Raw genomic sequence first — 57671 nt, 5'->3', positions numbered from 1 at the left:
TCACAAACGTAGACTAAAGAAGGATCGTACGGTATATTATGGTCTTCGAGTGCTTTTTTATATCCCAAAAAACGATCGATAGAATTTTGAGGCACATAAGAACCTCTAAAATGTGCAATCTTTTTGTATCCCTTTTCTATTAAATAGGTGACGGCATCATAAGCCGCTTTCATATCATTAATAATGACTTTAGAACAATCGACCCGTTTGGCAATTTTATCAAATAAAACCACGGGAGTATTTTTTCGGATCGCTTCATTGATGTGAAAAAAGTCATCCGTTTCATTAGAAAGTGACATTAAAATACCATCCACTCTTTTTTGCAGCAATAGGGCTACCTGTTTTTTCTCCAGTTCATATTTTTCACTTGATTGAAGAATGATAACCAGATACCCTCTTTTCTCCGCTTCTTCCAGAATTCCATTTAACACGCTCGAAAAAAAATGATGCACTGTTGCAGGAACGATAACCCCAATAGTTTTGGTTTCATTGGTTCTGAGGTTTACCGCAACAGAGTTCGGCATATAATTCATCTTATCCGCCATTTCGATTACTTTGGCACGGGTATTTTTGCTAATGTCTGTGTACCCTTTTAAAGCTTTCGAAACAGTGGTAACCGAGATTCCTAAGGCCGAAGCGATATCAATTAATTTTGTATCATTCATATAATAAATATACTAAAAATTCTGAACCGCAAGATACACAAAGATTTTTCTTTATGTCAAGATAGTTTGGGCACGAAAAGTCAAGAGATATAAAGCAGCAATGTTTTGCTCAGGCAGATATAGCAGATAAACCTGAAATAGATTTGCTGTAACGATTGGAGTTAAAAGGTAAAAAAACTCTGCGACTTTGCGACTTCGCGAGCAAAAATTAAGGCTTAGGTAAAAGAGTAGCGTCCTTTGCGTAACCCTTTGCACACCTTACGGTTAATTTTTACTCACGCAGATTTAGTTGGATTGTTTTTATTGAGATACAAAATGGATATGGTAGCATATAATTATTCTCATTACGGAAAAGAATCTCCTTAATCAACAAAATCTGCGTGCAAAAAAACTTTACAACTTCACAAGCAAAAAAAATGGTTTCCAGAGAAAATAGCGTCCTTTGCGTAAGTCTTTGCATCCCTTGCGGTTACGGACAATAACTTTCGAAAACGTTTTAGGTTATTTCGAAAACGTTTTCGAGTTTATTTTTATAGTCAGATTTTAATTAGTTGTATATGTTTACAGTCATAAGCATAAATTTTACTAACCAAACCAAAAGAAAATGAAACTAATTAATACGTATCTAGGCGGATTATTTTTATTTGTTTGCCTAATCTCTGTTCCAAACCAATTGTTTGCGCAGGAGAAAAATACTGTTTCCGGAAAAGTATTCGACGAAACCGGACAAACTGTTCCCGGAGCAAATGTGTCCTTAAAAGGAAGCGATCAAAATGTGATTACCGATGTAAACGGAAGCTATTTATTTTCGAATGTCGCTGCCGGAAGTTATACTCTTTCTGCAACAAATGTGGGCTATAAAAGCTTCGAAAAGAAAATCACGGTAAAAGAAGGAGAATCAGTAAAAGAAGATTTGTTTTTAGAAACAGAATCACAAAACTTAAAAGAAGTGGTCGTTACAGGATCGTCCAGTCCAAGATCTAAATTAGAATCGAGTGTTGCGATTACATCATTGGGAGCAAAAGCTATTGAGGATAGGGCACCAATAAGTACTGCAGCCTTGCTGCAGACGATCCCCGGCTTTGTGGTAGAAGCTTCAGGAGGAGAAATAGGGAATAACCTTTTCGCCAGAGGGATTCCGTCAGCAGGAGCTTATGAGTATGTACAAATTCAGGAGGACGGATTACCGGTTTTTGAGGATGGAGCCTTGCAATTTGCCAATGCAGATACTTTTTATCGATTGGATGAAACCGTTAGCAAAATGGAAGCCGTACGTGGGGGATCGGCTTCTATATTTGCCAACAATGCTCCCGGGGGAATCATCAATTTTATTTCTAAAACCGGGCAAAATGATTTTCAGGGAAGAGCTAAATTTTCGACTTCAGATTATGGGATGTTTCGAACTGACCTTAATTTATCAGGCGCGTTAATTCAGGACAAACTTTTCTTTAATGTTGGAGGTTTTTACAGAGCCGATAATGGAGTGAGAAATACCGGTTTTACGGCCAATAAAGGGGGACAGATCAAAGGAAATTTGACTTATAAGTTTGATGATGGAGATTATGTAAGAGTTAATTTCAAACATCTTAACGACAGAAATACGTTCTACCTGCCAATCCCATTGAAAAGTAATAACGGGAAAATCGAAGGTATAGACGGCTTTAATCCGAATTATGGAACATTGACTTCAGCTAATTTTAGTCATTTGAATGTTCCGCAGTATGGAGGTGGTACTTTTACTGCTGATTTGGAAGATGGTTCGCATCCTGTTATCAATTCAATCGGAGCTGAATTTAAAAAGAAAATCTCAGATAAAGTGACGTTCAAAAATGCATTCAAACAAACCGCCATCGATTTGAATTACAATGCTATTTTTCCGAATGGAGGTCCATGGACACAAGATTTTTATGCGACCGATATTCAAAAAACAACCGCTGGTAATTTAGCTTATACCTATGTAGATAATGGAGCAGTAGTGGATCCAAACGCATTGATTATGAGAGCAGATCATTGGTACATTCACAAAAAAATGAACAATTTTGCCAATAATTTCTCTTTCGCATTCGATTTAGATCCTGTGAAATTGACGGCCGGATACTATTATTCGAATTGGAAATCGAATCAATACTGGAACTGGAATTCGTATTTGGTAAATGTTTCAGATAATCCAAGGCTTTTAAATGTAAAAGACAATACAACCAACGTAAATCATACCTGGAACGGAGTAGAAAGAATCACCTGGTTAGAAAGAGACGCACAAACCAAAGGAGTTTTGAATGATATCTATGCTGATGCAGAAATTAAAGCCAGTGATAAACTTACTTTCAATGCCGGTTTGCGATATAATAAAGACAAGTACTCAGGTTATAGAGACAATGCCCGTTTTTTTGCTGAAAATTTAGGAGTTTTAAACAATAATACGGCCGATGATGCTGTGACCACGGTAAAAGGAAATCCGTATACGTATTGGAGATATGATGTAAGCGAATGGTCGTATACAGCAGCCGGAAATTATAAATTCAATGATAATATGGCTTCTTATGTTCGTTACAGCCACGGTTTCAGATCTCCAATTGAAGAATCTTTTTATGATAATGCGGCTAATTTAAGCAAGCTTGAAAACACAAAAGTGAATCAGTTAGAACTTGGTTACAAATATTCCGGTTCGTTTTTCTCTGTGAATGCGAATGTATTTCATATGAATCTGAAAAATGTTGCTTTTACCGATATTTTATCTGACGGAAGTTCTGAAAACAAGTTTGCCGACGTGAACAATATTGGTCTTGAAGTAGAAACCAACGCCAGATATGAAATGGTAAAACTAAATTTTACATTCACCGTTCAAAAACCGGAGTATGATAAATTTACCGGTACTAATGCCGATGGTTCGACTTTTGATTTTAATGGAAATACGGCCCGAAGAATTCCTAAGTTTTTCTGTAACCTAAGACCGGAAGTTGACATTACAAAAGACTTTACGGCTTATGTACAATTTTCTTATTATGATAAAAAGTTTACCAATCAGGATAATAAACAAGTTTTGCCTGCCTACAAAGAAGTTGGAGCGGGTCTAAACTATACTTACAACAACCTTCGTTTTGCAGTTGATGCATCAAATTTATTCAACGAGATTGGTTTAACAGAAGGTGATCCGAGACAAACTACATCGGCAGCAAGTGATGTGTTTATGGCAAGGCCAATTTTAGGGCGTGCTTTTAGATTTTCGGTAGCTGTTACTTTTTAATTTGTTAGTTAGTTGAGTTCCTATTTTGCCAAATGTTGTTGCCAAAAACAGCATTTGGTATTTTTGTAACTTTACGTAATCTCCTGTTTACAAACGTATATTTCTATATAAAATAAACTACGTCAAGAATGAAAAACTTAGGAATAAAAATAGCATTGTACCTGAATTATTTTGTCTTTGCTATTTTGTTGAATAGTGTTGGTATTGTAATTTTAAAATCGCAAAAAAAATATGGAGTAGATGAAGTACAGGCCAGCATTTTGGAGGCCTTTAAGGATATGCCAATTGCTATTGTCTCTTTCTTTATTGCTTCTTTTTTGCCTCGGATTGGGTACAAAAAGGCGATGCTTACGGGGTTGGCTTTGGTAACCTTGGCCTGTATCTCTATGTATTTTGGAAACTCATTTGACAACGCCAAAATACTATTTGCAACCGTTGGTGTGTCTTTTGCATTGATTAAAGTTTCAGTGTACTCGTTAATTGGTGCAGTCACAGAAAGTCAGAAAGAACACAATGCTTTAATGAGCAGTATTGAAGGTGTTTTTATGATCGGAATCGCATTGGCTTACTTCTTGTTTCCGGCTTTTAATGATGAAAGCAATCCGGATTCCTGGTTAAATGTCTATTGGTTTCTGGCCGGATTATCGCTGCTTTCGTTTCTGTTTCTGTTTTTTACAAAGTTTGAAGAAACCAAAGTAAGCGCAGGAGCGAATTTTACAGATGATTTTTTGCAAATGTTTAAATTGATTGCCAAAACACTTACAGTTATTTTTGTAATCAGTGTTTTTCTGTTTGTAATGATCGAGCAGGGAATCCTTTCCTGGCTGCCAACATTTAACACCAAAGTACTTCATTTACCGGAAAATATCAGCATTATGATGGCTAGTATTTTGGCCATTTCATTGGCTGTTGGAAGACTTATTGCCGGAATCGTAACAAAAAAGGTAAATTGGATTTGGGTATTGAGCTTTTGCGTTGTATCAGCCATGCTGATTGTCTATTTTGTACTACCTAATGTGGTTGGACTTGAAGTGAAAAATATCAATTCACTTTCAGATATTCCGCTTATTGGATTTGCTTTTCCGCTCATCGGATTGTTTATAGCACCGATTTATCCTTTACTTAATTCGATTGTACTGAGTTCATTGCCCAAGAATCTGCAAAGTTCAATGACAGGATTGATTGTTATTTTTTCTGCTCTTGGAGGAACATTAGGTTCACGTATAACAGGTTGGTTATTTAAAAATGAAGGTCCGGAGAAAGCATTTTATTTCACTTTGATTCCGATGTTTTTATTATTGATCTCTTTTTTTATTCTCAAAAAAATTACCTCAAAAAATGAAATTTAAATTACATATAGATCAGACTCTTGGTCAATTATTGGCGCAGGAAGATACTGATGGTGACAAAAAAATAACCATTGATGATAAAGGTCCGAAAAGCTTTTTGTTAAAAGATGAGAAAGGAAATACAACAACTGTTGAAGGAACTTACCAACTTTCTAATTTGTTACAGGAACTGGCCTTGTGCAAAAAAACGAATGCGGAGTTTGCTGAAATCAATTTAGCAGATATTACCGAAGATCCGGTAAAAAGGATCTCCAGAAAAATAAAAGATTTGTATTGGAAAGGTCTTACCAGAACAATTGATGCTACCGGAGTAAAAAAGATTCTGGAAGACGATAAAATAGAAAATGCAATTTCGTATTTATATGTCCCTGCCGGAGATATGGCTGCTTTTGTTTATTTCAAAGATCTGGAAGGGACAAATCCTACTTTAAAAGTGGTTCAGTTACCTGAGGATATTTCACCGGAATATGTTTTATCATTGAATAAAAAACCCGGAATTTTAGCATTGGCCTTGCAAACGACAAATAATACAATCGAGGGAGTTCCATTCGTAGTTCCCGGTGGAAGGTTTAATGAAATGTATGGTTGGGATAGTTATTTTATAACCATGGGACTTTTAATCGATGACAAAATTGATTTGGCGCTTGGCATGGCTGAGAACTTTAAATACCAGATTGATCATTATGGTAAAATCTTAAATGCTAATCGCAGCTATTATTTAACTCGTACGCAGCCTCCCTTATACACCTCATTGATTGTTGATATTATTCAAAAGTCAAATCCGGATATTGTATGGGTCGAAAGGCATTTAAAAACGGCAATAAAAGAATACAAAACGGTTTGGATGGAGTTAGGAAAAAGACTTACTCCAAATGGTTTAAACCGTTACAAAGCGGAGGGAATTGGGCTTCCGTTTGAGGTAGAAGAGGGGCATTTTGATGATATCTTAGAAAAGTACGCTCCCAAATACAAGCTTTCGACAAGAGAATTTGAGAAAAAGTATCTCGAAAGGGAAATTTTAGATGCTGATCTGGATCATTATTTCACCCACGACAGAAGCATGCGCGAAAGCGGTCACGATACTACAAACCGTTTGGTTGGAATTTGCGCTGATTTAAATACCGTTGCCATAAACAGTCTTCTTTATAAATATGAAACAGATATTGCTTTTTTGATTGAATCTGTTTTTAAAGATGATTTTCAGTACGACGAAAATGCCAGTTATTCCAGTGCTTATTGGAATAAAAAAGCCGCAGAAAGAAAAGATAAGATCAATGAATTGTGTTGGAATGAAGAGAATGGTCTTTATCTCGATTATAACTTCGAATTAAAGGAGCAACATTATTTTGAAGCTGCAACAACTTTTTATCCCTTGTGGGCCAAAATCTGTACTCAGGAACAAGCCTCTACTTTAGTTCAAAAGACGTTGCCAAAATTTAAAATGAAAGGAGGAATCGCCGGAAGTACAAAGTCATCTATTGCTTCCGTAACCGAAAACGATCCCACAAGACAATGGGATTACCCTTTTGGCTGGGCTCCGCATCAGATATTGCTATGGAAAGGATTATTAAATTATAATTTTCAGGAAGAAGCACAGGAGATGGTCTATCGATGGCTGTGGCTTATTACCCGAAATGCTGTCGATTACAATGGAACGATTCCGGAAAAATTTGATTTGTCTATAAGTTCCCATAAGATTTTTGCAGAGTATGGAAATGTCGGAACAGAATTTAATTACATCACCGAGGAAGGATTTGGCTGGATGAATGCTTCTTACCAATTTGGATTAACGCTCTTAAGACCGGATTTAAAAGAGAAATTATCTGATTTAGTTGATCCTGATACGCTATTCTAAAAAGGGATAATTTATGATTTTGATTATTAAACTGTAGTTATAGTTTGTTGAGCGTAGTTTTTTTTAACGTTTAGATTTATTGCTAAAGGTATAACTAGTTTTTCAAATTATTCTAATAGATTACAGACTCTATCAATTGCCTCCAACTTCAGTTGGAGGTTAAAAAATGATTAGTAGTAAAAAGGCTTTAGCCGAACCGTCAAAGGTGTTCAGCTAAAGCCTTTTTGTCTTTCAGAGATGATCTTCAACTAAAGTTGAAGCTGATTCATGACTCTTATCAGAAGCAGTTTTTGCTTTTATTTTTGCTCATTAATGGCAGATTTCTTTAGCCTGAGTACTCTGATTTGTTTGTTGGTTTTATCAGATAAGAAGATACGATCTTCCAATTGTGTAATTCCCATGATGGTACCAAAAGAGTTTTTTCCCATGATATCACTGGCATTTATTCTGGCAGAATAAGTTTGATTTAAGAACTCATTTTTTGGATAAAACCTTAGAAAATAAGCAGAGCCAACATTCTCAGAAGTGATAGCCCAATCTGCACTTAAAGACACTGCTGTTGGTTTGCTTTCTGAAAGTGGTTTTGCGGAAGGAGGTAATGGTGTAACAAGAGAAGCTGCTGCATTGGTGCGAATAGCTGCAATATTGTACAGGAGGTATGCTTTAGCATTTCTTCCGGCGACAACCAAATTTCCACCAGTTATATCCATAGAATAAATTTCATCAAAGCCGCTTAAGGTGTTTAATTTTGCAATAGGAGCAAGATCCCATTTACTGGTTTCGGTGATTTGGGACGTCTCAAAAACTTTTATTGAAGCATGTTTTTCTTTTACAAAAACCAATCCGTCCTTTACTGCAACCCCGAAAACGTGAACAAAAGTGTTCCACCATTGACCATTACCTACGGTATTGATTCCTAAATTGGTGTTTTCATCTAATACAAAAAGACGTGAATCGATACTTCCTAAATAAATTCTGTTATTGTCAACAGCAACAGAAGAAAGATTCGTAAAGGGGATAGTTGTAGTTCCTTTGGTAAAAGCGGTTACTGATTTGATGTATTTTAGACTTTTTGCATCAAAAATTTCCAGAACATCACCGTTGCAAACATATAATTTTCCGTTGGCAATGGTTATCCCTCTTGGATCAAGTTCAGGTGTTCCATCTCCAATTTGTTTGGCAGTGATAATCGCTTCCTCTGTTGGATAATAATAGGCATAGTCTGTAGTTGAATTTTTTTCTTCCTTATCACTGCAGGCGGTTAATACTAAAAGCAGTAATAAAATCAGTTTAGGCATGTTGAATAGTTTTGTTAATTCCATTTTCCTTCTCCTTTATATTTTAATAAAAATGTATTTTTTGGATTGATTTTAAAAACCGGTTTTTGATAAGTTCCTTTCAGATACTGTGTTTTGGTATAGGTTTTTAAGACATCAGGATCCGTAAATGGAAGGTCGTCTAGGTAAATTAAGTACTTGTAAAATTGAGTCAGCATTTCTTGTTGTCCGCCTCCTTCACCACTATTGGCAAAGTTACTGTCATGATTGTAGCCGGTGTGGTGTGAATATTCGTGAGACCAAAGGGACATTTCGCCGTTCCAGTGTCCTGTTACGTAACCTCCTTCGTATTGTGAAGCTAATGCTCCACCACCTAAAGCAGCATCACCTCCGACCATTGCCATATAAAGGGTTCTGTCGTCAACATAGTCCCAGTAACGTTTCTCGATTTCTTCTTTTGTAAAATAATCATACACACCATTTGCATCTGCCTTATTACCATGCCAGTCTGTAGCACCTACTACAGCTGTACCGGCAAGTGCGGCCTGTTCTTTTTTATAAACATCAAAATTATTATGTGTTTTATAATAAATTGGATGACTCAAAGCATAGGAGTAATTAATAATCATAGTAATAGCTTCCTTAGCCAATACCGGATTCATTGGTAAAAACTTTCCGAATTCATCGATATGATATTGATCGTGAAACTGAACCAACTGTGAAGATTTTATTTTCTTGAATTTAGCAAATAACGGATCTGATGATTCGATTGAAAACTCAATGGCTCCGGATGAAAAGCCATCTATTTTGTCAATGGTAACCGTTTTCCCATCTTCCAGTTCATAGTCATTCCTGGCTGCTACCAGCGGAATTTGGTGAACAGAGCGATGAAAAGCCGGGATTTGAGTAAAATGATAAACTACAAATCGTTTGTTGTAATTGGGTAATTTGGCATAAACTCTGACATCCTTTAAGCCAACTGGCGAATAAAGAGATAATTGTATAGAGTCTTTTCCTTTTTGTATAATTTGTAGGGGCTGATTGACCCTAAACCATCGGTCTTTTTTATCATACATTCTGGCCGGATCTTCGCCATCTGTAAACATTGTCATCGGATGATTGGCAGGAGGTAGTTTTCCTGCATCAATTTGAGCTAAATAGTTCGGTGCATAGGCATCCGGTTCACTCTTGCTACAACTTAGCTGTAATGCAACAGCAAAAAACAAGGAGCCTATTGTAAATAGACTTCTGGAAAAAGTAGGTTTCATTGTCGTTAAAATTTGGGTTAAAAGTAGGTGTAATTCTATGTTGTTTTATTTATTTCTATAGGCATATCATTAAAAAAATAAGACCAATTAGGTTTGATTTTATTGATGGCAAAATAAAGGAATTTTAACAGTTTTACGTTAATTATAAATAAATATGTTGGGATTTATTTTATAAGTGTAGTGTTTGTGATGATTTCGTATCCGACAAATAGTTCAGTAGATGAAGTTTCGGCTTCTTTTAGATTTGATTAGTAAGGCTTTGAAAAAAAAACATTAATAAAAGAGCGTTCATTCACTTATTATTTTATCTTTGCTAAAAAATAAGGTATGAGAATAAGAGATATTGATAAAGAAAAACTGGTTGTTGCGAGAGCAATAGATCAAATCGTGCAGGATGGATTTCAGGGTTTCAGTATGAACAAGCTTGCAAAAGCCTGCAATATTTCGGTAGCGACATTATATATTTATTATAAAGACAAAGATGATTTAATTCAAAAAATTGGCAGAAGTGTTGCACTTGAATTTTTTTCAAGTACAATTAAAGATTTCTCACCTGAGATGCCTTTTGAAGAAGGATTGTGGATACAATGGGTAAACCGGGCTGATTTTACCATGAAATATCCCAAAGAAGTTGCTTTTTTTGAGATTATTAAACATTCGCCTCATGGAGAAATTATATTGAACTCTACTACCAAATTTTCAGATTTCAGAATGATAATGAAACAGTTTATTGATAATAGTTTGCGTAAAAATGAACTTATTCCAATGTCGTTTGAAGTTTTCTGGGCTGTTGCCTATGGACCATTATATACACTACTGAACTTCCATACTGAGGGTAAGAGTATGGGAGGGAAGCCGTTTGTTCTTACCGATACGATGATGAAAGAAGCTTTTACAGCAACAATAAAAGCTTTAAAACCATGAAAAATTATGGAAACAGATTTAAATACAGTACATATTTTTAAAACAAATATTGATAAAATTAGTGCAGACCGTGCTTTGCATATTGTACTTGAAAACCATCCGGATATACAGCAATGGAGTATAGATTATGAGGATGTAGATTGTGTACTTCGTGTGGTTTCAGAAAACCTTACTTCCGATGTAATTATGATGACAGTTAAAGGGTTTGGTTATGCATGCCGGGAATTGTCTTAATCTAAAAAAAAATACATTAATTATAATGAAAAAAAATACCACAGAAGCTCCTGCTTTTACTTTACACCAAAAAATTATTATTGCCATATTGGCACTTTTGCAATTTACTGTTGTACTTGATTTTATGGTTATCTCTCCGCTGGGAGACATTTTGATGAAAACACTTGATATGACACCGTCAAAATTTGGTTTTGCCGTTTCCGGATATGCTTTTAGTGCCGGGATTTCCGGATTGCTTGCTGCGGGTTTTGCAGATAAATTTGACAGAAAAAAAATGCTGATCTTTTTTTATACGGGTTTTATCGCGGGTACCGTTTTCTGTGCCCTTGCCTCAAGTTACGAAATGCTGCTTTTAGCAAGAATTGTGACCGGACTTTTTGGAGGTGTAATCGGCTCTGTTTCATTAGCAATAGTAACCGATCTGTTTGTAATTCATCAAAGAGGAAGGGTAATGGGGTTTATACAAATGGCATTTGCAACAAGTCAGATTTTAGGTATACCGGTTGGATTGTATTTTGCGAATAATTGGGGATGGCATTCTGCATTTATTATGATTGCAGTTTTAGGACTATTGATTCTTGTTGCCATTATTATCCAACTGCAACCGATAACAAAACACCTGGAATTGCAATCAGACAAAAATCCTTTTCTTCACCTTTGGCATACCTTAAGCAACAAACAGTATCAGGTGGGCTTTACTGCAATTGCCTTCCTTTCTGTCGGAGGTTTTATGTTACAGCCTTTTGGAACGGCATTTTTAGTAAATAATATTCATATCAACCATCTTGAACTGCCAATGGTATTTTTCTTTACCGGACTTTCTGTACTTATTATAATGCCTTTGGTTGGGAAATTAAGTGATAAAGTCAGCAAGTTTAAATTGTTTGCAGTAGGATCATTAATTTCGATAATTATGATTTTAATTTATACCAACCTTAACCCCATACCAATGTGGGAAGTAATCGTGATTAATATGGTGTTGTTTATGGGAATTATGAGCCGAATGATACCTGCAACGACATTAAACACCGCAATTCCAGAGATGAAAGACCGTGGGGCTTATATGTCTATAACATCATCTCTACAACAGATTGCCGGCGGTATCGCAGCGGTTTGTGCCGGTTTTATAGTGCATCAGAAAACGAAAACATCACCCTTAGAAAACTACGATATTTTGGGTTACGTAATTGCCATTATTACATTGTGTACGGTGTTTTTGATGTGGCGAGTAAACCAATTGGCAAAATCAAAAGAGTAAGTAATTCTAGTTACTAGTTGTAAAATGTATAATGTATAATGTATAATGTATAATGTATAATGTATAATGTATAATGTAAAATGTATAATGTATAATGTATAATGTAAAATGTATAATGTGTAATGTGATATGCTAATCTGAAAGGAAAAATACTTTAATTAAAAGATTTTTTTACTTTTAAGCGAAGCGTTAGAATTTAATTGTATAGTTACTGTATTTCAGCTATCTGGCACAACTATATGTTCGTGTAAGCAAGATAGTAATCAATTAAACAAACTTATTACTTTTCACATTTCACATCTCACATCTCACATTTTACAATATACATTCTTATTCAACTAGTAGCTTGAGTTAAGTAGAAAAAAACAGAAAATCTTTTCAGACCATTAAAGTGAGAAGAATTTTGAATGAATTTTGCAAATAAGCAGACTAAAAAAAGACAATCCCGGATTGTCTTTTTTTGTTTTCAGGATTAAAAAAGCGGAAAACAAAAGTACTTAAGTAAGAATATATTTGTAAATTCCGCTTTTATAAGTAGCTATAAAGTAGGTTATTAAAATTAATTTATTGTAGGCCAAGTAAAAGCTTAACCTCAATTTAACTTTTCTTTATTTTATGGGCAATAGAAGTAAAAGTAAAGTTAAAAAGCGATGAATATTCTGTAAAAACAGAAATGAGAATTATAGGTAAAAACTTTATAATTGCTGAGTATTATGCTTTAATTTGGCTTTAAAATAATGATTTGTTTAAAAAATATTTTACTAAAACGATTTTGTAAACCCATTTTATATATATTTGTCAGTAGCATAATAGCCATTTAATAAAAAACGTTAATGAGAAGAATCACAATTAAGGATATTGCCACAGAGGCCCAAGTGTCTATATCTACAGTTTCTTTTGTTATTAACGGAAAAGGCGAGAAGATGGCCATTAGCCCGGCTGTTATAAAAAAGGTCCAGGATGTTGCCGAAAAGCTTCAGTACAGACCCAGTATGATTGCCAGTAGTCTTAGAACGGGAAAAACAAGGTCGATAGGTTTAATTGTAGAAGACATATCCAATCAGTTTTTTGCCGACTTGGCGAGAGTTATAGAAGACGAGGCGAAAAATATTGATTACAGAGTTTTTTATTGCAGTACCGGAGATGATGATAAACGTTGCGAAGAATTAGTGCAAAGTCTTTTGCAGGCCAATGTTGAGGGTTTTATTATCACACCAACAAAAAATTTAGAGAAAAGTATTGATCTGCTTTTAAAGTTGCAAAAACCCGTAGTTCTAATCGATAGGTACTTTGCCAATCAGAAAGTAAGTCACGTCGTGATGGATAATTATGAAGGGGCCTATTCTGCAACTAAATTTTTAATGAATAAAGGGCGTAAGAATATTGCCGTTGTCAATACAAAATCTGAAATGATTCAGATGAAATTAAGGGAAAAAGGATATACAGACGCCCTAAAAGAAGAAGGGATTTACAATAAAGCGCTTACGCTTCACTTAGATTATCATACCGATGAACAAAGCAGAATCGATTCGATTGCGCGTTTCTTTCAGAAGAATGCTAAGATCGACGGCGTTTTATTTTTGGCCAACTATATGGGACTTGCCGGTCTTCAGGCCTTCAGAGGCTTGGGATACAGTATTCCGGATGATATTTCGGTGATCAGTTTTGATGATCACGATAGTTTCAAACTGCATACGCCAACTATTTCTGTCGTAGCGCAGCCCATAAACGATATCGGAATTAAGTCTATTGAGTTATTATTGAGTCAAATGACCGACTTTAATTCTTTTACAGTAGAAAAAGTACTTAAAAAAGGTACTCTGATTGTTAGAGAATCGGTTTAAGCAACAATATATATTTAAAATTATAAAGAAAAAAATAGGTGTAACAGCAGATTTTTTTTAGTCATTTTACTAAAACGTTTTAGTAAATAAAGTAAGAAGCACAAACAATTAGTAGTTATTCTTCTAAAGAAACAGATATATAGAAAAACGGTTGGTACATACATTTTTTAGAAGTTAGCGTATCTAAAAATGGCAGCTATTTTTATTGAAACAGAGTTCGAATTTTTTATTAATATTTTAAAACAAACGCGTTAGAAACAAACAATAATCAAAACAATTAAACCAAAAAAAATGCTTATGAAACGAATTTTAGCAGTGTTAGGAATGATATTGTTCAGCAGCTTAGGTGTTGTTGCACAAAATCGATTAATAACAGGCATAGTGGTAGATGCAGAGAACAAGGGAGTTGTTGGTGCATCGGTTGAAGTACAAGGAAAACCATTTAATGCAATTACAGACTTTGACGGTCAGTTTAAGTTAAATGTTCCCGAAGGAAAAGTTACTTTAAAAATAGCTTCTCTGGGGTTTGTATCAAAATCAGTAGTACTTCAGGAAAATGAAAAGACAATTTCTGTTGTATTATCAGAAAGCAAGCAAGAATTAAATGAGGTTGTAATCACTTCATTCGGTGTTAAAAAACAAAAGAAAAGTTTAGGTTATGCCGTTGGGGAAGTAAAAGGAGATGAACTGACAAAGAATAAAGAAATTAACTTAGGTAATGCCCTTCAAGGGAAAATTGCAGGGGTTAACGTTTCTGCACCGGTTACCGGGCCTTCGGGTTCCAGCCGTGTGGTTATTCGTGGAGCTACTTCGGCTTCGGGTCTTAATCAGCCTTTGTATGTAGTTGATGGTATTCCGATTGATAATAGTCAACAAGGAAATGCGGGAATGTGGGGAGGCGCCGATAAAGGTGATGGTATGTCTTCTTTCAACCCGGAGGATATTGCAACGATGTCTGTATTAAAAGGGAGTGCCGCTTCTGCTTTATATGGGTACAGAGGATCAAACGGTGTGATCTTGATTACGACTAAAAAAGGTAAAAACGGAACAGGACTGGGAGTAGATTTTAGTACAAATGTTACTTTTAATACACCGGCAAGTCTTTTAAACTGGCAGGATCAGTACGGCGCAGGAGCACCGGTAAATGGTGTTTATAAAAGATTCGGTAATTTGCAGGAAGCTAGAGATTCTTACTATTTTGCCTGGGGTGATAGATATGACGGTACCAATTCAATCTCAATAGACGGTGCCACAAGACCTTATCAGGCATATGGAAAGAACAATGTGGAAAATTTCTACAGAACGGGAACTTCTTTCAGTAACACTCTTGCCATTTCAGGTGGAAATGAAACGACGAACTTCAGATTATCTGTAGGAAACACAAAAGACGAGTCTATTTTACCGGGCACAAATTTCGGTAGAAATAACATTTCGTTGAGTTTAAACTCGGCTCCAAACAAGAAAATAAATGTAGAGGCAAATGCACAGTACATTGTAGAGAAAAGTAAGAACAGACCTTATCTGAACGATTCTCCTAGAAATCCTTCTTTTCCAACTACTTTCCTGACTCCGAGCACAGACATCAGATGGCTTAGAAATGCCTACGATCAAAATGGGGGAGAAGCAGATTATTTTGGTGCCAATGTGTACCACACCAACCCATATTTTACTACAGAACAGCCTTTAAACGAAGATCTTAGAAAACGTTTTATCGGTTCTGCAAAAGTAACTTATAACATTACGGATAAACTTTATGCTAAAGCTGTTATCGGTGCAGATGATATTAACTACGAGTATACTGAAATTGAGCCAACAGGAATCAATTACAATCCAGGAGGATCGTATGAAAACAGAGTGGAAAATCGTTCAGAAGTTAATGCTTCCGGTTATTTAGGGTATAGAGGAGATATCGTTAAAAATTTATCATTAGATGCTTTTGTCGGCGCCAATCGTCAACACAACAGATTTAGTGGTATTAAAATGAAAGGGAATAATTTTATTGTACCGTTTAAATATTTCTATGGAAATACGCAACCGGATAAAACGGAAAAGTTATTTTCTGAACGCGAAGTAAACTCTCTTTTTTACTCAGCAGATTTAGGATACAAAGATTTCTTATTTGTTAGTTTAACAGGCCGTCAAGACTGGTTTTCTACTTTAAATCCGCAAGATAATAGTATTTTTTATCCATCGGTAAGTACCAGTTTTATTTATTCTGAGGTGATAAAATTACCGGAATGGATGTCTTATGGTAAAATTAGAGCCGGTTGGGGTAACGTAGGAGGAGGATTGCAAGAAGCATATGCTTTAGATTTAACTTATACAACACCGGACGGGCAAACAGATTCGCAAGGTCAACCTATTTTAGGGATTAATGGAGAGACTGTTCCAAACCAATTTTTGAAGCCTTATAATGTAAGCACAATTGAATTTGGTTTTGAAAACACATTCTTTAACAACAGAGTGAGTACAGATTTGACTTTTTACAGTAAAAAGACAACTAAAGATATTGCAGATGCAGATATTTCTCAAGCTTCGGGTTTTAGAACAACTAAAATCAATGTGGGGCAGATTCTGAACAGAGGGGTGGAGTTTGCAATCAATGTGAAAGCGATAAAAACACCAAGTTTCTCCTGGAGTGTAGGTTATAATTTTGCTTATAATGATAGTGAAGTAGTTAGTCTGTCAGGAAAAGTTCCTATGAAAGTACTGGAAGGAAACAGAGACGGAAGAGCTTCTGTAGTTTTAAAGAAAGGAGAGCCTTTTGGAGTTATTACAGCTTATGATTACCTGAGAGACGAAAAAGGAAACATTCTGTTAGGGAACGATGGGCGATTTGTAAGAGGCGATTTAATCGTTGCCGGACAAGGTGTGGCACCAACTTCAATGGGACTTTCAAATGATTTTTCATATAAAAACTTCACTCTTTCTATTTTAGTAGATGCTAAGTTTGGTGGCGAAATCTATTCTGCTACAAATCAGTTGGGAACTCGCTACGGATTGACCGAATCAACACTTTCCGGTCGTGAAGGAGGAGTTGCGGTATCAGGTATTGATTTTAATGGTGCTCCGGTTAACAAACAATTGTCGGCTTACGATTATTGGAGAAGTTATAGTGATATAACCTCAAACTTTGTATACGATGCTGATTTTGTAAAACTTAGAGCGATTTCTTTTGCTTATAATTTCCCAAGTTCTTTTATCAAGAAATCGCCATTTCAATCTATTAGTTTAGCTTTCTCAGCTCATAATTTATGGACAATCTATGATAAAGTGCCAAACATTGATCCGGAATCTAACTATTCTAATAGTAATGCACAAGGACTTGAAAGAGCTTCTATGCCTTTGACAAGAAATTACGGTGTAACGCTTAATGTTAAATTCTAATCCTAAAAATTAAAAAATGAAAAATAAATATATAAAAATATTTTGCGCTGCGTTAGTTGGTACATTAACACTAACATCATGCGATAAAGGATTTGAGGAAATGAATAAAAACCCGAATGCCTTGACAGATCCAGCGGTAAAATCGATGTTTACCCTTGCTGAAATTTATGTTGACGGACAGGATTTTTCTAATACAAGAGGGAATAATTCTTATGCAGCTCAAATCGTACAGCACTTTTCTTCGTTGGGAGGACCGGGATCAAAATACACTTATTCTCCGGAGTATTCAGCTTCTCTTTTTGGAGAATCGTATGGAAAGGGACTGAATCAGATCATGCAGTTGTTATCGGTGCTAGAAAACACGCCTGAGAACTCCAATATGATTCAGGCTTGCAGAATTATGAAAGTAATGATGTTTCAGAAGCTGACAGATACTTATGGTGAGATCCCTTATTTTGAAGCAGGAAAAGGATACAACGGAAATGTTTTTGCTCCGAAATACGATACACAGGAAGCAATCTATAATGATTTTTTAAAAGAACTGGATGAAGCAGGAACAGCATTAGATGCCAATAAAGGTTTTGTAGGTAATGCAGATTTGTATTATCAAAGTGATGTAGCAAGATGGAAAAAGTTTGCAAACTCATTAATGCTAAGAGTAGCCATGCGTTTGTCTAAAGTAAATCCTGTCAAAGCAAGAGAATATGTCGAAAAAGCAGCTGCAAAAGGTGTATTTACTTCAAATATCGACAGTGTTGTGTTAAAACATGATGCAGGTCCGGCAGGAGTTAAAACCAATCCGATTACTTCTTCATGGGTTAGAAATGATCTGAACGGAGGAGAGGCAAACATCAAGTACAGCAAGACTTTTATAGACGCATTGAAAAACACAAATGATCCGCGTTTAAGAATTTATGCCAAGTTGGAAGCAAGCGGGAATAATTCTCCTGCAAGTCAGCAAGGTCTTGCTAATGATGCTACAGAATTTCCGGGTGGTGATAAAAAGCTTTTTTCAGATCCGAATACTTCTACAGTGTTGCGTTTAGATGCACCTACTTTATTGATGTCTTATGCCGAAGTAGAATTTATCTTGGCGGAAGCAGCAGTGAAAGGCTGGAATGTTGGCGGAACAGCACAAAAACACTATGAAGACGGAGTAAAAGCAGCCATGCAGATTCTGACTATTTTCGGAGACAAAGTTCCACCGGTTTCATTGGCGGAATACAATGCCTATATCGCAGCGTTTCCTTTTAAATCAGCTGGTACAGAAGCACAAAAAATAGAACAAATTATAGGTCAAAAATGGATTGTTTTATTGTTTAATGGTTTTGAAGCTTTTTCAGAGTATAGAAGAACTGGTTTTCCGGCATTGGTTCCTGTTAATGACCCTCGAGGAGAAACGCAGGGAACTATTCCGAGAAGATTAATTTACGATCAGTCTGAGTTGGTAACAAATGAAGACAATTATAAGGCTGCCATTCAACGTCAGGGATTAGATCTTATGACAACCAGAATCTGGTGGGACAAATAGTATAAAATATATATTTGGTTGGTTTGTTAGTATAAGTCGGGTAATGTCCTGTTACCCGGCTTATCTTTAAAACATCAATTGATAATTACCTGATTTAATTCTTATTTCTAAGATTTTATTGTATTGTAATAATGTCTTTTTTTTCGCAGCAGCTAAAATCGTTTTTGCTGAAAAAAAGGAGGTTCTTTTTTAATACACCGAAAGAAATTAAAGAATAAGGAAGAATAGTTTTTAGGGTTGTTAATAAGTTGATTTAAAATACAGTAACTCCAGTTAAATTGATTAAATTGTTACACAAATTCCCGTTAAAATAGATGCAGTATTAGGAAAATGATTTTTGAATATTTTGTTAGTTATTCGTTGACATATACCCCTAAAGAGGAGGAATAATGGTGTAGCGCTTTATTCCTTCTCCTACTGCCAAAAATTAAAATTCATATAGCATCTTTATTCCCAAATAAAATGAATTTAAGAAAGAACTTTTATAGCATAATCTGCCTTGGTCTAATCCAGTTCTCATCGGTAGTTACTGCTCAGAATATTGATTTAAAACAAGATTGGAAATATCGTGAAGAAAAAACGCAAAAATGGTACCCGGCTACAGTTCCAGGAGAGATTCATACCGATTTATTAAACAATAAAGCAATCCCCGACCCATTTTACAGAGACAATGAGAAGAAAGTGGTATGGGTAGAACGCAAAAACTGGGAGTATAAAACGACTTTTAAGGTAGCTGAAGCGACACTAAAAAAGAAAAACACAGAATTGGTCTTTGATGGACTGGATACTTATGCTACAGTTTACCTGAACAATCAGTTGGTTTTAAAAGCCAACAATATGTTCCGTCAATGGCGTGTAGATGTAAAAAAAGTACTAAAATCAGGAGATAATGATTTAGTTATTGTATTCGAGTCTGCTCAAAATGTGGTTGATTCTCTTGCTAAAAAAGACCTGCCTTTTGTAATTCCTGATAACCCTCGTGCTTATGTTCGTAAAGCACAATATCATTTTGGATGGGATTGGGGACCTAAATTTACAACTTGTGGAATTTGGAAAACACCACGACTGGAAGCTTACGATAAAAAAGAAACAGAGCAACCATATGTTTTAAACCGTAAGATCGAATTGGTACAGCAGCCGGACAGTCTTGGTAAATCATTTTACTTTAGAATAGATGGTAAACCGGTTTATATGAAAGGAGCTAATTATATTCCTTCCGATGCTTTTCTTTCCAGAATGACCAAAAAAGAATACGAAAAAGTAATTGCTTTGGCAAAAGACGCCAATATGAATATGCTTCGCGTTTGGGGCGGAGGAATTTATGAAGACGATTATTTTTATGATTTATGCGATAAATACGGAATCAATGTCTGGCAGGATTTTATGTTCGCCGGTACTATGGTTCCGGGTGACAAAGCCTTTTTTGACAACGTAAAAGAAGAAGTTAAATATCAGGTTAAACGTTTGCGACACCATAAAAGTATTGTTTTGTGGTGCGGTAATAATGAAGCCGATGAAGCCTTTAAAAATTGGGGATGGCAAAAAAGTATGAAAATGTCCAAACAGGATTCAACCCGTTTGTGGCATGATTATGTTCGTTTGTTTCAGGACAGTATTCCAAAATGGGTAAAAGAAGTAGACGATAAACGACCTTATATTAGCTCTTCGCCTTTGTTTCACTGGTCTAAAGAAAAAAGTATTACCGAAGGAGACAGCCACTATTGGGGCACTTGGTGGGGATTAGAAGATATAGAAGCCGTAAAGAATAAAACAGGTCGTTTTGTAAGTGAATATGGCATGCAGGCCATGCCTAATTATTCTTCTGTTGAAGCCTTTACATTACCCGAGGACCGATATTTGTATTCAGACATTTTGCAGGCCCATCAAAAAGCCGGGAAAGGTTTTATAAAATTAGATTCCTATTTAAACCGATACTTTATAGATTCCACCAAAATAAAAAAGATGAATGTGGAAGATTATACCTATCTCACGCAATGCCTACAATATTATTCGCTCAAGAATATTATTGGTATTCATCGTTCTAAAGCCCCTTACAATATGGGAACTTTAGTTTGGCAGCTTAACGATTGCTGGCCGGTAGCGAGTTGGAGTGTTACCGATTATTACAACCGCCAACCCAAAGCGGCCTGGTATGCCATGCGGGAAGCCTATCGGGATGATATCACCCCCGAAATAGACCTTACCCGTCCAAAAGACTTATTATTTGAAGACCCAAAAATAAGCTGGCAGGTAAAGGGGAATAAAGTGATTTTAAAAGCCGTAAAGGCCTCAAAATATGTCTTCATTTCTATAAAAGGATACACCGGAAAATGGAGTGATAATTATATAGATATGAAAGCCGGAGAAGAGAAAACCCTTTCATTTGAGGGCAAAATAGTAAATCCCGATATCAAGGTTGTTTCGTTGTACGATGTTTTAAATAAATACAAATAAATATACCCGTGTAGAGATGCACAGCAGTGCGTCTCCACCTGGAACCCATACAAATCCATAGACCCGAAACATACCCATGCACATCAATAAAATAAATTAAAATGAATAAAAAACACAAGCACGTTATTGTCCTACTAATTATGCTGGTTAATTTATCAGTATTTGCACAAGAAAGTAAAATAAAACGACACCATGCTGATTATACCAGTTATGTAAATCCTTTGATCGGATCTGCCGGTCATGGACATGTATTTGTTGGAGCTAATGTTCCTTTTGGAGCTGTTCAGTTAGGGCCGGTAAATGTGTTTGAAGGTTGGGATTGGTGTAGCGGTTACAACTATGCGAGTAATACGATTTTAGGTTTTACACATACACATTTGAGCGGAACAGGAATAGGGGATTTAAATGATATTCTTTTGTTGCCGGTATCCGGAAAAGTTGCATTGACAAGGGGAACAAAAGAAGATATGGTAAACGGTTACGGTTCCTACTTCTCACATCAAAACGAAGTCAGTAAACCCGGGTATTACAGTGTTTTATTAGACAAATACAAAATTAAAGCAGAACTAACGACCAGCGAAAGAGTTGGTTTTCATAAATATACGTTTGATTCGGCTACCGATTCTCATGTTTTATTGGACCTTGCTGACGGAATTGGATGGGACAAACCCGTAAAAACATTTATAAAAAAGATAAACGAAAAGACTCTTATAGGATATCGCTATTCTAAAGGCTGGGCTACAGATCAGCGCATTTATTTTGCAATGGAATTTTCGGAGCCAATCGCCGCTTTGACTTTATATGATAGCATTGCTCCTGTGAAAGGAAATGAAGGAGAAGGTTTGAAAATGAAAGCCGTAGTGGATTTTACGAGACTAAAAAACAAACAGGTTTTAGTAAAAGTGGGAATTTCTCCCGTAAGTTACGAGAATGCTTTTACCAATATACAAGCAGAGATTCCGCACTGGGATTTTGATAAAGTAGTAAAAGAAGCCAATACTAAGTGGAATAAAGAGCTGAGTAAAATACAAATAAAAGCAGACGATAAAACAATGAAAGTTTTTTATACTTCATTGTATCATACCATGTTTGCCCCTTCTATTTTTAATGATGTCAACGGAGATTACCTTGGAACAGATAAAAAAGTATATGAAAAGGCTAATTTTACAAATTACACCACCTTTTCACTTTGGGATACCTACCGTGCTTTACACCCGTTGTATACCCTTACGCAACCGGATAAGATTAATGATATTATCAAATCGTTCCTGGCCATTTACAAGCAGCAAGGAAGATTACCGGTTTGGCATTTAATGGGGAATGAAACCAATACCATGAATGGGAACCATTCTATAGCCGTAATTGCAGACGCTTACCTGAAAGGATATAGAGACTATGATGTAACATTGGCTTACGAAGCAATTAGAAAAACGGCCATGCAAACGCGTGACGGTATGGATTATATTCAAAAACTGGAATATATCCCGGCAGATAAAATTGGAGAATCGGTTGGAAATGCTTTAGAATACGCTATCGACGATTACTGTGTGGCTCAAATGGCAAAAGCTTTAAATAAAACAGAAGACTACGATTACTTTACCAAAAGAGCCAATTTGTACAAACTTTATTTTGATAAAGAAACTACATTTATGAGAGGTAAATTAACCGATGGAAGTTGGAGAACGCCATTTAACCCTCTTTCGTCAGTGCATCGCAAGGATGATTATGTAGAAGGAAATGCCTGGCAATATACTTGGTTAGTACCTCAGGATCCTTATGGTTTGATTAATTTATTTGGAAGTGAGGATAAGTTTTTAGCCAAATTAGACGCTTTATTTTTATTAACAGATAAGGTTGAAGGTGAAGAAATCTCTCCCGATATCAGTGGTTTAATCGGACAATATGCTCAAGGAAATGAGCCTAATCATCACATTCCGTATTTGTATGCGTACGCCGGACAACCTTGGAAAACAGCAAAATTAATTCGTGAGATCGACGATAAATTTTATTCTACTAAACCCGATGGATTATGCGGTAACGAAGATTTAGGTCAGATGTCTGCTTGGTATGTTTTTTCTTCGATGGGATTTTATTCTGTCAATCCTGCCAATGGAATTTATGTTTTGGGAAGTCCATTAGTAAATCACGCGGTTATCCATCATAAAGAAGGAATTTCGTTTACATTAAATGCAGTAAACAACAGCAATATCAATATGTACATCCAAAAAGCGGAATACAACGGAAAGCCTTACACCAAATCGTATATCACACACGATATGATCGTAAAAGGAGGAGAGCTAAAATTGTATATGGGCAACAAACCTTCGCCAACTTTTGGAGTGAATAAAGAAGACAGACCATTGTAATATGTGAAAAGTGAAAGGTAATTTGTGAGATGTAAAATGTGATTTGTAAGATGTTAGGATTAAAAAAACAATTTGCGATCTACTTTTCACATCTCACATCTGACAACTCACATCTGACAACTCACATTTTACAGTACAAAAAAAATAAAATTATGAAAATAAAGAGTTTAATTTTTTTAGGATTAGTGCAATGCAGTATTTTGGTAAATGCACAGGTTAAAAACTTAGATCCTGTCGAATATGTAAATCCTTTGATGGGAACACAATCGTTACCCAATCTTTCTAACGGAAATACCTATCCTGCGGTTTGTCGACCATGGGGAATGAATTTCTGGACGCCACAAACCGGAAAAATGGGAGACGGATGGGCGTATACCTATACCGCAGAAAAAATCAGAGGATTCAAGCAAACCCATCAGCCATCGCCCTGGATGAATGATTACGGGCAATTCTCGATTATGCCGGTTACCGGTAAACAGGTTTTTATCGAAGACGAACGCGCAAGTTGGTTTAGTCATAAAGCAGAGGTTTCTAAACCCTATTATTACAGTGTTTATCTGGCTGATTATGATGTTACAACAGAAATAACCACCACAGAAAGAGCTGCTCATTTTCAGATTACATTTCCGGATAACGAACATTCGTCTATTGTTGTAGATGCTTTTGATAAAGGTTCTTACATTAAAATTATACCGTCAGAAAATAAAATTATTGGGTATACAACCCGCAATAGCGGTGGTGTTCCTGAGAATTTCAGAAACTATTTTGTTTTGCAGTTCGACAAACCTTTTTTAACAAATAATACCTGGAATGAGAAAACCTTAGAAAAAGGGAAGTTAGAATTTACGGGAACTCATGTTGGTGCGGTAGTGGGTTTTAAAACCAAAAAAGGAGAAAAAGTAAATGTAAAAGTAGCCTCTTCTTTTATCAGTTTAGCGCAGGCCGAATTGAATTTAAAAAACGAATTAGGGACTGCTTCTTTTGATGAAACCGTTTCGGAATCTAAAAAAGAATGGAACAAAATATTAGGCAGAATAGCAGTAGAAGATACTAATGAGGAACAATTAAAAACGTTCTATTCTTGTTTGTACCGAACAGTTTGTTTCCCTCAAAAGCAATATGAAATTGATGCTGACGGAAAAACAGTGCATTATAGTCCATACAACGGAAAAGTGTTACCGGGTTATATGTTCGCAGGAACCGGATTCTGGGATACTTTTCGCGCTTTATATCCTTTGTTAAATCTGGTATATCCTTCTATAAACAAAGAAATGCAGGAAGGTTTATTAAACGATTACAAAGAAGGTGGTTTTTTACCGGAATGGTCCAGTCCGGGCTTTAGAAATGTTATGGTGGGGAATAATTCTGCTTCCGTAGTTTCAGATGCTTACATGAAAGGATTACGCGGATATGATATCAATATGTTGTACGAAGCTTTAGTAAAAGGCGCCAATAACGAAGGGCCAATGGACGCCGTGGGAAGAAGAGGAGTGAACTATTACAATACTTTAGGATATGTTCCGTACGATGTAAAAATTAATGAAAATGCGGCACGAACGCTTGAGTATGCTTATGATGATTTTGCAATCTGGAAATTAGCGCAGGCCTTAAATCGTCCGAAGAAAGAAATTAAGTTGTTCGAAAAACGAATGATGAATTATAAAAATCTGTACAATCCCGCTATCGGATTAATGAGCGGAAAAAACAAAGACGGAAGTTTTCCTGCCCATTTTAATCCTTTTAAGTGGGGTGATGCCTTTACTGAAGGAAACAGCTGGCATTACAGTTGGAGTGTATTTCATGATGTTCAGGGTCTAATTGATCTGATGGGAGGAGAAAAATCTTTTACGGCCAAACTCGATGCGGTTTTCACCACACCTCCAATTTTCGATGATAGTTATTATGGATCAGTAATCCATGAAATCCGTGAAATGCAAATTATGAATATGGGACAATATGCACACGGAAATCAACCTATTCAACATATGATTTACCTGTACAACTATGCCGGAGAACCCTGGAAAACACAATATTGGTCCAGAGAAGTCATGAATCGTTTGTACAAACCTACTCCTGATGGGTATTGTGGCGATGAAGACAACGGACAAACTTCTGCCTGGTATATTTTCTCGGCTATGGGATTTTATCCGGTATGCCCCGCTACGGAAGAATACGTTTTGGGTGCCCCTTTATTTAAGAAAACAACCTTACAGTTAGAAAACGGAAAACAGTTTGTTATAGAAGCTCCAAATAATTCAGGAAGTAATAAATATGTAAACGAATTACAATGGGATAATACAACTTACACTAAAAATTATATCAATCATTTTGATGTATTGAAAGGCGGAGAATTAAACTTTGAGATGAGCAGTTCTCCTAATTTACAAAGAGGTACAACAGCCGGAGCTTATCCATATTCTTATTCAACTTCAAAATAAAATGTATGCAATCACGTAGAAAGTTTATAAAAAATACAGGAATTTTTTCAGCAGGACTATTGGCTATTCAAGGAAATGCTTTTGGATTAAATTCAGAAGATTTTCAGTTTACTGTTAAAGATTTTGTGAGTAAAAGACCTCCGTTAGCCGAAAGAAAATTTACCAGTAAAGCAATCGAAGCCGCAATTGTCAAAATCAAAAAACAAATAGCAAATCCGGAATTAGCCTGGTTGTTTGAGAATTGTTTTCCAAATACGCTGGATACCACAGTCGATTTTGAAATCATCGACGGAAAACCGGATACCTATGTAATTACGGGGGATATCGATGCAATGTGGTTACGAGACAGTACGGCACAAATTTGGCCTTATATTCCGTTTGTGAAAGAAGATCCTAAATTGGCCGAATTGGTCAAAGGAGTAATCAACCGTCAGGCAAAATGTATTTTGTTGGATCCGTATGCTAATGCTTTTTACAAAGATTTTACCAAAGAAAGCGAATGGAAAAATGACCTGACCAAAATGCAACCCGGTATTCATGAAAGAAAATGGGAAATTGACAGTTTGTGTTATCCCGTTCGATTGGCACACGGTTATTGGAAAGAAACCGGAGACATAAGTTTGTTCGATGACCAATGGAAAAAAGCGATGTTATTGATCTTACAAACTTTCAAAGAGCAACAACGATTAGACGGAAAAGGAGGACCATACACTTTTCAGCGTCAAACAGCTTGGGCTACAGACGGTGTCCCGTTAGGCGGTTATGGTTATCCGGTAAAACCATGCGGATTGATTGTTTCTACTTTCAGACCAAGTGATGATAGTACTTTGTTTCCCTATCTGATTCCAAGTAATATGTTTGCGATTGAAATATTGGGTTATCTGATTGAAATATTCTCTTTGCCGGCACTTAAAGACAATGATTTAGTAGCGAAAGCAAAAGAATTAAGAGAGCAGGTAAAAAAGGGATTAGAAGAAAACGGAATTATTGACCATCCGAAATTCGGAAAAATTATTGCTTTTGAAGTGAATGGCTATGGTAGTTTCCACATGATGGACGATGCCAATGTTCCTTCTCTGTTGTCTTTGCCTTATTTGGGAGCAATTGAGCCAAATGACCCACTGTATCTTAATACACGTAAAGTAGTACTTTCAGAAAATAATCCTTTTTTCTATAAAGGAAAAGCAGGTGAAGGTATTGGAGGTCCGCATACAGGAGTTGATACCATCTGGCCGATGAGTATTGTACTGAGAGCCATTACAAGTGTAGACGAAAAAGAAATTCAAGCCTGTATTAGCAATTTGATAAAAACAAATGCAGATACCGGATTTATGCATGAATCTTTTCACAAGGACGATGTTGCAAAATTTACACGAAAGTGGTTCGCATGGGCCAATACTTTATTTGGAGAAATGATTGTGCACACTGCCCAAAAATATCCTCAAATTTTAAAGAATAAAAATATCTAAAGAAGCAAGTTAAACAAGGAAAAATGAATACACCACACGCCATTGGGCTAGATATAGGGGGGACACATATTACAGCAGCAGTTATCAATATAGCAGAGATGAAAGTGATAGATTTCTCACTGCAAAAAGAATCTTTTGACTCTAATTTACCGGTTGACCAGGTGATGACGATTTGGGAGAAAGCAATTTCTGCCGCCATAGAAAATTCTAAAATCGAAAGTATGGCAGGTTTAGCAGTGTGTATGCCCGGTCCATTTGACTATCAAGAGGGAGTTTGCTGGATAAAAGGACAATCTAAATACGAACATTTTTATGGATTAAATATCCGAAATCTGCTTTTAGACAGTCTTAGCTTTTCTGCCGATTTTCCCGTACTTTTTGAAAATGACGCAGTTTGTTTTGGAAAAGGCGAAGTCTTTAAACAGAAAGAGAATCTGTCTAAGAAAGTAATAGCTATTACACTGGGTACAGGCTTAGGAGCTTGTTTTATTGACAAAGGAGTTTCGGTAACAACAGGAGATTTGGTGCCATTAGACGGAGAAATATACAATCTTCCGTATAAAAACAGCATTGCTGAAGACTATGTTTCGGTACGTGGACTTCTATCGCATTATTATGCTTTAAGCGGTATAACACTCAATAATGGTTTGGAATTGTATAATTTGGCTATTGAAGGCGATCAATTAGCGATCAGTGTATTCGAAACAATGGGTACCGATTTAGCTGCCATTGTAATTCCACAGATACAAAATTTCGCTGCAGATCATATTATTATTGGAGGAAAAATAGCCAATGCCGGAACTTTATTTTTGCCTTCCTTTAGTAAAAACATAAAAGAAGCCGGTATCGAAATACAAGTTTCGGTCTCAAATGATAATGAAGTTGCCGCTCTGCTCGGAGCAGTAAGTTTGTTATGTACATCAGATTCTACCGAACAAGCATTTTAATTCAGGCTTGGTCTCTGTATTTGGTAATTATTTGATTTAGAATAATTAACAGAATGCTGTAAAGGTTCATCCGAAAGTACAGGAATGCTCGTAAGCAAATACGAAAAAAGTGCTGTTAGAAAAGATATCATTTTAATAATGTTGATTTAAGATAATGGGCAGTAAAAACATACTGCCCATTTATTGTTAAAATTATCAGTTAACCCGATTCGATTTATAAAATTATCAGTTGCCGAACTAAGCAGAGATGCAGCATTGTCAAGCTGAGCAAAACCAAATCAGTTCCACAAGCCTTCGACTTCGCTCAGGATGACACCATGGTTGTTTTGAGGTAAAGTTCAAAAAAACAATTTTTCTTTTGAAAATAACACTTCCGCTTTCAAGCTGAGCAAAGCCAAATTACTGTCAGGCTGAGCGAAGTCGAAGCCCCCCACAAAAAAATAAAAAAATCCGTGCCCATCCGCGTCTTCGCGATAGCGAATCCGTGCCATCCGCATCCCAAAAGCCCTGTTAAAAATTATAGTTGATTTGAGCAGAAGCATAAGGTGCCGATTGAAACTGATATTTAGCCTTATCGCTGAAAAAACCTTTCAAAGTCCTGTCTGTAAAGTAAGCCGGACGCGCACCACTGATCCCAAGAGTAACCGGAATAGTAATGTGTTTGTTAATCTTAAACTCCGGTCTTAATCCTGCAACCAGATATTGATGAGTAAAGATCACATCCTTACCGCCTTTTTCAACCAGAGCCATTTGCCCGTTCATATGACCGATAAGACTAAGTGTAAAGTAGTCCGTTATTTGATATCCTGCGGATGCCTGTAGTCCGCTTAAAAGGGAAACGCTGAAGATGTATTTTCCGGGAGAATTGTAACTAAGATATAAGGCCGGGAATAACATTGGATATCCAAATGTATTATTGAAGGCCAGTCCACCTCCCAGATCTAGTTTCGAGTTGATTTTCTTGATAAAAATAACCCCTGCGTTTCCAAGCACGCTTCTCGCACCCATTTTCGAAATTTTGGTCTGATCCGTAAAAATTCCTGCCCCGGCAAAAGTCAGAAGCTTCCACTTTTGGCTTATCGGACGCATATTATACAGCGAAAATGAAGCATTTACGATATCTGATAAAACAATATCCTGAGTAAAATCTTTGTTATCCAGTGAAGCGTATGCCCCAGATACCGAAACTCCCCAAACGATCGGAAGACTATCTTTATTCATTTTCGCGTATATTGGAATATTAGCGTTTGCCTGATAAATCGTGGCTGACCCTTTGCCATTCGCAATATTATTTTTCTCTTCATCGCCGTAACGGGATTGTCCAATATATTCTGTTTGAACTGATATTTGTGCTTTAGCCTGCGTAATTCCCAATAGTACTATTGACAATGTAAGTAAGAAAGATGTTCTCATGTTTAATGTTTTTTATTTGACGGGGCAAAACTATTCCATCAGACTAAAGTTTTTTTTTGGTTTTGACCAATGGTTTCTATTTGTTGACGAGTGGTCAGCGATATGATAGAAAATACAGTAATTTTACAATCAAATTTTGCCAGTATGTTTACGATCAAAAGGGCCAGCCTTCTTTTTTGGATTTTTGTATTTCTTGTTGTTTTATTGCAGTTGATACTTACGGGTAATCCAACGTTTAGTTTTCCAACCGCTGTTTTGACTGCAGGACTTAATGTATTGACTTTAAGGGTTCATGTGTTCTTTCTCAATTGTATTATAAAAAAGTATATAAAAACACTTCATACAAGAAGGTTTGTGTTTTCAGTTTTATCCATTAGCTGTATTTCGGCATTTTTAATTACGGTAGAATGTTATCTGATAGTGCGATTCATAATGCCGGAAACCTTTATAGTGCCAAATGATCTGATCTCTATGTTTTGCGGTACACTTTTGGCGAGTATTTTAATTTCAGGAATGTGTTATTCTATTGAAATGTTCAAGCAGAATGTTGCTGCAGAGAAAAGGCATCAGGAATTAAGAAATAGTGTACTGGAAATGGAAATCGATCATTTAAGAACCCAACTTAGTCCACATTTCACATTTAACATACTCAATAATCTCCAGTTTTTGATTCGCAAGGACCAGGATGAGGCTCTGGAATTATTATCCGCCTACAGCAAGATATTGCGATATTATGTATATGAATCTCAGAATAAATGGATCCGATTAGACAATGAGATTTCTTTTCTAAAGCATTATTTCGAGTTAGAAAAGGGACGTTCAGGAGAAGACCTTGACATTTCGTGTCAATGGGACATACCTGAAAATACACTTTTAGTAATACCATTTCTGTTATCCACTTTTGTTGAGAATGCTTTTAAACACGTTTCTTCTTTTATAGAAGAGAAGAATTATATACAGTTGCATGTTTTTTTAAAAGAAGGAAATCAATTGTTTTTGAACATAAAAAATTCATTTGATTCACATACACCAAATCGAAAGAAGGCAGGAGTTGGGTTAATATACGCAAAGAAAAGATTAGAACTTTCCTATAAAGACAACTACGAATTAGCGTTTGTATCAGAAGCAGATTCGTACGGAGTATCCCTTAAATTAAACCTGACCAACGCATGAAATGTATCGTAATTGACGATGAAAGAATTGCCAGAGAAGGCCTGGATTCTTTCATAAAAGAGTTTGACTTTCTTAGCAATGTAGGTGTTTTTTCTAATGCGCTACTGGCTCTTGAAAAACTAAAAACAGAAAGTGTTGATCTGATCTTTCTAGATATAGAAATGCCATTGCTCAACGGACTGGAATTTGCAAAACGAATTGCCGACCAGCCTGCGATGATTATTTTCACAACAGCTTACTCAGAATATGCCTTAAAAGGATATAAGGTAAATGCCGTAGACTATTTGTTAAAGCCTATTTTCTTTGAAGACTTTAAAGCCGCGGTTATAAAAGCCAAAAAGAGATATGATTTGATGTATCACCAAGAGTTGATTTCAAAACCTTTGTTTTTTAAAGAGAATGGTGCCACTGTAAAACTGCAGCCAACACAAATTATGTATATCAAGAGTATGCAGAATTATATAGAAATATACACAGAGAACAGTAAAAAGATTATCATTCATCAAACTTTAAAAAGCATTGCAGATCAGCTTTCCGATGATAATTTTCTACAGATTCATCGCTGTTATATTGTGAATGCAAAATACGTAACACATATCGATGGTTTAAAACTTTCGGTAAAGAACACTATTTTACCGATTGCCAGAAATAGAAAAAACAACATCATGGAGCGTTTCAAAAGCTAGCGATCATGCTAATAGTAATAAAAAGCCACAGATTACACAGATTAAAAGGATTTTTTTTCAGGTTGGAGTATTTACCAAGTTGGTATTTGTTGTACAGAAGTTATAAGAGAAAAAATCCGTTTTTGTCCGCGTCTTTACAAAGTAAACCCGTTTCATCCGCGTAGAAAAACATTCCAAATATCAAAGGAAGTTAAAAAAAGCGCATCATTTCAAAAGAAGAATCCGTTTTTATCCGCGTCTTTACAAAGTAAATCCGTCTCATCCGCGTTCAAAAGCAACGTTTCTATGTTTAATTGTAAAAAGTATCTACCATATTAAAGTATAAATAATTGCATAAGTATATTCCTGATAATTAATTGAGTATATTTGAGAGTATAATTGTAACCGTAATGAAACGACGATCACTAGTATTCTTGTTGCTATTTATTGCCTTTGCGGTAATTCTGTTTGTGGATTTTGATGTAAGGGCCGACATTCCTAATTCGCCCAAAAAGCAACTGCCTTACCAACCTAAACCGGGAATTGTTTTAACTTTCGATGACGATTACGTAGATACCTGGTACAATGCAGAAAAAGAACTGCGTCCCTATAATTGGAAAGCTACTTTTTTTGTCTGTAAGTACAGTGCCTTTACAGCAGAGCAAAAAGAAAAACTTCATTACCTCCAAAATAAAGGACACGATATCGCCGGACACGGTTACAATCACGAAAACGCCTTAAAATATGTGGCACAACACGGGCTCGACGCTTATATAAAAAACGAAATTATTCCGCTAAAAGAAATCATGTTCAAAGACGGATTTGATATCAAATCTTTTGCCTATCCCGACGGAGCCAGAGATAGCGAATTAGATAAAAGATTGCTCAAATACTTTGATTTTATAAGAGGCACAACCTACGGAGAACTTATACCGGCAGGCCAATATTGTTATTACGAAAACAAACGTGTTATTTACGGTTTAGGAATAGACGAAGATTACGAACAGTTTAATCTCGCTTATTATAAAAGCCTTTTATTGTATGCAAAACAGCATAATAAAATTGTTATTTTCTACGGACATAAAACAGTAGACAAAGTAAACGACAGATTAGAAACCCCCATTGGTTTATTGAAACAACTTTGTGCGTTTGCAATAGAAAACGATCTTAAATTCTATTCAGTCGATGATTTAAAAAACCTGAAAAAGTAATTTAATCTGTCAGTTACAATTGTTCTAAGTAATATAAAAAATCCGTTTTTATCCGCGTCTTTGCAAAGCAAACCCGTCTCATCCGCGTCCATTCCTAGGCTCCGTAGATTTCTTATAAATTGAGCTTCCGATATTGTAATGGCGAAAGCTGCTTTAATTCTTTAAATTTTCGGTTAAAATTAGAGATGTTATTAAACCCGCATAGTTCTGCAATTTCCAAAACAGAAAGCTCCCCACTACTTGATAATAGTTTTGCCGCCCGCTCAATCCGGACTTCAATTAGAAACTGAAAAAAAGATTTGTTGGTGCGGACTTTAAAATACCTGCAAAAAGCATTTTTGGTCATATTGGCTATAGAAGCAATTTCGTCAAGTGTAATGTTCTTTTGAAAATTGGTCATGACATACTCAAAAACCGTTTGCATCCTTTTGCCTTCATTGTCTGTTATTTTTTTATGATACAAATAATTAGAGAGAGAGTTGTTCTCTGAGACTGAAAGCCATTTTACAATATCCAGAAACAGTATAAAACGAGAGTAGCTATCTGCTTTTTTTAGTTTCTTAAAATATTTGGCGACCTTTTTTGGGGTGTTATGAATGATGAATCCATTTTTGCTGTTTTCTAAGAAGGGATGAATATTTTTGAAAGTAGGCAATTCAAAAAAATCCTTTCCAAAAGAATTAAAAGTAAAAAATAAGGTTCGCATAATAGAAGTTTCGTTTTCCTGAACGTCGCTTCTAAAAACGTGGGGTAAATTGCTTCCAATCACTAATACATCACCTTCGCGGTATTGTGAAATGGTGTCTCCGGCAAAAATGGCTCCTTCGCCTTTTTCAATAAAGCTAATCTGAATTTCTTCATGTTGGTGTAATTTGTCGTAAAAAGAGATTTCTATATCTTCTTGATAGATAAGGGGTTCTTCTCCAGATTTTGGAATTTTAAATGGAAAAACTTTCATGGTTTGGTTGGTTAGTTACAATCAAATATATTGCATTTTAGTAAAAAAATGATGCTATTATTGTGTGTTTTTTACAATTATCTCTCATATAGGGTAATATAGTATTGTTTTGAGGTAATTTTTTGCGTGAATGCTCTGTTGTTTCTAGATAATTTTGGTCTACTTTAAAAAATCAATACTATGGGTATTCAATGGAACGGCGTTATGCCGGCAGTAACTACAAAATTTACTGCAGATGATAAATTAGACTTCAATATGTTTGAAGTAAACATGAAAGCACAACTAGAGGCTGGTGTATCAGGAATTATTTTAGGCGGAACATTAGGGGAAGCCAGCACACTTTTAGAAGACGAGAAAAGAGAGTTGGTAAAACATACTGTTGCACTTACTAATGGTAAAGTACCTGTGATAATGAATATTGCAGAACAAACTACAAAAGGAGCAATTCTGGCAGCCAATAAAGCAGAACAAGATGGAGCAAAAGGTCTGATGATGTTGCCTCCAATGCGTTACAAAGCTTCTGATCACGAAACAGTAGTTTACTTTTCTGAAGTGGCTAAAAATACTTCGCTTCCGATTATGGTGTACAATAATCCGGTCGATTACAAAATTGAAGTGACCTTAGACATGTTTGAAGAATTGTTAAAATATGATAATATTCAAGCGGTAAAAGAATCAACAAGAGATATTTCAAATGTGACCAGAATGATTAACCGTTTTGGAGATCGTTTAAAAATTTTATCAGGAGTTGATACATTGGCATTAGAAAGTATATTGATGGGATCTGACGGATGGGTATCGGGTTTGGTTTGTGCCTTTCCGGCAGAAACTGTCGCTATTTTTAATTTGGCTAAAGCAGGAAGAATTGACGAAGCTTTAAAAATTTACAGATGGTTCCTGCCTTTATTAGAATTAGATATTAATTCTTTCTTAGTGCAAAACATCAAGTTGGCAGAAGTAGCTACAGGTATAGGTAGCGAGTATGTTCGCGCCCCAAGATTACCGCTTCAGGGTACCGAGAGAGAGAAAGTTTTAGGCATTATTGCTGAGGGATTACGTACCAGACCAACATTACCGGATTACAAAAATTTATAACAACACGCTGGGCGTAATTTATAATTGCGCCCGTGAAGTTATAAAGTATAATCACAAGATTGGCTTTGCTACTTTTTCGCAATAGCAAAGTATTCATCTATCAATACCAATAAACATGATTACAGGAAAAAATTATATAGGAAGTCAACTCAAAGCAGAGGGGACAAAAACGGTAAAAACGTTTAATCCGCAATTAAATACCGAAAATCCGTGGATTTTTACAGAAGCAACTCCTGAAGAAATCGAAGAGGCAGTTGCTTTAGCCAATCAAGCCTTTGCCGCTTATAGAAAATGTTCCGGTTTAGAAAAAGCACAGTTTTTAAACACTATTGCAGATGAAATTTTAGAGTTAGGAGATGAATTGTTGGTTCAATATTGTAGCGAATCCGGTTTCCCAAGAGGAAGAGCAGAAGGAGAGCGAGGCAGGATGATTGGACAATTGCGTTCGTTTGCCGCTATGCTTACCGACGGAAGTTGGGTTCAGGCTACAATAGACACTGCAATACCGGACAGACAACCGGTTCCAAAAGAAGATTTGCGTAAAATGTTGGTGCCGTTAGGTCCTATTGTAGTGTTTGGATCCAGTAATTTTCCTTTTGCATTTTCAACAGCAGGAGGAGATACCGCTTCCGCTTTGGCTTCGGGTTGTCCGGTTATCGTAAAAAGTCACTCGATGCATATTGGAACCGGAGAAATGGTTGCTTCGGCTATTATCAAAGCAGCGAAAAAAACAAATATGCCGGAAGGTGTTTTCTCTAATCTTGTCGGAGGAGGAAGAACATTGGGTACTAGCTTAGTAAAACATCCATTAGTTAAAGGAGTTGGTTTTACGGGTAGTATCAGCGGAGGTCGTGCGCTATGTGATTTAGCAGCACAGCGTCCTGAACCGATTCCGGTTTTTGCCGAAATGGGAAGTGTTAATCCGGTTGTATTATTGCCTGAAGCTTTGAAAGCAAACAGTCAGAAATGGGCAGCTGCTTATGCAGGATCAATTACTTTAGGAGCAGGTCAGTTTTGTACCAATCCCGGTTTATTACTGGCAGTAAAAGGACCGGAATTAAATGATTTTGAGGCTGAATTAACAACAGCGATCGAAAAAATAGAACCTTCATGTATGTTACACTCTTCTATGCAAACTGATTTTGAAAAGGGGATTGCAGAAAAGGAAAGTCAAAAAGGAGTTTCTAAAGTGGCTCAGTTCAAAGGTGAAGTATTACCAAATTATGGACGTCAGACCATTTTGAAAGTAAACGGAGAAGAGTTCTTAAAAAACGAATCATTGAGTCATGAGGTTTTTGGGCCATTTTCAATTCTCGTAGAATGTGAAGATGAGGCACAATTGATCCAAATAATTAATAAATTAGACGGACAATTAACCGGAACCATTATCAGTGAGGAGAATGAATTACAAAAGCATCAGGCTGTGATTTTTGCTTTGCAGAATCGAGTTGGACGTTTGATTTTTAACGGAGTTCCAACTGGAGTAGAAGTATGCGCATCTATGTTGCATGGCGGACCATATCCGGCTTCTTCAGATTCGAGGTTCACTGCGGTAGGAACACATGCTGTTTACAGATGGGTACGCCCTTTAAGTTATCAGAATTGGCCGGACGATTTGTTGCCTGCCGAACTGCAAAACAATAATCCGTTGCAAATTGCACGAACAGTAAATAATAAACTAACACTATCCTAAATATATAATGCTGAAAAAAACTTTTTTTTGTGTAGATGCACATACCTGCGGTAATCCCGTAAGAGTTGTCGCTGGTGGAGGACCAAATTTGCAGGGGCATTCTATGAGCGAAAAACGCCAACATTTCCTAAAAGAATTTGACTGGATCAGAAAAGGACTTATGTTTGAACCTCGTGGTCATGATATGATGAGCGGAAGTATCTTGTACCCGCCAAGCGATCCTGCCAATGACTTCGGAATTTTGTTCATAGAAACATCAGGTTGTTTGCCTATGTGTGGACATGGAACAATCGGAACCATCACAATCGCAATCGAAGAAGGTTTGGTAATTCCAAAAGTTCCCGGCAAAATCAGAATGGAAGCACCGGCTGGTTTGGTACAAATAGAATATCAGCAAACAGGAGCCAAAGTAGATTGGGTACGTCTAACCAACGTTAAATCTTATTTGGCTGCTGAGGGATTAACTATCAATTGTCCGGAATTGGGCGAGCTTGTTTTTGATGTGGCTTATGGAGGAAATTATTATGCTATTGTAGATCCACAAGAGAATTTTTCAGGTGTCCAGGATTTTACCGCAAGTAAAATTATTCAGTACAGTCAGGAGTTGCGTAATCGCATAAACGAAGAATACCCACATTATTTTATTCATCCCGAAAACAACACGATCAGAGATGTGACTCATATGTTATGGACAGGTGAGCCAATAGATGCTACTTCATCAGGAAGAAATGCTGTTTTCTACGGAGATAAAGCCATAGATCGTTCCCCATGCGGTACCGGGACTTCAGCAAGAATGGCGCAATTACACGCTAAAGGAAAGTTGAAACTAAACGAAGAGTTTATTCACGAAAGTTATATAGGAAGTAAATTTATTGGAAAAGTAGTCGAAGAAACGTCTATTGGAGATATTCCGGCGATTGTTCCAAGCATTCAGGGATGGGCAAAAGTGTACGGCTATAACAATATAATTATTGATGAAAGTGATGATCCTTATGCGTTCGGATTTCAGGTAATTTAAAGAAAAAAAGAAAAGATCTTTTTTTATCCGCGTCTTCGCGATAGCGAATCCGTTTTATCCGTGTAAAATAGACAGGTTGTAGTATCTAATTATAAGAACCTTTCCAAATTTATACAGACAACAATGATAAAAAAAGAAAAGATCAGTTTTTATCTGCGTCTTCGCGATAGCGAACCCGTTTTATCCATGTAAAATAACCAGGTTGTACCATTAAAAAAGAGTACAACTAATAACATAATAAATACATTGACAAAGACAGTAAACCAAGTCAATGATTTTTAATTAATAAAAAAGGTATGAAAAAAGTAGGTATTGTTGGTGGCGGAATTATTGGTCTGTGTTCCGCCTATTATCTTGCTAAAGAAGGTTACGAAGTAGCTGTTTTTGACGAATCTGCCATGGAAGACGGCTGTTCGTACGGAAACGCAGGAATGATTGTTCCTTCCCATATCATACCTTTAGCGCAACCGGGTATGATTGCGCAGGGTATGAAATGGATGTTTGACAGTCAGAGTCCGTTTTATGTAAAACCACGTTTAAATGCCGATTTATTAAAATGGGGCTTGCAGTTTTATAAACATGCCAATAAAAGTCACGTAGAAAAAGCAATGCCCGCTTTACGTGACCTGTCTCTGTTGAGTAAAGAGTTGTATCAGGATTTTGCTAAAGAGAATAACTCCTTTTTTTACGAAGAAAAAGGACTTTTGATGCTTTATAAAAGTGATAAAGTAGAAGAAGAAATGCATCATGAAGGAAAAGAAGCAGAGCGTTTAGGTCTTGAAGTGAATTATCTTTCAAGAAGAGAGGTAATAGCTTTAGAAACAGGTACTAAAACAGATGTAATTGGAGGTATTCACTATAAAAGTGACGCACATTTGTATCCGCAGAAATTCATGAAGTTTATTAAAGAAGAATTAATCCGTTTAAAAGTAGAAGTACATCAGCATACTACTGTAAAGGACTTTATCTTTGACGGAAGTAAAATTGCCAAAATAGTAACCAACAAAGGTACTTTTGCTACTGATGAGGTGGTATTGGCTGCAGGATCCTGGAGTCCTCAACTGGCTAAAAAACTAAATATAGGAATCTCCATTTTGCCCGGAAAAGGATATAGTTTTACATTAAAAGACAGGAGTGAAAAACCAAGTATTCCATCAATTTTATGTGAAGGAAAAGTGGCCGTGACCCCTATGAATAATGATATTCGTTTTGGTGGAACTATGGAAATAACACATACAGGAGATACTAAAATAAACGAAAACAGATTGCGCGGAATTGTAACCAGTATCAATGATTTTTATCCCGATATGCAAATAGAAATGCCAAAGAGCGAAGAGACCTGGTTTGGATTCCGTCCTTGCACACCAACCGGAATGCCGATCATTACAAAAGATAAAAAAATTGTAAATTTGACTTTAGCAACAGGACATGCTATGATGGGATTAAGTCTGGCACCGGCAACCGGAAAAATTGTAACGGAAATTATTGCCGGAAAGATGACTTCTGTAGCTACTAAGATGTTTCAAATTTAAAATATGAGATACGACCCAATCCCGGTTTCTTTATTCGAGAATAATCGAAAAAGGTTTGCCGATAAAATGCAAAAGAATAGTTTGGCTATTCTTACTTCAAATGATGTAATGCCCAATAATGCAGACGATGTAATGGGTTTTGCGCAAAACAATGATCTGTTTTATTTGTCAGGAATCGAACAGGACGAAACCATATTAGTACTTTATCCCGATGCTTTCAAAGAAGAGAATCGGGCTATTTTGTTTGTAAAAGAAATCAACGAAAGCACACTGCTTTGGGATGGTGATTTTTTGTCAAAAGCAGAAGTTACTTCTATTTCAGGCATCAAAAATGTAAAATGGATTTCAGAGTTTGAAAAGACGCTGCAGCTTTTTGCTTTTGAAGCAGATCTCTTTTATTTAGGACACAATGAGCACATTAAAAGAGTAACTGCCGGAATGCAAACCAGACAAGACCGAATGATTCAATGGTGTAAAGAAAAATACCCATTGCATCAGTACGAACGTGCTGCAAAAATTACCCGTGATTTACGACCAATTAAATCCGATGAAGAAATTGATTTGATTAAAAAGGCAATTGCAATAAGTGTCAAAGGTTTTCAAGGGATTTTAAATACCATTCAGCCCAATATAAAAGAATACGAACTCGAAGCAGAGCTAACGTATGCTTACGTCAAAAATGGAGGAATACGACCTGCATTTAAGCCTATTGTGGCTTCAGGTAAAAATGCCTGTGCACTCCATTACAATACAAACGACAATGTTTGTCGTGAAGGCGAAATGGTATTGGTTGATTTTGGGGTTTGTTATGCCAATTACAATTCAGATACCACACGCTGCGTTCCGGTAAATGGTGTTTTTAGTCCACGTCAGAAAGCAGTTTATGAAGCTGTTTTATATTGTTTAAAAGAAGGATCTAAACTTTTGAAACCCGGAGTTCTGTCTAAGGATTATGAGTTAAAAATGGCAAAATTAATCGAGGCAGAATTGCTTAAACTGGGCTTGATAACGCAAGATGAAATTGCAAATCAAGATCCCGATAATCCCGCTTATAAAAAATACTTCATGCATGGTACTGCTCACCATCTTGGCTTAGATGTGCACGATGTAGGCTTGTATTCCAGACCTTTTGAAAAAGGAATGGTGCTGACTTGTGAACCCGGAATTTATATTCGCGAGGAAGGAATTGGCTGTCGATTAGAAAATGACTATCTTTTGACCGAAGATGGGAATATTAATTTAAGCGAAGCATTGCCTATTGAAATTGCAGACATCGAAAGTTTAATAAAAAATAATAAATAATACTATGAAAAAGTACTTAATACTTGTACTCTTTATTTGTACATCCGCTTTTGCTCAGAGCGATATTGATATAAATAATTTGAATTGGTTGCCTGATTCCCATTCGTTTTGGGTGAACGAAAATAATAATCTGAAAGTTTATGATGTCGATCAACTGGAGAAACAGACTACTATTTTAACTCAAAAACAGTTATCTGAATCCGGTTTTAACGGAGAAATAGAAGAGATTGTATGGAATGCTGCCAAAACCAAAGTATTGTTGTATACCAATTCAAAAAAGGTTTGGAGAGCCAATACAAAAGGAGATTATTGGTTTTTTGATTTAAGCACAGGAAAAGGAAGACAATTAGGTAAAAATCTGGAACAATCGTCGTTGATGTTTGCTAAATTTTCGGGGGACAATGAAAATGTAGCCTATGTTTCGAAGCACAATATTTATCTTGAAAATTTAAAAACTGAAAAAATAACACCATTAACAACTGATGGCACAGATAAAATTATCAACGGAACATTTGATTGGGTGTATGAAGAAGAGTTATCGGCAAGAGACGGATTCAGATGGAGTCCTGACGGAAAGAGTATTGCCTTTTGGCGTGTTGATGCATCAGCAACCAAATTTCATCTTATGATTAACAATACCGATTCGCTATATCCGGTTGTAGTTCCGGTAGAGTATCCAAAAGCAGGAGAGAAACCTTCTTCTGTTAAAATCGGGGTTATTGATATTGCGTCATTGCAAACCAATTGGTTAAATATTCCGGGAGAGCCCGATAATAATTATTTGGCTCGTATGCAATGGCTTACAAACCAATCGGTAATGGTAGTGCAGTTAAATCGCAATCAGAATCAGGCTACTCTTTACAACTGCGATACAAAATCAGGTACAGCTACGGTTGTTTACAAAGAGAAATCAGCTGCTTGGGTAGATGTTTTTGATGTGTCATCCGGAGTATACGATGGTTTTCCTTGTCATTTTGTTGATAATGGAAAAGCCTTTTTATGGAGTTCTGATGCAGATGGCTGGATGCATATTTATAAAATCAGTATTGACGGTAAGAAAAAAGAACTCATTACAACAGCTAATTTTGATGCCTATTTTATGGCATACAATGATAAAACCAAAACGATCTATTTCGAGGCAAGCCCAACAGATGCCACTCAACGTTATTTGTACGAAACGAATCTAAATTCAAAAAAGACAAAAAGAGTAACGCCAGATGTCTTTGACGGTACCAATAAATACAGTTTCTCTACAGATGCGATGTATGCAAAACATATCAATTCTAGTATAAATCGAGACTATAACATACGATTAGTAGCATTGTCGGGACATAAAAAAATATTGCCAAAAGAGGCGGATTCTTTTCAGGCTCCAAGAAGAAAATATTCTTTAGAGAAATTTAAAGTAACTACCGTTGACGGAATAGAGATGGATGGTGTAATGGCAAAACCACTTGATTTTGATCCTTCAAAAAAATACCCGGTGTTTTTTTATGTTTACGGAGAACCAATGGGAGCGGTTGCCAATGACACACCTTATTTTTATACGCTTATTGCCCAGTTAATTCCAAAAGGATATATCGGAATAGCAATGGATAACAGAGGTACACCGGTAATGAAAGGTGCCCAATGGAGAAAATCTATCTATAAGAATATCGGAATCATAAATACCCATGATCAGGCAATGGCTGCCAAAGAAGTTCTAAAATGGAATTTCATTGATCCTGACAGAGTAGCGATTCATGGTTGGAGTGGTGGTGGAGCAGTAACTTTAAATCTGATGTTTCAACATCCTGATATTTACAAAACAGGTATTGCAATTGCAGCTGTTACAGATCAGCATTTTTATGATAATATTTACACAGAACGTTATATGGGGCTTCCGGAGGATAATGAAGCTACTTATATCAAAGCATCTCCTGTAACGCACGCTAAGAACCTAAAAGGTAATTTATTATACATACACGGAACAGGCGATGACAACGTGCATTACAAAAATGCTGAGGTTTTAATCAACGAACTGATTAAACACGATAAAATGTTCGATTTAATGGTTTACCCGAATCGTTCGCATGACATCGATGAAGGAGAAGGAACCAGTAAACATTTAATGGATATTTTTGCGAGATTTATACAAAAAAACTGCCCTCCGGGAGGAAAATAGTATCTCAGAAACAATAAAAGAAAACAGGCTGTCTTACAAGTTGTAGGGGAGCCTGTTTTTTTTTGTTTCAAGTTTCAAGTTTCAGGTTTCAGGTTTCAGGTTTCAAGTTTGAAATCTTGCTGTAAGCGCCACAAAGAACTAAACCTTGTGACCTTAGCGGCTAGTTTTTTAACCGCAAAGCGCGCTAAGGTTTTTCTTTATGTCTAACGTAAAGGTCGCAAAGCTTTGTGGGCAAAAAACTAGGCTTTCTTAGCACATTCTATTTATACCACCAATCATTAAACTATTTGCGCACCTTGCGTAAAACTTTGCGCCCTTTGCGGTTAAACCATTAACTTGAAACTTGAAACTTGAAACCTGAAACAAAGACACCCCCCTTAGAAAATAAAAAACCGCAACTCTTTATCAGAATTGCGGTTTCTAGGTATAAAAAATGGTTGGTTAATAGCGATATTTTTTTTTACAATGATATATCTTTAATTTGAAACTAAAAAATACCCCTGTAACAAAATAAGGTTTTGATGTTAACTATTTAACATAACAGGCATTACCAACATAGTAACAGTTTCACCTTCTTCTAAACCATCAACAGGTGTTAGAATACCGGCTCTGTTTGGTAATGACATTTCCAACATAATCATATCTGATTGTAAGTTAGTCAACATTTCAGTTAAAAAGCGTGAGTTAAAACCAATTTGTAAATCATCTCCCTGATAATCACAAGTCAATCTCTCTTCTGCTTTGTTGGAGTAATCAATATCCTCGGCAGAAACATTCAATTCAGCTCCTGCAATTTTTAAACGAATTTGGTGTGTTGTTTTGTTAGAGAAAATAGCCACACGACGAACAGAACTTAAAAACAAAGAACGATCGATCATTAACTTGTTTGGATTCTCTTTTGGAATTACCGCTTCATAATTAGGGTATTTTCCATCGATCAAACGACACATTAAAATATAGTTGTCAAATGAGAAAGTCGCATTTGAATCGTTGTATTCGATTTTTACCTCTGCATCAGAAGAACCTAAAATACTTTTTAAGATATTCAAAGGTTTCTTTGGCATAATAAAATCAGCCACCTGAGATGCTTTTACATCTGTACGGGCATATTTTACTAATTTATGAGCATCTGTAGCGACGAAAATTAAACCTTCCGGTGAGAATTGAAAGAATACTCCCGACATCACAGGACGTAAATCATCATTACCCGCGGCAAAAATAGTTTTGCTTACTGCTGTTGCCAAAACTTCAGCAGGAACTAAAGTTACCGATGGTTCCTCCAGACTTACCGCTTTTGGAAATTCGTCTCCTGCAGCGTATGCCAAAGCATATTTTCCTGAGTTTGAACTAATTTCTACAGTATTGTTATCCTCAACTGTAAAAGTTAGCGGTTGCTCCGGAAACGTTTTTAAAATTTCAAGCAAAAGTTTAGCTGGCACAGCCACACTACCTTTACTCGTAGAATCGATAGATAAAGTAGCCGACATTGTAGTTTCAAGATCAGAAGCTGAAACGGTCAATTCGTTATTGTCTAGTTCAAATAAAAAGTTGTCTAAAATAGGCAACGTATTGTTACTGTTGATTACACTACCTAAAACTTGCAATTGTTTTAATAAGTACGAACTCGATACTATAAATTTCATCTGTTATATTTTATTTTTTGAGGTGTATTTTAGCTAATAAAGGCTAAATATACGGATTACAAATATATCGTAAACTATCTAAAGTAGTACAATTTTTTTATTAACATCTATTTGCTGTATTTTCTTTTACGGACGTAAGTAAATACAAGTCCGAAAATCAATAAAATTAGAATTGGAAGCCCGATAGTTATGAATTGCGTGCTACTATAATTCGCACTAACTTTTTCTTTATCCAGCAATGGCAGATCAAGATCTTTGCTTCTAATGTTAATAAGTCCGTTATCATCCAGCAAATAATTAATGCAATTCATCATGAAATCTTTGTTGTCGTAAAGTTTTCCGGTACGTTGATCATAACCCAATTCTACAGGCATCATGTTTTTATCCAATTGATTTTTGGCTACATCTCCATCAGAAATAACAATCATTTTAGTTGGCTTTCCTTTGCTTAGAAAAGAACTTTCCTTGAAGGGTAAAACACGGTTTTCAAACGCCGAATGAAACGAACCTTCCAATAAAACGGACAGTGGTAATTCACCTTTATCGACATACTCCTGAGGAGTAGTTTTTTCGCTTACAATATTCAAATTAATCTCAGCCGGAGTTCCAATTATTTTCGAATATTGAGAAGATTGTAATAAAACAGTTTTTTTAATTCCGTTTTTCAAAGTATCAATCGGACTGGCAAAATCAAATCTGATTCCACCTAAGTTTTTTACTATCGGATGCGTGCTTGTCGGATACACTTCCGGAGCATATTTCCATTTAAATTCCTGATATTGGGTAGCGCTCCCTTGTTCGCCGGTAGCTAATTTTATTGGAGTACCGTATTCGTCTTTTACCAAGTCAGGGTTGATTCTGAATCCGTATTTGAAGAACATATCGTTAAGATTCAAATCTCTCGGATACGCCAAAGTAGCACCCGATTGATTGTACAGACTGTCCATTTCTGCAGCAACCTGATCGATTAACCAAAGTGTTTTTCCGCCATTCATAATAAATTGATCCAGCACTTGTTTTTCCTCGTCAGAAAAAGTTTCGGTTGGCTTGGAAATAATGGCTAAATCGTATTTTTTTAAGGCGTCTAAAGTCCCTGTTGGATTTGTAGACACAGAATCTAAGGTAAAAGGACCAATATAATAACTCTCGCGAATCTGCATCAGCATTTTCGCAATATGAATTTCATTTATCTCACCATTACCTTTTATAATAGCAACCTTCTTTTGCTTGTCTTTAGTGATTTTATTGATAGCATCTGCAATCGAATATTCTAAATGCTGAATAGAACCCATCACTTTTTGCTCCGTCGAAGCCCCCATTCTGTTTTTCAATAAAGGAATATTGACTTCCTTATTGTTGTAAACCGCAATGGCCCACGGGAAAACCATCGCCTGAGATTGTTTCCCTTTGTCGTCAACAGTAATGTTTATCGGAGTAAGACCTTTTTGATAAAGCGATTTTATCATATCCATGCTTTCTTCTTTGTTTTCCAGTGGATTTACAAATTCAAAAGCAATATGGTTATTATAGGCTTGAAATTCTTCGAGTAATTGTTTGGTTTCCTGTTGCAAACGTCTGAAATCTGCAGGAAGATCCCCCTGCATATAAATCTTAATCGATAACGGATTCTGAACCTGTTTTACAATGTTTAATGAAGTTTCAGATAAAGTATATCGTTTGTCTTTAGTTAAATCAAATCGATGGAAGAACAGACTTCCAAGAACGTTTAAAACAATTAAAATGAAAACGGTAATACCTAATGTTTTGATATTTTGTTGAGTAGATGCTTTCATTAGGCTTTAAGAGATTTTAATTTATAAACGGTGAAAGACAAAAATAGAACAGTGATACTCAGAAAGTAGATGACATCACGAGTGTCAATTACACCTCGGCTCATACTCTTAAAATGATCCTGCATACCCAATGCCGAAATAACAGGGAAAGAACCCGGAATTAATGTTGCTAAACCTTCAAAACCGAAGTAAAAGATAAAACACAGAAAAACCGAAATGATAAAAGCAACAATCTGATTTTCGGACAGGGTAGAAGTAAAGATCCCGATTGCAGAATAAGAAGCTATTAAAAACAACAATCCGAAATACGAACCAATTGTACTTCCCATGTCAATATTTCCTTCAGGAGCACCTAAAGTTGAGATTACTTTCACATAAACAAAAGTGGGAATTATTGCTAAAACAATTAGAATTAAAGAACCTAAAAACTTCCCGTTTACAATTTCCCAAATCGATAAAGGTTTGGTCAAAAGCAGTTCTAAAGTACCTTGTTTTTTTTCATCCGAAAAACTTCGCATAGTAACTGCCGGAATCAGGAAAATTAAAATCCAGGGTGCTAAAGTAAAAAACGGAGTAAGATCAGCATAACCCGTATTCAGGATATTGTAATCTCCTTCAAAAACCCATAAAAAGAGCCCGTTGCTAATTAAGAAAATACCAATGACCAAATAGCCAATAGGAGACCCAAAAAAGGATTTTATCTCTCGTAAAATGATTGATTTCATGTAACGTTTATATTTGTTTCTTTTGTTTTTGTTTCAAGTTTCTTTTGTTTCAAGTTTCAGGTTATGTATGTCAACTTGAAACCTGAAACTATTCCAGGCTCACCAGCTTATCCACACTCCAGGCCTCCGGTTTTGCGTTGAAGAGTTTTTTGGTAAAACTCCAAACCGAGTCAAAAAGTGCTGATTGACGGTAATTTTCCAGGTCCGCTTCGGTTTCCCAATAACTATAGGTGAAAAAGATGCATTTGTCGTTTTTATCCTGATAGAGTTCTAAAAAACGATTTCCTTCTGCATTTCGTATTTTGTCTTTTATGGATTCAAAATTTTCAAGAAAATCAGAGATTTTATCTTCGTGAAAACTCATTTTTACTATTCGAACAAACATCTTTTTATTATTTTAGATTTTAGATTGCAGATTTTAGATTGAAAATCTGCAATACGCGCGCAAAAATACCAAAAAGGATTGTTCTTTTGTTATAAATTTTGTTCTTCCGAAAAACATTTTTCTAAAAATGGAAAGTTAAATGTGAGATGTAAAATGCGAGATGTAAAATAGCTAATTTCAAAATCAACAATCTATAGTCTAAAATCTAAAATCTGCAATCTAAAATTTAACCGTAATCACATCTCTGTAGTTCAGTCCCAGTAGACTATTGGCGGAACCCACTTTTGAAGGGTTGCTTCTAAAAATGGCAATTTCGAGATAACCGGCTTCATTAAAAATAGCCAGTTTTTCACCTTCATAGGTTTTAATTGGGTATTTGTCAGAGCTTGCTATAGCCGAATAGTTCGGCAAAATGGTTTTGATACTTTTGGGTTTCATTACGATTTCGTACGAACGTCCTTTTGCCACTTCCTTAAATTGTTTTTTGGAAATATTGGTCACTACGTTACCGAAATGATCAATATAAATGACATATCCTTTTATAGAATTACCATCGTTTGCTACTACAGCCTGAAGTTCGGTAACTTCTTTAACGGCTGCTATTTCTTTTCCAATTACATTCAATAAACCTCCTTTTGCAATATGGCAGGCAACCTTTATAAAGATATCCATATCCGTAGATTCAGGCGGAAAACGATCATGAATATTGATAGCAACAATCTTTTGCGGTACAATTTTCTGCGTGAGCATACTTAAGATCCCATTATCAGCACAAATAAAGTAATGGTCGTTCCATTGCATTGCGATATGTTGGTTCTCTTTATTGCGTTCAATATCAACCCCAATCAAGTGTACTGTTCCTTTTGGAAAACTTAAATAAGAAGCGCCGATAACATAACTGGCTTCGGCAGTATTAAATGGGTCGATGTCATGCGAAATATCAATAATTGTGGTCTCTGAAGCCTCAGATAATATTTTACCCTTTATCGAACCAACAAAGTGGTCTTTTAAGCCGTAATCGGTAGTGAGGGTAATTATTGACATCATTTTGTTTATAACTATTGGTAGTTTTTGAATCTAATTTTCATTAAATTTGAGAAATGCAAAGCTAAGAATACTTAGATACAAATTGAAAGAAAGAAAAGACAATTTACAATTTTTAAACTAAGTAAGTGTTATAATAGTGTTAGTCATTAGCTTCCGCTTTCAGTAGATGAAGAAAAAGTAGAGCACGCAGTAAACAGTAAATGATTTTTTGAAGTAATTTTTTACACATTGGAGAATTATGACGGTGAGTGAAAACCGAAACTTTTAAAAATAATGATATTTACCCGACAGCAATTGATTTAAAAACAAACTTAATTTTAATTTAAAACTATCTCATTTGAACGAAAGAATAATCGAGCTAATAGACATCGCGCCAAAAGAGTTTTGGGGCGCTCAGGACAGCCATCTGGAAATCATCAAAAAGTACTATCCAAAGCTTAAAATAGTAGCTAGAGGAACGACTTTGAAAGCATTTGGCGAAAAAGAAGTTTTAGATGAATTCGAAAAAAGATTTCAAAGATTAATGCTGCATTTTACCCGATACAACAACATCGATGACAATGTAATAGAACGCGTAATTATGAGTGATGGTCAGGATGAAAAAAGAGCCTACGATCACGATAAAATACTGGTTCATGGTGTTGGCGGTAAGATTATAAAAGCAATGACACCTAACCAGCAGTTACTGGTAGACACGATTAGAAAAAATGATATGGTGTTTGCAGTAGGACCGGCCGGAACGGGTAAAACCTACACAGGTGTTGCTATGGCTGTAAAAGCACTTAAAGACAAGGAAGTAAAAAGGATTATCCTGACGCGACCGGCTGTAGAAGCAGGAGAAAATCTTGGTTTTCTACCCGGCGATATGAAAGAAAAACTGGATCCTTATATGCAACCGCTTTATGATGCGTTACGTGACATGCTTCCGAACGAAAAGCTCGAGGATTACATTTTAAAAGGAATTATTCAGATTGCGCCATTGGCATTTATGCGTGGACGAACACTTGATAATGCCTTCGTAATTCTGGATGAAGCACAAAACACCACACACTCACAAATGAAAATGTTTCTGACCCGTATGGGAAAAAACGCTAAATTTATGATTACGGGTGATCCCGGACAGGTCGATTTGCCACGCAGAACTATTTCCGGTCTAAAAGAAGCGATACTGGTTCTGAAAGACGTAGAGGGTATAGGAATCATTTATCTGGACGATAAAGATATTGTGCGTCACAGATTAGTCAAAAAGGTAATTGACGCTTATAAACAAATTGAAAATCACGATTAATTTTGTGAGATGTTTTTTGTGAGATGTGAAATGTTTTTTGCATTTGCAATTTTAGGAAATATTCGTTTTGTACCTAATTCTTTTGAAAATGTATAAAACGAATATTTTTTTATCAATAATTTAGCATAAATAATACAATTTAAAGTGACTTCCAAGATCTCGGAATATTAGATCTCTCTGAGTCATTCATATTTAAAGTAAAACTTAGAAACTCAGAATCTTAGTAACTTAGCATCTTTAAAATGAAAGAAGTAGACGATTTTTACGAACGACAAGAAGAATCCGTAAAGGAAGTATTACTGGCATTAAAAGAAATTATCTTAAAACAAGACAAAGACATTACAAATGTTCTTAAATACGGAATGCCCTTTTTTTGTTACAAAGGAAAAATGTTCTGTTATCTGTGGACGCACAAAAAAAGCAAACAACCCTACATCGGAATCGTCGAAGGGAAGCACTTTGAAGAATCGTTTCTAATTCAGGAAGCCCGCTCCAGAATGAAAATAATGCTGTTTGATGTAAATGAGGATTTACCCGTAGAAATAATCGAAAACGTTATTCAAAAAGCCATAAATCTATACAAAACCGGAGTGGTAAAAATCAAAAAGTAGTTTTCAGTGAGCCGAAGAGGTGTTTGGTTAATTGGAAACACTTAAGGTAATTAAAGTAATTGTCGAAAAGTAAGTAGTAACAGTATACGGTAAATAGTAAAAAATCCGTTTTTATCCATGTCTTTGTAAAACAAACCTGTCTCATCCGCGTCCCAAAGCATTCCTTTATTCAATGTGTAGAAATAGTTAAATAAATAATAAACTTAGCTGTTTTTAGGCCGTATAGCCAGTTCTACTTTGTTCATCTAAGCTTTAAGTCGTAAATTTGGAATCAAAATAATAGGCGATTTTTACTATGAACTCAAAACTTAAGAATATAAAAGTTATCGTTACTGATTTAGACGGAACTTTATTAAATCCTCAACATAAAATATCAGATTACACCAAAAGTATTTTTCAGGAACTTCACAATCAAAACTATCTTATCGTGGTAGCCACAGGACGCCATCATATGGACGCTATGGCAATTGTAAACACACTGGAGGTTCCGGTTTATCTGGTGAGTTCAAATGGAGCCAGAATACACTCCCCGGAAAAAGAAGAACTTTTTGCTTTTGATTTAAAAAGTGAAGTAGTAAAAGCAGCTTTAAATGTAGAGATAGATCCTGAAATAACGGTAGTTTTATTCAAAGAAAAGGTTTGGCAGACCAATAAAATTAATGAAAAGTTAAACAGTTTTCAAACCGAATTGAAATACCTTCCGGAATTGGTAGATTTTAAAACACTTGAAGATTTTGGGGCGATAAAAATATTCTTCGCGCACGACAATCATGAAAAATTAGTAGCTTTAAAAGAAGCTATACTGGCAAACGGTTCAAGCGAACTGCATCACGCTTTTAGCCTTCCAACCTGTTTGGAATTTATGGATAAATCGGTAGACAAAGCGGTTGCAATTAGCAAAGTTTTAGAAAAAGAAGGCTTTATGATGCAGGAAGCCGTTTCGTTTGGAGATGGTTTTAACGATGTCCAGATGTTGTCTGCCACCGGAAAAGGTTTGATTATGGGGAACGCGCCGGCCTTGTTAAAAGAAACGTTACCCGATCTGGAAGTCATTAAAACTAATGCAGAAGATGGAGTGGCCAGATATATCGCTTCAAGAATTTTAGATGAAGAATTGGTAACCTCCTAATTTTTCAAAATAAGGAAATCAGTTTTTTGTAAACTGCTGAAAAAAAAAACAGATAAACTGCTCTTAAATTGCAAGTCAATTTGAGAGCAGTTTTTTTAGCTCTAGCCTATACGGGTTAAAGTTTTTCGGTATCAAGTTCAAAAGTTGTTTTCTATCTTAAAAGAGCTCCTGCGGGAAATTTTCTCACGCAGATTTGCTTCACCTGTTCGCTATCGCTCGGGTAGCAGATTCATTTAGATTATTTTATCGAACCGTAAAACAAAAATATCAGCCTGATCTGCAAAATCTGCGTGAAAAAAAAACACGCACTGTTATTATGGCTTGTTCGATAAAAAATTTGAAAAAAGAAGCTTAGCATTTTAAATAATTGGAATTTATTATGCTTAATTCAATGGATTTAGGTGGCAAAAGACAAAAACATTTTTTTAGTAATTTTCAAAGTGTATTTTTGCTATACTAAAAAAAAACTATCATGACCAAAAACATTTTTATCCTCGCCCTTTTAATTTTTTCAATTAAGGGTAGCAGCCAAAATTTAAAGTTAGAAGAAATTATGAAAGGAGACTCTTTCATTGGTAATCAGCCAACAAACGGAAGATGGTCGCTGGACGGAAAAAAAGTGTATTTTGAATGGAATCCAAAAAATGAATTAGGCACCAGTACATATTCATGGCAAAAGGGAGCTGCAAACCCTGTACTTGTAGAACCAAAAGAAGCGGTTTTTTCTAAATTTGATTTTAAAAGAAAACCAACATCCGATATCGCTTACTATACCGATAAAGGAGGTTTGTATTCGTATAACATTAGTTCAAAAGCAATAAAAAAAATATATCAGCAAAATACTCCCATTTTTAATCTTGACTTAGGAAGCCAGGCCGGAGTTGTATTTTTTGAGCAAAACGAAAACATATTTAAATACAATAGTAAAGACGGGACTCTACTGCAAATTACTAATTTTAGTAAAGGCACTAAAAAAGAAAAAACAACTGAAAAAGATTCTTTCTTAAAAAGTCAACAGAAGGAGTTATTTCAATTTATCAATGATAAAGAGGCGAAAAAACAATGGAATCTGGCAAAAAGCAAAGCTGTTAAGTCCGATTTTGCCAAAGAATACTTTTATGGAAAAGATAATTTAGTTGGTCTTAAAGCAAATCCAAATGGGAATTATGCTACTTTCAGTTTAGTAGAGAATGTTGAAGTGAAAGCAGAAAAAATGGAGGTTTTTATAACAGATGACGGTTACAATCAGTCTCCCGATACCAAAGAAAAAGTATCTACAGCTAACTTTGTTAAAACACGTTTTGGTATTTACTCTGTTGCAAAAGACTCTGTTTATTTTGTTAATTTTTCCAAATTAAGTCATATTCAGGACGTTCCGAAATATTATGAGCTTTACGATAATTTAAAGAATAAAGAGAAAGAAGATAAGCTAATTGCGGTTCAGGCACCTGTTTATAACGAAGACGGTTCCTTTGCGATTGCAGAAATAAGAAGTCAGGACAATAAAGACAGATGGATTGTAAGTCTGAATCTGGAGAACGGAACTTTTACCGAAATCGATCATCAACATGATGAAGCGTGGATTGCCGGACCCGGAATTCCATTTTATGTTTTTATGTCCGGGAATCTTGGTTTTCTGGCAGATAATGAAACGGTTTATTTTCAATCTGAAGTAACAGGATATTCGCATTTGTACAGCTACAATTTAAAGACAAATACAAAAAAACAATTGACAAAAGGAAACTGGGAAGTTCGTGACCTGATTTTGTCTAAAGATAAAAAAGCATTTTATTTAACAACCAATACGACACATCCCGGAAATAGAAATTTTTATAAATTAAATGTCGCAGATGGAATTCTACAGCCTATTTTAACAAAAGACGGAGCTCATGAAGTAGTGGTTTCTCCTGATGAAACTACATTGTTGGTTCGTTACTCTTATAAAAATAAACCTTGGGATTTTTATATTGCCGAGAATAAAAAGAATAGTACTTTACAACAAATCTCATCTTCAACATCAGAAGAATTCAAAAAATACCAATGGAGAGAGCCTGAAGTGATTACTTTTAAAGCGCAAGACGGAACTCCGGTATATGCAAGATTGTATACACCAAAAACAGAGAATACCAATAAGGCGGCAATAATTTTTGTGCATGGTGCAGGATACTTACAAAATGCGCATAACTATTGGAGTAATTATTACAGAGAATATATGTTTCACAATTTGCTAACCGATCTGGGGTATACGATTCTGGATATCGATTACAGAGGAAGTGACGGTTACGGAAGGGATTTTAGAACCGGAATCTATCGTTTTATGGGCGGAAAAGATTTGTCCGATCATCTTGACGGTAAAAAATACTTAGTAGATAATTTGGGTATTGATGCTAACAGAGTTGGTATTTATGGAGGTTCTTATGGTGGTTTTATAACTTTAATGGGAATGCTGACCACTCCGGGAGAATTTGCTTCAGGTGCAGCTTTGCGTTCGGTTACAGATTGGGCACACTACAATCACGGTTATACAGGCAATATTTTGAACTTTCCTGAAACAGATCCGGAAGCATTCAAAAAAAGCTCTCCAATTTATTTTGCTGAGAATCTGAAAGGAAATTTACTAATGTTACACGGAATGGTTGACGATAATGTAGAATATAAAGATATCGTACGTTTATCACAGCGTTTTATAGAACTGGAAAAAAAGAACTGGACACTAGCTTCTTTCCCGGTAGAAGCGCACAGTTTTAAAGAAACCTATTCCTGGATTGATGAATACAGCAGAATTCTGAATTTGTTTAATACGACACTTTTGAAAAAATAGCTTGCAGTTACAGTTCTCAGTTGCGGTTTTCAAATTGCGACTGTGGCTGAAAACTGAGACTGAAAACCGAATACTTTTTTTGCGTGCTCTTTTAATTAGTTTTAAATTTGCATCCATAAAACAAAACACAACTAAAGGATAATGAGCAACACAATCACAACTACAGATTTTAATTTCCCGAATCAGAAATCAGTTTATCGCGGAAAAGTTAGAGAAGTTTATAATATTAATGACGAACTTCTGGTAATGGTAGCGACCGATAGACTTTCGGCTTTTGATGTAGTTTTACCAAAGGGAATTCCGTACAAAGGGCAAATTCTGAATCAGATTGCTACAAAGTTTATGGAATTAACGCAGGATATTGTACCAAATTGGTTGATTGCAACTCCGGATCCAAACGTAGCTGTGGGACATTTATGTGATCCTTTTAAAGTAGAAATGGTTATTCGCGGATATCTTTCAGGTCATGCTGCTCGTGAGTATGCTGCAGGAAGAAAGCAAATTTGCGGCGTAACAATGGCGGAAGGTTTAAAAGAGAATGATAAATTTCCTGAGCCAATCATTACTCCAACAACCAAAGCAGATAACGGTTCTCATGATGAAGACATCTCGCGTGAAGCTATTTTGTCAAAAGGGATTGTTTCTGAAGAGGACTATATTGTTTTAGAAAAATATACACGTGCTTTATTCCAAAGAGGTACTGAAATTGCGGCAAGTCGCGGTTTAATTTTAGTTGATACAAAATACGAATTCGGAAAAACAAAAGACGGTGTTATCGTTTTGATTGACGAAATTCATACTCCCGATTCTTCTCGTTATTTTTATGCTGACGGATATCAGGAGAGACAGGAAAAAGGAGAGGAGCAAAAACAATTATCAAAAGAATTTGTACGTCGCTGGTTGATCGAAAATGGTTTTCAAGGTCAGGACGGCCAACAGATTCCTGAAATGACAGATGCTTATATCGAATCGGTTTCAGAAAGATATATTGAGTTATACGAGAACATCTTAGGAGAAAAATTTGTAAAAGCAGATATTAACAACATCGATCAGCGTATTGATAAAAATGTAGTAAGTTATCTTGCCGCTCAATCATAAATAAAATTTCTGTTTCCTTTATTGGAGACGACACTAGTTTTTGTGCAATATAAAAAAACGCAATTCAAATTTTTTGTTGAATTGCGTTTTTTATGTGGTATTAGTTGTATAGTTTTGGATTCCAAGTTTCAAGTTCCAAGTTTCAAGTTTTGCATCTCACAACTCACATCCCACATCTCACATCTCACATCTCACAACTCACAACTCACTTTTTTTTTGCCCCATCATGCAACCACACCCCAATTTTTGTCGTCTATACTAAAGTAGCTAAGAATTCACAATCATCATAATCATCAATCATTTAACAAACAATCAACATGAAAAAATCAGTAATTATTTTAGGAGTAGCCCTAATGGTATTTGTAAGTGAAGCCCGGGCATCCCATTGCAGAGGAACTGTTCAGGATCAAATCGAATTTTCAAGTGATGCAGGAACACCTTTGCATGTAGCTATTTGCAAAGGAGATTTGGAAAGCGTTAAGAGAATCATTGAATATGGCGCTAATGTCAACAAAATAGTAAGAGATATGTCGCCTCTGATGCTTGCAGCCCGATTCAATAAAGTTGAAATCATTAAGGTTTTGCTGTCAAGTGGAGCCAAGCCTAATGTTGAGAATGAAAAAGGCTTTACAGCCCTCGATTACGCTAAATACTGTAATTCAATTGAGGCTATTGCCATTTTAAAAGAGCTGAAATAAAAGTTTTTGAGTTTATTAAGCAACGACCTTCCTGAGCAGAAGGTCGTTTTTTATTGAGCTTATTCTTCCATTTTTGCTTTAAGATTGTCAAGACCTTTTTGTAAATCATTTCCAATCATTTGATCCATCTTCATAAAAGGCAGCATAATATTCATAGGGTAGGGTATAACGCCATTTATACCCCATTTTACTTTAGTCTGATCTGCGGCTAAACTTTCGGTAGACATAAACCCGACAGCCGTATCGTTCATGGGTTCCTTAAATCTAAGAGCAAAATCCAGTCGTTTTCCTTCTGTAATTTTTGTGATTTCCTGTTCACCTACACCAACTTCTTTTACTGTACTTTCCCAGGCCGATATTGCGCCAACACTTCCATCTGTTCCTTTATAAGACAATTTCATTTTTGGATCAATATTGGCCCATACACTAAATTCATTTTGATTTTTTAAATATCTCACATAATTAAAGACGCTGTCGACCGGTTTATGAATGATAATTTCTCTTTCTATAGCATAACTTTTGGGCATAAAGTAAGCTGTAATTAAAACGATCGATAAAACTAAGAGTACAGCAGCCAGAATTCTTTTGATTGTTCCCATTTTTTTTTGGTTTAAAGGTTATTTAAATGATTTGATAATGGTGAATATGATTGGTCAATTACTTTTATTAGCCGTTTTCTTTATAAAAAGAGACAGGGTTATTCTATTTTTTATTTAAGTTTTTTCTTATTTTTTTATTTTTTTTGAAAATAATTCATTTAGATCATTAATGTATGAATTATTGACCAAAAATTTTGTTTTAATTAAAAAAAAGGGTCTTTTTTGAGTATTACTTCAAAGTAAAGTTAAAAAACTAATGTTTTGGTTTTACATTTTTGGGAAAATTTGATATTTATTTTTTAGAAATATTCGTTTTTGTGTAACATTTCTACCTTTGCGGCGTCTTTTATACAGAATTAAATAACAATTGAATTGTATTATTTAGGAATCATTAACAAAATGTTAAGAATTAGTTAAAACATAGTACCTTGTAATACAAAATACCGAAATTATATTTACATTTGTATTAGAATTTAAAAGATCATCAATCATATTTTATCAATCAATTTAACAAACAACACCATTATGAAAAATTCAGTTATTTATTTAGGATTAGCTTTAGTAACATTCGCAAATGTTTCAATCGCTTCAAATCACAAAACAGTTGTGAAAGATCAAATCGTACTATCTATAGACGATGATGCAACACCATTGAATGTTGCTATTAGCAAAGGGGATATTGAAGGAGTGAAAAAATTTATCGAATACGGAGCTAATGTGAACGAAAAGTCAGACGATATGTCTCCTTTAATGACTGCAGCACGTTACAACAAAGTTGAAATTATTAAAGTTTTATTAGCAAGCGGTGCACGTCCGTCTGATAAAAACGAAAAAGGATATACAGCTTTGAAATACGCACAATTATCAAATGCTACAGATGCTATTGCACTTTTAAAAGACTTGAAATAAGAGTTTAAAAAGTTTAAAAGAGTTTTAAGTTAGTTAGAAAACGATCTTCATGAGCAGAGGGTCGTTTTTTTTGTTTAGATTTTTTTTGGGATAAAACGTTAGTTTTGTCATTTCTGTAAAGGTTACTTATTTCGGTAACAGATTTATCATTTCTATTGGTTTCTTTCCATCAATACCTTGATGTGGTCTTT

The 57671-nt window shown here is 35.7% G+C and carries 41 protein-coding genes (1 of these 41 running past the window's edge); 30 read left to right on the top strand and 11 right to left on the bottom strand.

What is annotated here, in order from left to right; genetic code table 11:
- On the bottom strand, window positions 1–665 hold the 5' portion of the coding sequence (locus G3A47_RS15555; protein WP_166923940.1) for a LacI family DNA-binding transcriptional regulator. 367 nt of this gene lie to the left of the window's left edge; only the first 665 of its 1032 coding nucleotides appear in the window; the start codon lies at window positions 663–665; its stop codon lies beyond the left edge, outside the window.
- Window positions 666–1269: 604 nt separating this feature from the next.
- Between G3A47_RS15555 and G3A47_RS15550 the strand changes: the two genes are divergently transcribed.
- The 3 genes from G3A47_RS15550 (at window position 1270) to G3A47_RS15540 (ending at window position 7113) form a co-directional block, all read left to right on the top strand.
- The gene (locus G3A47_RS15550; RefSeq protein ID WP_166923938.1) at window positions 1270–3909 is read left to right on the top strand and encodes a TonB-dependent receptor; all 2640 of its coding nucleotides are present in this window, start codon (window positions 1270–1272) and stop codon (window positions 3907–3909) included.
- Window positions 3910–4037: 128 nt separating this feature from the next.
- Window positions 4038–5258, top strand: a complete 1221-nt coding sequence (locus G3A47_RS15545) for an MFS transporter (RefSeq protein WP_166923936.1) — start codon at window positions 4038–4040, stop codon at window positions 5256–5258.
- Window positions 5248–7113: an alpha,alpha-trehalase gene (locus tag G3A47_RS15540; protein ID WP_166923934.1), complete on the top strand. Its 1866-nt coding sequence runs from the start codon at window positions 5248–5250 to the stop codon at window positions 7111–7113. The genes G3A47_RS15545 and G3A47_RS15540 overlap by 11 nt, the downstream gene beginning before the upstream one ends.
- 296 nt (window positions 7114–7409) lie before the next feature.
- Here G3A47_RS15540 and G3A47_RS15535 read toward each other — a convergent pair whose 3' ends face one another.
- Window positions 7410–8435, bottom strand: a complete 1026-nt coding sequence (locus tag G3A47_RS15535) for a PQQ-binding-like beta-propeller repeat protein (protein WP_166923932.1) — start codon at window positions 8433–8435, stop codon at window positions 7410–7412.
- A complete protein-coding gene (locus G3A47_RS15530; RefSeq protein ID WP_243860476.1) occupies window positions 8426–9658 on the bottom strand; it encodes a hypothetical protein in 1233 nt (410 codons plus the stop codon). The genes G3A47_RS15535 and G3A47_RS15530 overlap by 10 nt, the downstream gene beginning before the upstream one ends.
- Window positions 9659–9985: 327 nt before the next feature.
- Between G3A47_RS15530 and G3A47_RS15525 the strand changes: the two genes are divergently transcribed.
- The 11 genes from G3A47_RS15525 (at window position 9986) to G3A47_RS15475 (ending at window position 28510) form a co-directional block, all read left to right on the top strand.
- Entirely contained in the window at window positions 9986–10582 is a 597-nt protein-coding gene (locus G3A47_RS15525; protein WP_166923930.1) for a TetR/AcrR family transcriptional regulator, read from the top strand.
- A 6-nt stretch (window positions 10583–10588) separates the two neighbouring features.
- Window positions 10589–10816, top strand: a complete 228-nt coding sequence (locus G3A47_RS15520; protein ID WP_166923929.1) for a hypothetical protein — start codon at window positions 10589–10591, stop codon at window positions 10814–10816.
- 25 nt (window positions 10817–10841) lie between these two features.
- Window positions 10842–12074: an MFS transporter gene (locus tag G3A47_RS15515; protein ID WP_166923927.1), complete on the top strand. Its 1233-nt coding sequence runs from the start codon at window positions 10842–10844 to the stop codon at window positions 12072–12074.
- 833 nt (window positions 12075–12907) lie between these two features.
- Window positions 12908–13918, top strand: coding sequence for a LacI family DNA-binding transcriptional regulator (locus G3A47_RS15510; protein ID WP_166923925.1), 1011 nt, complete (start codon window positions 12908–12910; stop codon window positions 13916–13918).
- A gap of 297 nt (window positions 13919–14215) precedes the next feature.
- Window positions 14216–17305 carry a SusC/RagA family TonB-linked outer membrane protein gene (locus tag G3A47_RS15505; RefSeq protein ID WP_243860474.1) on the top strand — a complete coding sequence of 1030 codons (3090 nt, stop codon included), beginning with the start codon at window positions 14216–14218 and terminating at the stop codon, window positions 17303–17305.
- 16 nt (window positions 17306–17321) lie between these two features.
- Window positions 17322–18836 carry a SusD/RagB family nutrient-binding outer membrane lipoprotein gene (locus G3A47_RS15500; protein ID WP_166923921.1) on the top strand — a complete coding sequence of 505 codons (1515 nt, stop codon included), beginning with the start codon at window positions 17322–17324 and terminating at the stop codon, window positions 18834–18836.
- A gap of 462 nt (window positions 18837–19298) precedes the next feature.
- The gene (locus G3A47_RS15495; RefSeq protein WP_166923918.1) at window positions 19299–21290 is read left to right on the top strand and encodes a beta-mannosidase; all 1992 of its coding nucleotides are present in this window, start codon (window positions 19299–19301) and stop codon (window positions 21288–21290) included.
- 101 nt (window positions 21291–21391) lie between these two features.
- On the top strand, window positions 21392–23656 hold the full coding sequence (locus G3A47_RS15490) for a GH92 family glycosyl hydrolase (protein ID WP_166923917.1): 2265 nt from the start codon (window positions 21392–21394) through the stop codon (window positions 23654–23656).
- 152 nt (window positions 23657–23808) lie between these two features.
- Complete coding sequence (locus G3A47_RS15485) at window positions 23809–26094, top strand: GH92 family glycosyl hydrolase (RefSeq protein ID WP_166923915.1); 2286 nt, start codon at window positions 23809–23811, stop codon at window positions 26092–26094.
- Window positions 26095–26099: 5 nt separating this feature from the next.
- Entirely contained in the window at window positions 26100–27563 is a 1464-nt protein-coding gene (locus G3A47_RS15480; RefSeq protein ID WP_166923913.1) for a glycoside hydrolase family 125 protein, read from the top strand.
- 23 nt (window positions 27564–27586) lie between these two features.
- Entirely contained in the window at window positions 27587–28510 is a 924-nt protein-coding gene (locus G3A47_RS15475; protein WP_166923911.1) for an ROK family protein, read from the top strand.
- Window positions 28511–29020: 510 nt separating this feature from the next.
- Here the strand turns inward: G3A47_RS15475 and G3A47_RS15470 are convergent.
- Window positions 29021–29923 carry a DUF6268 family outer membrane beta-barrel protein gene (locus tag G3A47_RS15470; RefSeq protein WP_166923909.1) on the bottom strand — a complete coding sequence of 301 codons (903 nt, stop codon included), beginning with the start codon at window positions 29921–29923 and terminating at the stop codon, window positions 29021–29023.
- Window positions 29924–30067: 144 nt separating this feature from the next.
- Here G3A47_RS15470 and G3A47_RS15465 point away from each other — a divergent pair, with 144 nt between their 5' ends.
- The 3 genes from G3A47_RS15465 (at window position 30068) to G3A47_RS15455 (ending at window position 32972) form a co-directional block, all read left to right on the top strand.
- Window positions 30068–31096, top strand: a complete 1029-nt coding sequence (locus tag G3A47_RS15465; protein ID WP_166923907.1) for a sensor histidine kinase — start codon at window positions 30068–30070, stop codon at window positions 31094–31096.
- Window positions 31093–31782 (top strand): LytR/AlgR family response regulator transcription factor, encoded by a 690-nt coding sequence (locus G3A47_RS15460; protein ID WP_166923905.1) that lies wholly within the window; start codon window positions 31093–31095, stop codon window positions 31780–31782. Before G3A47_RS15465 ends, G3A47_RS15460 begins: the two co-directional genes overlap by 4 nt.
- A 389-nt stretch (window positions 31783–32171) precedes the next feature.
- Window positions 32172–32972 carry a polysaccharide deacetylase family protein gene (locus G3A47_RS15455; protein ID WP_166923903.1) on the top strand — a complete coding sequence of 267 codons (801 nt, stop codon included), beginning with the start codon at window positions 32172–32174 and terminating at the stop codon, window positions 32970–32972.
- Window positions 32973–33084: 112 nt separating this feature from the next.
- Here G3A47_RS15455 and G3A47_RS15450 read toward each other — a convergent pair whose 3' ends face one another.
- Complete coding sequence (locus tag G3A47_RS15450; protein WP_166923901.1) at window positions 33085–33930, bottom strand: AraC family transcriptional regulator; 846 nt, start codon at window positions 33928–33930, stop codon at window positions 33085–33087.
- 180 nt (window positions 33931–34110) lie between these two features.
- Between G3A47_RS15450 and G3A47_RS15445 the strand changes: the two genes are divergently transcribed.
- The 6 genes from G3A47_RS15445 to G3A47_RS15420 all read left to right on the top strand — a co-directional run bounded on the left by G3A47_RS15445 (window position 34111) and on the right by G3A47_RS15420 (window position 42734).
- A complete protein-coding gene (locus G3A47_RS15445; protein ID WP_166923899.1) occupies window positions 34111–35025 on the top strand; it encodes a dihydrodipicolinate synthase family protein in 915 nt (304 codons plus the stop codon).
- Window positions 35026–35140: 115 nt separating this feature from the next.
- The gene (locus G3A47_RS15440) at window positions 35141–36718 is read left to right on the top strand and encodes an aldehyde dehydrogenase (NADP(+)) (protein ID WP_166923897.1); all 1578 of its coding nucleotides are present in this window, start codon (window positions 35141–35143) and stop codon (window positions 36716–36718) included.
- 7 nt (window positions 36719–36725) lie between these two features.
- The gene (locus G3A47_RS15435; RefSeq protein WP_166923895.1) at window positions 36726–37736 is read left to right on the top strand and encodes a 4-hydroxyproline epimerase; all 1011 of its coding nucleotides are present in this window, start codon (window positions 36726–36728) and stop codon (window positions 37734–37736) included.
- Window positions 37737–38032: 296 nt separating this feature from the next.
- A complete protein-coding gene (locus tag G3A47_RS15430; RefSeq protein ID WP_166923893.1) occupies window positions 38033–39268 on the top strand; it encodes an NAD(P)/FAD-dependent oxidoreductase in 1236 nt (411 codons plus the stop codon).
- 3 nt (window positions 39269–39271) lie between these two features.
- A complete protein-coding gene (locus tag G3A47_RS15425) occupies window positions 39272–40570 on the top strand; it encodes an aminopeptidase P family protein (RefSeq protein ID WP_166923891.1) in 1299 nt (432 codons plus the stop codon).
- Between the two features lie 4 nt (window positions 40571–40574).
- A complete protein-coding gene (locus G3A47_RS15420) occupies window positions 40575–42734 on the top strand; it encodes a S9 family peptidase (RefSeq protein ID WP_166923889.1) in 2160 nt (719 codons plus the stop codon).
- A 524-nt stretch (window positions 42735–43258) separates the two neighbouring features.
- On the opposite strand, the gene dnaN is transcribed toward G3A47_RS15420, so the two are convergent.
- The 5 genes from dnaN to G3A47_RS15395 all read right to left on the bottom strand — a co-directional run bounded on the left by dnaN (window position 43259) and on the right by G3A47_RS15395 (window position 48324).
- Window positions 43259–44377 carry a DNA polymerase III subunit beta gene (gene dnaN / locus G3A47_RS15415; protein ID WP_166923887.1) on the bottom strand — a complete coding sequence of 373 codons (1119 nt, stop codon included), beginning with the start codon at window positions 44375–44377 and terminating at the stop codon, window positions 43259–43261.
- Window positions 44378–44484: 107 nt separating this feature from the next.
- Window positions 44485–46170, bottom strand: coding sequence for a gliding motility-associated ABC transporter substrate-binding protein GldG (gldG, locus tag G3A47_RS15410; RefSeq protein ID WP_166923885.1), 1686 nt, complete (start codon window positions 46168–46170; stop codon window positions 44485–44487).
- Entirely contained in the window at window positions 46170–46895 is a 726-nt protein-coding gene (gldF, locus tag G3A47_RS15405; protein ID WP_166923883.1) for a gliding motility-associated ABC transporter permease subunit GldF, read from the bottom strand. Before gldF ends, gldG begins: the two co-directional genes overlap by 1 nt.
- An 88-nt stretch (window positions 46896–46983) precedes the next feature.
- Window positions 46984–47280 (bottom strand): putative quinol monooxygenase, encoded by a 297-nt coding sequence (locus tag G3A47_RS15400; RefSeq protein WP_166923881.1) that lies wholly within the window; start codon window positions 47278–47280, stop codon window positions 46984–46986.
- 219 nt (window positions 47281–47499) lie between these two features.
- On the bottom strand, window positions 47500–48324 hold the full coding sequence (locus G3A47_RS15395; protein WP_166924081.1) for an SAM hydrolase/SAM-dependent halogenase family protein: 825 nt from the start codon (window positions 48322–48324) through the stop codon (window positions 47500–47502).
- A 340-nt stretch (window positions 48325–48664) separates the two neighbouring features.
- Here G3A47_RS15395 and G3A47_RS15390 point away from each other — a divergent pair, with 340 nt between their 5' ends.
- From G3A47_RS15390 to G3A47_RS15365, 6 genes are all read left to right on the top strand, one after another.
- Window positions 48665–49615, top strand: a complete 951-nt coding sequence (locus G3A47_RS15390) for a PhoH family protein (protein WP_166923879.1) — start codon at window positions 48665–48667, stop codon at window positions 49613–49615.
- Window positions 49616–49857: 242 nt separating this feature from the next.
- The gene (locus G3A47_RS15385) at window positions 49858–50226 is read left to right on the top strand and encodes a DUF1801 domain-containing protein (RefSeq protein ID WP_166923877.1); all 369 of its coding nucleotides are present in this window, start codon (window positions 49858–49860) and stop codon (window positions 50224–50226) included.
- Window positions 50227–50521: 295 nt separating this feature from the next.
- A complete protein-coding gene (locus G3A47_RS15380; protein ID WP_166923875.1) occupies window positions 50522–51355 on the top strand; it encodes a Cof-type HAD-IIB family hydrolase in 834 nt (277 codons plus the stop codon).
- A 472-nt stretch (window positions 51356–51827) separates the two neighbouring features.
- Window positions 51828–54176, top strand: coding sequence for a S9 family peptidase (locus G3A47_RS15375; protein ID WP_166923873.1), 2349 nt, complete (start codon window positions 51828–51830; stop codon window positions 54174–54176).
- Window positions 54177–54317: 141 nt separating this feature from the next.
- Window positions 54318–55274: a phosphoribosylaminoimidazolesuccinocarboxamide synthase gene (locus G3A47_RS15370; protein ID WP_166923871.1), complete on the top strand. Its 957-nt coding sequence runs from the start codon at window positions 54318–54320 to the stop codon at window positions 55272–55274.
- A gap of 317 nt (window positions 55275–55591) precedes the next feature.
- Window positions 55592–55972 (top strand): ankyrin repeat domain-containing protein, encoded by a 381-nt coding sequence (locus G3A47_RS15365; RefSeq protein ID WP_166923869.1) that lies wholly within the window; start codon window positions 55592–55594, stop codon window positions 55970–55972.
- 59 nt (window positions 55973–56031) lie between these two features.
- Here the strand turns inward: G3A47_RS15365 and G3A47_RS15360 are convergent, their stop codons facing one another.
- Window positions 56032–56571 carry an SRPBCC family protein gene (locus G3A47_RS15360; protein ID WP_166923867.1) on the bottom strand — a complete coding sequence of 180 codons (540 nt, stop codon included), beginning with the start codon at window positions 56569–56571 and terminating at the stop codon, window positions 56032–56034.
- A gap of 525 nt (window positions 56572–57096) precedes the next feature.
- Between G3A47_RS15360 and G3A47_RS15355 the strand changes: the two genes are divergently transcribed.
- Window positions 57097–57480, top strand: a complete 384-nt coding sequence (locus tag G3A47_RS15355) for an ankyrin repeat domain-containing protein (RefSeq protein WP_166923865.1) — start codon at window positions 57097–57099, stop codon at window positions 57478–57480.
- The last annotated feature ends 191 nt before the right edge of the window (window positions 57481–57671 follow it).

The sequence above is a fragment of the Flavobacterium poyangense genome (assembly GCF_011751075.1).
Lineage (GTDB): Bacteria > Bacteroidota > Bacteroidia > Flavobacteriales > Flavobacteriaceae > Flavobacterium > Flavobacterium poyangense.
The sequence above is the reverse complement of the archived record's forward strand: the minus strand, read 5'-3'. Positions and strand labels throughout refer to the sequence as shown.

Excerpts from the sequence above, each read along its gene's own strand:
- G3A47_RS15550 (WP_166923938.1), top strand. The coding sequence starts at position 1,270 with ATGAAACTAATTAATACGTATCTAGGCGGATTATTTTTATTTGTTTGC.
- G3A47_RS15545 (WP_166923936.1), top strand. The coding sequence starts at position 4,038 with ATGAAAAACTTAGGAATAAAAATAGCATTGTACCTGAATTATTTTGTC.
- G3A47_RS15540 (WP_166923934.1), top strand. The coding sequence starts at position 5,248 with ATGAAATTTAAATTACATATAGATCAGACTCTTGGTCAATTATTGGCG.
- G3A47_RS15535 (WP_166923932.1), bottom strand. The coding sequence starts at position 8,435 with ATGGAATTAACAAAACTATTCAACATGCCTAAACTGATTTTATTACTG.
- G3A47_RS15530 (WP_243860476.1), bottom strand. The coding sequence starts at position 9,658 with ATGAAACCTACTTTTTCCAGAAGTCTATTTACAATAGGCTCCTTGTTT.
- G3A47_RS15525 (WP_166923930.1), top strand. The coding sequence starts at position 9,986 with ATGAGAATAAGAGATATTGATAAAGAAAAACTGGTTGTTGCGAGAGCA.
- G3A47_RS15520 (WP_166923929.1), top strand. The coding sequence starts at position 10,589 with ATGGAAACAGATTTAAATACAGTACATATTTTTAAAACAAATATTGAT.
- G3A47_RS15515 (WP_166923927.1), top strand. The coding sequence starts at position 10,842 with ATGAAAAAAAATACCACAGAAGCTCCTGCTTTTACTTTACACCAAAAA.
- G3A47_RS15510 (WP_166923925.1), top strand. The coding sequence starts at position 12,908 with ATGAGAAGAATCACAATTAAGGATATTGCCACAGAGGCCCAAGTGTCT.
- G3A47_RS15505 (WP_243860474.1), top strand. The coding sequence starts at position 14,216 with ATGAAACGAATTTTAGCAGTGTTAGGAATGATATTGTTCAGCAGCTTA.
- G3A47_RS15500 (WP_166923921.1), top strand. The coding sequence starts at position 17,322 with ATGAAAAATAAATATATAAAAATATTTTGCGCTGCGTTAGTTGGTACA.
- G3A47_RS15495 (WP_166923918.1), top strand. The coding sequence starts at position 19,299 with ATGAATTTAAGAAAGAACTTTTATAGCATAATCTGCCTTGGTCTAATC.
- G3A47_RS15490 (WP_166923917.1), top strand. The coding sequence starts at position 21,392 with ATGAATAAAAAACACAAGCACGTTATTGTCCTACTAATTATGCTGGTT.
- G3A47_RS15485 (WP_166923915.1), top strand. The coding sequence starts at position 23,809 with ATGAAAATAAAGAGTTTAATTTTTTTAGGATTAGTGCAATGCAGTATT.
- G3A47_RS15480 (WP_166923913.1), top strand. The coding sequence starts at position 26,100 with ATGCAATCACGTAGAAAGTTTATAAAAAATACAGGAATTTTTTCAGCA.
- G3A47_RS15475 (WP_166923911.1), top strand. The coding sequence starts at position 27,587 with ATGAATACACCACACGCCATTGGGCTAGATATAGGGGGGACACATATT.
- G3A47_RS15470 (WP_166923909.1), bottom strand. The coding sequence starts at position 29,923 with ATGAGAACATCTTTCTTACTTACATTGTCAATAGTACTATTGGGAATT.
- G3A47_RS15465 (WP_166923907.1), top strand. The coding sequence starts at position 30,068 with ATGTTTACGATCAAAAGGGCCAGCCTTCTTTTTTGGATTTTTGTATTT.
- G3A47_RS15460 (WP_166923905.1), top strand. The coding sequence starts at position 31,093 with ATGAAATGTATCGTAATTGACGATGAAAGAATTGCCAGAGAAGGCCTG.
- G3A47_RS15455 (WP_166923903.1), top strand. The coding sequence starts at position 32,172 with ATGAAACGACGATCACTAGTATTCTTGTTGCTATTTATTGCCTTTGCG.
- G3A47_RS15450 (WP_166923901.1), bottom strand. The coding sequence starts at position 33,930 with ATGAAAGTTTTTCCATTTAAAATTCCAAAATCTGGAGAAGAACCCCTT.
- G3A47_RS15445 (WP_166923899.1), top strand. The coding sequence starts at position 34,111 with ATGGGTATTCAATGGAACGGCGTTATGCCGGCAGTAACTACAAAATTT.
- G3A47_RS15440 (WP_166923897.1), top strand. The coding sequence starts at position 35,141 with ATGATTACAGGAAAAAATTATATAGGAAGTCAACTCAAAGCAGAGGGG.
- G3A47_RS15435 (WP_166923895.1), top strand. The coding sequence starts at position 36,726 with ATGCTGAAAAAAACTTTTTTTTGTGTAGATGCACATACCTGCGGTAAT.
- G3A47_RS15430 (WP_166923893.1), top strand. The coding sequence starts at position 38,033 with ATGAAAAAAGTAGGTATTGTTGGTGGCGGAATTATTGGTCTGTGTTCC.
- G3A47_RS15425 (WP_166923891.1), top strand. The coding sequence starts at position 39,272 with ATGAGATACGACCCAATCCCGGTTTCTTTATTCGAGAATAATCGAAAA.
- G3A47_RS15420 (WP_166923889.1), top strand. The coding sequence starts at position 40,575 with ATGAAAAAGTACTTAATACTTGTACTCTTTATTTGTACATCCGCTTTT.
- dnaN (WP_166923887.1), bottom strand. The coding sequence starts at position 44,377 with ATGAAATTTATAGTATCGAGTTCGTACTTATTAAAACAATTGCAAGTT.
- gldG (WP_166923885.1), bottom strand. The coding sequence starts at position 46,170 with ATGAAAGCATCTACTCAACAAAATATCAAAACATTAGGTATTACCGTT.
- gldF (WP_166923883.1), bottom strand. The coding sequence starts at position 46,895 with ATGAAATCAATCATTTTACGAGAGATAAAATCCTTTTTTGGGTCTCCT.
- G3A47_RS15400 (WP_166923881.1), bottom strand. The coding sequence starts at position 47,280 with ATGTTTGTTCGAATAGTAAAAATGAGTTTTCACGAAGATAAAATCTCT.
- G3A47_RS15395 (WP_166924081.1), bottom strand. The coding sequence starts at position 48,324 with ATGTCAATAATTACCCTCACTACCGATTACGGCTTAAAAGACCACTTT.
- G3A47_RS15385 (WP_166923877.1), top strand. The coding sequence starts at position 49,858 with ATGAAAGAAGTAGACGATTTTTACGAACGACAAGAAGAATCCGTAAAG.
- G3A47_RS15380 (WP_166923875.1), top strand. The coding sequence starts at position 50,522 with ATGAACTCAAAACTTAAGAATATAAAAGTTATCGTTACTGATTTAGAC.
- G3A47_RS15375 (WP_166923873.1), top strand. The coding sequence starts at position 51,828 with ATGACCAAAAACATTTTTATCCTCGCCCTTTTAATTTTTTCAATTAAG.
- G3A47_RS15370 (WP_166923871.1), top strand. The coding sequence starts at position 54,318 with ATGAGCAACACAATCACAACTACAGATTTTAATTTCCCGAATCAGAAA.
- G3A47_RS15365 (WP_166923869.1), top strand. The coding sequence starts at position 55,592 with ATGAAAAAATCAGTAATTATTTTAGGAGTAGCCCTAATGGTATTTGTA.
- G3A47_RS15360 (WP_166923867.1), bottom strand. The coding sequence starts at position 56,571 with ATGGGAACAATCAAAAGAATTCTGGCTGCTGTACTCTTAGTTTTATCG.
- G3A47_RS15355 (WP_166923865.1), top strand. The coding sequence starts at position 57,097 with ATGAAAAATTCAGTTATTTATTTAGGATTAGCTTTAGTAACATTCGCA.